Annotated in this window: 21 protein-coding genes and 1 tRNA gene (1 of these 22 only partly in view); 11 read left to right on the forward strand and 11 right to left on the reverse strand. The window is 46.3% G+C overall.

The genetic code is table 11. From position 1 onward, the window contains the following. The 7 genes from ctlX to ACH3Y6_RS13590 all read left to right on the forward strand — a co-directional run. Positions 1–504: the 3' portion of a citrulline utilization hydrolase CtlX gene (ctlX, locus tag ACH3Y6_RS13560; protein WP_490836155.1), read on the forward strand. It extends 417 nt beyond the left edge of the window; 504 of the gene's 921 nt are visible here — the last part of the coding sequence; its start codon lies off the left edge, out of view; it ends in the stop codon at positions 502–504. A 331-nt stretch (positions 505–835) separates the two neighbouring features. Beyond that, positions 836–1822 (forward strand): 6-phosphofructokinase, encoded by a 987-nt coding sequence (gene pfkA / locus ACH3Y6_RS13565; protein WP_490836156.1) that lies wholly within the window; start codon positions 836–838, stop codon positions 1820–1822. Positions 1823–1884: 62 nt separating this feature from the next. After that, positions 1885–3375: a pyruvate kinase gene (gene pyk, locus ACH3Y6_RS13570; protein WP_490836157.1), complete on the forward strand. Its 1491-nt coding sequence runs from the start codon at positions 1885–1887 to the stop codon at positions 3373–3375. Between the two features lie 78 nt (positions 3376–3453). Beyond that, the gene (locus ACH3Y6_RS13575; RefSeq protein ID WP_490836158.1) at positions 3454–5304 is read left to right on the forward strand and encodes a CocE/NonD family hydrolase; all 1851 of its coding nucleotides are present in this window, start codon (positions 3454–3456) and stop codon (positions 5302–5304) included. A gap of 35 nt (positions 5305–5339) precedes the next feature. Next, complete coding sequence (locus tag ACH3Y6_RS13580; protein WP_490836159.1) at positions 5340–6974, forward strand: beta-N-acetylhexosaminidase; 1635 nt, start codon at positions 5340–5342, stop codon at positions 6972–6974. A gap of 101 nt (positions 6975–7075) precedes the next feature. Beyond that, entirely contained in the window at positions 7076–8977 is a 1902-nt protein-coding gene (nagB, locus tag ACH3Y6_RS13585; protein WP_490836180.1) for a glucosamine-6-phosphate deaminase, read from the forward strand. Between the two features lie 52 nt (positions 8978–9029). Beyond that, positions 9030–9677 (forward strand): phosphatase PAP2-related protein, encoded by a 648-nt coding sequence (locus ACH3Y6_RS13590; protein ID WP_490836160.1) that lies wholly within the window; start codon positions 9030–9032, stop codon positions 9675–9677. Between the two features lie 5 nt (positions 9678–9682). On the opposite strand, the gene ACH3Y6_RS13595 is transcribed toward ACH3Y6_RS13590, so the two are convergent. After that, positions 9683–10780: a BamA/TamA family outer membrane protein gene (locus tag ACH3Y6_RS13595; protein WP_490836161.1), complete on the reverse strand. Its 1098-nt coding sequence runs from the start codon at positions 10778–10780 to the stop codon at positions 9683–9685. A 148-nt stretch (positions 10781–10928) separates the two neighbouring features. On the opposite strand from ACH3Y6_RS13595, the gene ACH3Y6_RS13600 reads away from it, so the two are divergent. The 4 genes from ACH3Y6_RS13600 (at position 10929) to ACH3Y6_RS13615 (ending at position 13822) form a co-directional block, all read left to right on the forward strand. Then, positions 10929–11741: a phytanoyl-CoA dioxygenase family protein gene (locus ACH3Y6_RS13600; RefSeq protein WP_490836162.1), complete on the forward strand. Its 813-nt coding sequence runs from the start codon at positions 10929–10931 to the stop codon at positions 11739–11741. Between the two features lie 111 nt (positions 11742–11852). Beyond that, on the forward strand, positions 11853–12632 hold the full coding sequence (locus tag ACH3Y6_RS13605) for an SDR family NAD(P)-dependent oxidoreductase (RefSeq protein WP_490836163.1): 780 nt from the start codon (positions 11853–11855) through the stop codon (positions 12630–12632). Between the two features lie 73 nt (positions 12633–12705). Next, positions 12706–12779, forward strand: a tRNA-Arg gene (locus ACH3Y6_RS13610). A 545-nt stretch (positions 12780–13324) separates the two neighbouring features. After that, positions 13325–13822, forward strand: a complete 498-nt coding sequence (locus ACH3Y6_RS13615) for an SRPBCC family protein (RefSeq protein ID WP_490836164.1) — start codon at positions 13325–13327, stop codon at positions 13820–13822. A 301-nt stretch (positions 13823–14123) separates the two neighbouring features. Here the strand turns inward: ACH3Y6_RS13615 and ACH3Y6_RS13620 are convergent, their stop codons facing one another. From ACH3Y6_RS13620 to ACH3Y6_RS13665, 10 genes are all read right to left on the reverse strand, one after another. Beyond that, entirely contained in the window at positions 14124–15824 is a 1701-nt protein-coding gene (locus ACH3Y6_RS13620; protein WP_490836165.1) for an FAD-dependent oxidoreductase, read from the reverse strand. A 217-nt stretch (positions 15825–16041) separates the two neighbouring features. Then, positions 16042–18078 (reverse strand): glycoside hydrolase family 2 protein, encoded by a 2037-nt coding sequence (locus tag ACH3Y6_RS13625; RefSeq protein WP_490836166.1) that lies wholly within the window; start codon positions 18076–18078, stop codon positions 16042–16044. A gap of 390 nt (positions 18079–18468) precedes the next feature. Continuing rightward, a complete protein-coding gene (locus tag ACH3Y6_RS13630) occupies positions 18469–20784 on the reverse strand; it encodes a S8 family peptidase (RefSeq protein WP_490836167.1) in 2316 nt (771 codons plus the stop codon). Between the two features lie 26 nt (positions 20785–20810). Beyond that, complete coding sequence (locus ACH3Y6_RS13635; RefSeq protein ID WP_490836168.1) at positions 20811–27500, reverse strand: PKD domain-containing protein; 6690 nt, start codon at positions 27498–27500, stop codon at positions 20811–20813. A gap of 6 nt (positions 27501–27506) precedes the next feature. Beyond that, the gene (locus ACH3Y6_RS13640; RefSeq protein ID WP_490836169.1) at positions 27507–28529 is read right to left on the reverse strand and encodes a PorP/SprF family type IX secretion system membrane protein; all 1023 of its coding nucleotides are present in this window, start codon (positions 28527–28529) and stop codon (positions 27507–27509) included. A 3-nt stretch (positions 28530–28532) separates the two neighbouring features. Next, positions 28533–29237, reverse strand: coding sequence for a M57 family metalloprotease (locus ACH3Y6_RS13645; protein ID WP_490836170.1), 705 nt, complete (start codon positions 29235–29237; stop codon positions 28533–28535). Between the two features lie 402 nt (positions 29238–29639). Then, positions 29640–30242 (reverse strand): hypothetical protein, encoded by a 603-nt coding sequence (locus tag ACH3Y6_RS13650; RefSeq protein WP_490836171.1) that lies wholly within the window; start codon positions 30240–30242, stop codon positions 29640–29642. Between the two features lie 11 nt (positions 30243–30253). Beyond that, complete coding sequence (locus ACH3Y6_RS13655) at positions 30254–32410, reverse strand: OmpA family protein (RefSeq protein WP_490836172.1); 2157 nt, start codon at positions 32408–32410, stop codon at positions 30254–30256. Between the two features lie 8 nt (positions 32411–32418). Beyond that, the gene (locus ACH3Y6_RS13660; protein WP_490836173.1) at positions 32419–33360 is read right to left on the reverse strand and encodes a PorP/SprF family type IX secretion system membrane protein; all 942 of its coding nucleotides are present in this window, start codon (positions 33358–33360) and stop codon (positions 32419–32421) included. Between the two features lie 33 nt (positions 33361–33393). Continuing rightward, positions 33394–41968: MBG domain-containing protein (locus ACH3Y6_RS13665; protein WP_490836174.1), on the reverse strand; the 8575-nt coding region annotated here is incomplete at its 5' end.

Here is a 41968-nt window from a genome sequence, read left to right on the forward strand (position 1 = left end):
GACCGGGAACATAAGATCGTGTATGCCTGTATTTCGCCCAGGACTGATGAAAATGTATTAGCCGCTTTCTGTAAAAAAACCGGTTATCAACCACTCAGTTTTGTGGCAGTTGATCAGGCTGGGGTTCCCATTTACCATACCAATGTGATGATGTGTATGGCAGACAGTTATGTCATCATCTGCCTGGATGCTATCCCGGATAAAGACGACAGGCAGGAGTTACTGGATTCGTTCCGGCAACACCACAAAGAAGTGATCGCCATCAGTAAAGAACAAATGAACCAGTTTGCAGGGAACATGCTGCAGGTGCATAACCGGGAGGGCGTTATTTATTTGGTCATGTCTACACAAGCTTATGTAAGTCTGTCTAAAGAGCAGGTTCAAGCCATTGAGCAACATAACCCTATTCTTCATGCAGATATCGGCACCATTGAAGCCAATGGAGGTGGTAGTGCCCGCTGTATGATGGCTGAAATCTTTCTTCCTGTAAAAGCCCACCACTAAAACGTTCCGGCAACGATTGTTACTAACGCACGTTAGTTGTAAATAAAAAATATATTTACTTTTTATTCAGGTCATCCTGTTTTTCAGGAGAAAAAACAGTCTCCGGAAAGCCTTTACAGCAAAGAATCTGCGCGTTAACTATAAAATAACACGCAGAATTGTTCACAAAATATGGTTTCCTGAAAAGGCGTTTGTCTGGTTTACAGCGATCAGGCACTTGTGATTTATTGCCAAATGCGTATTTTTGGAACTCCGTGTATTTGATACACACACATTTACGAATGATTGCCGTTAATGTTTCACCGCTTTAAAGAAGAATTGCAAAATCACAATGTCTGCTAAACAAGTAACTAAGATTGGTGTACTTACCTCCGGTGGCGATGCTCCGGGTATGAATGCCGCTATCAGGGCTGTAGTTAGAACGGGAATTTACCATGGATTAGAGATTTATGGTATCATGAGGGGCTACAGTGGTATGGTTGAAGATGATATTTTCGAAATGAATTCACGTTCGGTTGCCAATATTATCCAGCGTGGCGGTACCATATTGAAAACAGCAAGATGCAAAGAGTTTTTTGAGTATGAGGGCCGTAAAAAAGCATACGATAACCTCAAAAAAAGAGGCATCGATTCACTCGTAGTAATTGGTGGCGATGGCAGTTTCCGTGGCGCACAGAAATTCAGCAACGAATTCGATATCCCTTGTATCGGTTTGCCCGGTACCATTGATAAAGATATTGCCGGCAGCGATTTCACTATTGGTTTCGATACTGCTGTGAATACCGCCGTTGATGCTATTGATAAGATCCGCGATACCGCCGATGCGCATGATCGCCTCTTCATTGTAGAAGTGATGGGCCGTGATGCCGGTTATATCGCCCTGCACAGTGGTATTGCCACCGGTGCGGAAAATATCCTGATCCCCGAGACCAAGACCGATATCGAAGAACTGATCGCTTCCCTAACCGAAAAGGAGAAACGCAGGAAACTGGTGAACCTGATCGTAGTGGCTGAAGGTGATGAGTTCGGCGGCGGTAATGAGATCGCAGCCATCATCAAAAAAAGATTACCCAATGCAGATACCCGTGTCTGTATACTCGGTCATATACAGCGTGGCGGCGCACCCAGCTGTTTAGACAGGCTGATCGCCAGTCGCATGGGTTACCACGCAGTGGAATGCCTGATCAATGGCAGACACAATGTGATGGTGGGTATCCTGAACAATAAACTGCACTACACTCCACTGGACAACGCAGTAAAAGCCAAACAAAAGATATCTGATGACTGGTTCAAGATCGTTAAGATCCTGGCCAGCTGATGATTTTGAATCAAGTACTGTACAACACAACCATTACAAGCAATCACTAATAAAAAAACACCATGTCTAAAAACCTTGAGAAGTACCTGCACAAAGAAATGGACAAGAATGCGGGTCTTGCGCATGTGGATCACCGAACCAAGATCGTAGCCACCGTAGGCCCCGCCTGCGATACCTACGACAAACTGCTGGAACTGGTGAAAGCCGGTGTTAACGTTTTCCGTCTGAACTTTTCACATGGAAGTCACGAAGATAAACTCAATATCATTGAGCATATCCGTAACATCAACAATACGGAACCTTATAATATTGCCATCCTGGCCGACCTGCAGGGGCCCAAACTCCGCGTGGGAGAGATCGAGAACAATGCACTGGAAGTAAAAGTGGGTGATGTACTCACTTTCACCAACGAAAAATGCATCGGCACCATGGAAAAGATCTATGTATCTTATCCGAACCTGGCAGGTGATGTAACCCTCGGTAATATCATCCTGATCGACGATGGTAAACTGGAAGTGAAAGTGACCGGTGTCGAAAAGAACGGAGATGTAAAAGTAACCGTTACCCTGGGCGGTATCCTCTCTTCCAAAAAAGGCATTAACCTGCCAGACACAAAGATCTCGCTGCCGGCCCTGACAGAAAAAGACCTGGCTGATCTGGAATTCATTATTGAGCAGCAGTGCGACTGGGTGGCATTGAGTTTTGTGAGAGATGTAAAAGACCTGATCATCCTGCGCAGCAAACTGGACGAAAAGAAAAGCAAGACCAAGATCATTGCCAAGATAGAAAAACCGGAAGCCTTGGTGAATATCCGCGACATCATCCTGGAAAGTGATGGTATCATGGTAGCCCGTGGCGACCTGGGTGTTGAATTACCGGTAGAGCAGATCCCGCTGATACAGAAAGAACTGATCCGCAAATGTATCCACCGCGCCAAACCCGTTATCGTGGCTACCCAGATGATGGAAAGTATGATCGACCGTGTAAAACCCAACCGCAGTGAGATCACAGACGTGGCCAATGCTGTACTGGAAGGTGCCGATGCCGTGATGCTGAGTGGTGAAACCGCAGCAGGTCAACACCCTGTGTTGGTTGTACAGACTATGCGCAAGATCATTGCAGAAGTAGAAAGAAAAGAATACCGTTATAACCGGGAAGAGGACCTGAAACCCCAACCCCACTCTCCTTCGTTCCACAGTGATGCGATCTGTTACAATGCCTGTAAGATCTCCGATGATGTGGAGGCCAAAGCACTGATCGGAATGACGCAGAGCGGATACACCGCTTTCATGCTGAGCAGCTACCGTCCCTCATCTCCGCTGTACATTTTCACCAAAGAAAGATCGTTGGTGAACCAGCTGAGCCTTAGTTGGGGTGTAAGGGCATTCTACTATGCGGAAGAGGAAAGTCTCGATGATATCATACAGGACCAGATCGATATCCTGAAAGAAAGGGGCTTCATCAATTCAGGCGATGTAGTGATCAATACCGGAAGTACACCGGTTGACCTGCACCTGCCAACCAATATCATCAAACTCACAAAAGTTAATTAATAACATGTGCTGAAAACTGTAAAAAAGATTCCTGCTCACCGGGAATCTTTTTTTATTTTGAGACCTTAATCACTTTTTATGAAAAAGATCTTCGGTTTGCTTGTGATGATCCTTCCGCTAACCTTGTTTGCACAGAATGCGGATTCTATATGGATCATGAATAACTACACAAAAAAAGAACTGTACATTCCCATGCGCGACGGGGTAAAACTGTTCACCGTTGTTTATGCGCCCAAGAGTACGGAAGAAAAACACCCCATTATCCTTACAAGAACACCTTATTCCTGCGCACCCTACGGAGAAGATAAGATGCCTCCCCTATGGTACAGCACACGGAAATATTTCCTGAAGGAGAATTACTACTATGTGATACAGGATGTCAGGGGCAGATGGATGAGTGAAGGACAGTTTGTGGATGTGCGTCCCTACAAGACCGATAAAAAATCTGCTACAGATATCGATGAATCCACCGATGCGTACGATACCATCGACTGGCTCACCAAGAACCTGGATAACAATAACAACAAGGTAGGCGTGTTCGGCACATCCTATCCCGGTTTTTATGCCACCATGTCGGCCTTGAGCAACCACCCTTCCCTGAAAGCAGTGAGTCCGCAGGCCCCGGTGACAGAGTGGTTCCTGGGAGATGATTTTCACCACAACGGTGCATTCATGATGATGGATGCGTTCAACTTTTATTCCGGTTTTGGCAAACCACGCCCCGCACCCACCACCAAGGGGCCTTCCGGTTATCCGATACCCGTAAAGGACAACTATGAATTTTATATGCGGGCAGGTGCTTTGCCCAACCTGACCAAACTGATGGGCGACAGCATTGCTTTCTGGAAAGACCTGATGAGCCATCCTACCTATGATGCGTTCTGGCAGGCCAGGAATACCCGCAATTTTGTACAGCATATCTCTCCCAATATTCCCACATTGGTGGTGGGTGGTTTATTCGATGCCGAAGACGTGTATGGTGCCTGGAACCTGTACAAAGCCATTGAAGCCAAAACAAAGAACAACAACCAGATCGTAATGGGCCCCTGGTTTCATGGCCAATGGGGTGCACACGATGGCAGCTACCTGGGAAATGTGCAGTTCGGATCCAATACGAGCGCCTGGTACAGGGAAAACATCGAACTGCCTTTCTTTAATTATTACCTGAAAGGGAAAGGATCTGTTGACCAGATCAAAGATGCCAATATCTTTTTCAGCGGTGCCAATGAATGGAAACAGTTTCCTGCCTGGCCACCGGCTAATAGTCAGCCCCAAAACCTGTACCTGCAGAACAATGGGGCGCTCAGTTTCACCAAAACCACAGGCAATACCTATTCAGAATACATCAGTGATCCGGCCAAACCGGTTCCTTATACCGAAGACGTACACCTGGGAAGGACCCGCGAGTATATGACAGACGACCAGCGTTTCGCAGCACGCAGACCGGATGTACTTGTTTTTAAAACCGATATCCTATCAGAAGATATTACCCTGGGAGGACCGCTCACGGCAGACCTGCTGGTAAGTCTTTCCACCACTGATGCCGATTTTGTGGTAAAACTGATCGATGTATTCCCCGATGATTTTACCTACGGCAATGAGGCCAAAAGCAAATACGAAATGAGCGGTTACCAGATGCTGGTTCGTGGAGAAGTGATGCGCGGAAAATTCCGCAACAGTTTTGAAAAACCGGAAGCATTTGTTCCCGGCAAACCTACACAGGTAAAGTTCACTTTACCGGATGTGGCGCATACGTTCCGGAAAGGACACAGGATCATGGTGCAGGTACAGAGCAGCTGGTTCCCGCTGGTAGACAGGAACCCACAGAAATTTACCGATATTTACCATGCCAAAGACACAGACTTCCAGAAAGCCAGTATCAAGGTATACCATAACGCTTCCAGCATCATTCTGCCAGTGATAAAATAATGTTTACGAAAACTTCCTAATAAACAAAGTCCTATATGAAAAAAAGATTACTCTGCTTCTCCCTGCTGTTAACTGTCATGGTAAGCGCTCAGGAGCCAGCCATTATTCCGAAGCCATCCCGTATAGAAATGCAGGATGGAAATTTCAACATCACCCCTTCTACCCAGATCGTACTGAAAGGTGCGGGACTGGATAAAGCGGCGATGTTCCTCAACGATTACCTGCAGAAATTCTATGGTTTCAAACTGGCTGTTACCAAAACGGCCGTAGCCAAAAACAGCATCGTACTGGGACTTGAAAAAATGGAATCAGCGATTGCCGGTGCCTACCGCCTCCAGGTGAACAGAACCGGTGTACAGGTCAAAGGCGATGGTGCTATCGGTGCTTTTTATGCGGTACAGTCGCTTGTGCAACTGTTACCCGTTGAAAAAAAGAAAGAACTCACCATTCCGGCACTGGAGATCGAAGACCAGCCTCGTTTTGCTTACCGCGGTATGCACCTGGATGTGGGCAGACATTTTTACCCCATCGATTTTATCAAGAAGTTCATCGACTATATTGCCCTGCATAAGATGAATACGTTTCACTGGCACCTGACAGAAGACCAGGGCTGGCGTATTGAGATTAAAAAATATCCCAGGCTGACCCAGGTAGGAGCTTACCGCAATGGCACGATCATTGGCCACCATCCGGGAACCGGCAACGACCAGACAAAGTATGGCGGTTATTATACCCAGGAGCAGGTGAAAGAGATCGTGAAATATGCAAGCGACAGGTTCATCACCGTGATCCCCGAGATAGAAATGCCCGGACATGCTTCTGCAGCCATTGCGGCTTACCCCCAGCTGAGCTGTTTTCCTGATGAAGCCACCAAACATCCGGCCAAAGTGAGCTGGCATGGCGACAGTACCGGCAAACAGGTACAACAATCCTGGGGAATTTACCCGGATGTATTTGCACCAACAGAATACACTTTCAAATTCCTGGAGAACGTACTGGATGAGGTGATTGCTTTATTCCCTTCCACCTATATCCATATCGGAGGTGATGAATGTCCGAAAGAGAACTGGAAACGTTCCGCATTCTGTCAGCAACTCATCAAAGAGAAAGGTCTGAAGGACGAGCATGACCTGCAGAGTTATTTTATCCAGCGTATTGAAAAATACCTCAACAGCAAAGGTCGTCAGATCATCGGTTGGGATGAGATACTGGAAGGCGGACTGGCACCCAATGCCACCGTCATGAGCTGGCGGGGAGAAAAAGGCGGTATTGAAGCGGCTAAACAAAAACACAATGTAATCATGACCCCTAACAGTTATGTGTATTTCGATTATGCACAGAACAAACAGGAAGATTCATTGGTGATCGGCGGCTACCTGACCGTGCAGAAAGTATACAATTATGAACCCGTACCCGCAGCGCTGGCGGCAGAAGATACCAAATACATCCTGGGAGCACAGGCCAATGTATGGTCGGAATACATGAAAACGCCGGCTAAAGTTGAATACATGGTATTCCCACGTATGAGCGCTTTAAGTGAAGTGCTTTGGAGCCGTAAAGAAGCCAGAAACTGGTCGGATTTTGAAAAAAGAATGGAAAAACAGACCAAACGGTATGAATTGTGGAATGCCAGTTACAACAAAAAATACCTGGATCCCGCTAATAAATAGTGTTGGATTTTGCGGAAATCACCTAAAAAACTGCATGTTTTTGCGTTTTTATAGCGAAATTTACCTCCAAATAACAAGAAAAGCAAGCAACAAAATACAATATCATGGTTGACTCATTTGAAAAGATCCCGGTTAAAATTTTTAAAGATTCGCATTCAGGCTCTGACTTTGTAGCCCAGGAAATCGCAAAGCTGATACGCGAAAAAGCAGCTGCCAATCAACCCTGTGTACTGGGTATGGCCACCGGCGGTACCCCTATTGAACTATATGCAGAACTGGTGCGTATGCACCGCGAAGAAGGACTGAGCTTTAAAAATGTCATCACTTTTAACCTGGATGAATATTACCCGATTGAAAAAAATGCTTTCCAGAGTTACTGGAGCTTTATGCACCGGCATTTGTTCAATCATGTAGACATTGACCCTGCCAATATCCATATCCCTAACGGAAGCTGGCCCAAAGAGGAGATCAAAAAATATTGTACTGAGTATGAAGCGAAAATGGAAGCTGTTGGCGGTGTAGACCTGCAGATTCTGGGGATTGGTCTGAACGGCCATATCGGTTTCAACGAACCCGGCTCCAGCATTTTTTCCAGAACCCGGCTGGTGAACTTGCAGAACACCACCCGGATCGCCAACACCTACGAGTTCGAGAATATTTCCAAAGTACCCCGCCTGGCCATTACCATGGGTATCAGCAATATCCTGAAAGCCAAACGCATTATGCTGATGGGCTGGGGACAAAAAGCCGCCATCATTGCCAAATCGGTGGAAGGCGATGTGACCGAACAGATACCAGCCAGCATTCTGCAGCAACATGGCGACTGCACATTCGTGATAGATGAAGCTGCAGCATCAGAACTGACCCGTGTAAAATCGCCATGGTTAACGGGAGATTGCATATGGACACCCCAAATGATCAAACGGGCTGTGGTTCATATGGCATTGAAACTGGATAAGTCCGTATTGAGCCTCACGTCCAACGATTATCTCGAAAACGGTCTATCAGACCTGCTGGTAGAAAAAGGCGATGCGTATGAGATCAACCTGCAGGTATATTATCTCCTGCGAGACAGCATTACAGGATGGCCCGGCGGTAAACCCGGTGCTGTAATCCCGGCACATCCCGAAAGAAGTGAACCGCATCCGAAAAGATGTGTGATCTTCTCCCCTCACCCCGATGATGACATCATCAGCATGGGCGGAACTTTCATGCGCCTGCACGACCAGGGACATGAAGTGCATGTGGCTTACCAGACCAGCGGCAATATTGCCGTTACCGATGAGTTCGTTACCCGTTTCATCGATTTTGCCGTTGGTTTTGAAGACATGTTTGGGATCGATAATAAGAAAAGTCAACAGATCCTTTCAGATGCAAGAAAATATATTGCCAGCAAGGAAAAAAACCAAAGCGATACAGCAGAGATCCGCGCCATCAAAGGACTGATCAGGCGTTGCGAGGCAAAAGCCACCTGTCGTTATGTGGGCCTCACCGACGATCGCGCTCATTTTATGAACCTGCCCTTTTATGAAACCGGCACCATCGACAAAAACCCGATGGGAGAAGAAGATGTACGCCTGACCATGGAATTGCTGAACAAATTGAAACCGCATCAGATCTATTGCGCCGGCGACCTGGCCGATCCACACGGTACACACAAAGTTTGTCTTGACATTATCTTCGAAAGCATGCGCCGTTTGAAAGCCGCTGGTGAAGAATGGGTCAAAGATTGCTGGGTATGGTTATACAAAGGTGCATGGCAGGAATGGGATATCGCCGAGATCGAAATGGCGATACCGATGAGTCCAGACCAGGTCATGAAAAAACGCTTCGGCATCTTTATTCACCAGTCGCAGAAAGACATGGTTCCCTTCCAGGGATCAGACAGTCGTGAATTCTGGCAGCGGGCAGAAGACAGGAATGCCAACACCGCAAACCTGTATGCGGCACTGGGCATGACCAAATACGCTGCTATGGAAGCTTTTGTGAGGTGGCATTATTAACGGCCACCCCACAAAACCTTTTACCTACATTCGTTCTGCTTATTTTTACCGGATGCGAGACCAGAGAACAGCCAGGAAGGCGATTGCTATTGCATGGAGTGAAGCCTGGAAGAACCCCATTTTCAAAAAGAAGACCATTGTATACAGCAGCCTGCTGATCGGCCTGTTGTGCGTGTTCCCTTATTTTTTCGCCTATATAGAACAGAGAGAGGGTATTCAATTACAGGATCCCCTGCTGGATATGATTCCGGGCGTGGATGTGTCGTTGGCGACTTTCCTGGTGATCTGGTCCATGACGCTGTTCCTCTGGACAAGGCTCTTGCAAACACCTTCCCTGTTCCTGCTCACACTCTGTTCGATGGTGCTCCTTTTCATTTCCAGGCTGATCAGCATCAGCCTGGTACCACTGAACCCGCCAGAAGGACTGATTCCATTGAAAGATCCCATTGTGAGTTTGTTTTACGGAGGTACCGACGTGTTCATTACCAAAGACCTTTTTTATTCAGGCCATACTTCCACACAGTTCCTGTTTTTTCTTTGCCTGAAACAAAAAAGGGATAAGCGGATCGCGCTGGCAGCATCCTTCATTGTAGGCGCACTGGTGCTGATACAACATGTACACTATACCATTGATGTGGCTGCTGCTTTTGTACTGCCCTGGCCTGTTTACCTGATCGGCAAAAGACTGGCCAAACATTGACCCACTCAGAAAGCTTCGCCCAGCTGCAGGTAGAAGCCATTGTTCTTACCCTGGCCAATTCCGTAATCGATGCGGATATTGAGTTTTTCCTTTTTGTTCACGGCAAAACGCAGACCGCCGCCATAGGAGTATTTGAAATCGTTAACTGCATAATCAGAAAAATTCCTGCCCACCGTTCCTGTTCCGCCAAATAACACCGCGCTAAAACGTTTGTACAGCGGGAACCGGTATTCAGCCTGGAAGACGATCTGGTTCTTATCCTTATACCGTCCATCATAATATCCCCGCATACGGTTGGCACCACCGAAAGAAGCAAGGCTGCGGATGGGTACATCACCGGTATTATTAAAACTGAATAACTGGAAGGCCAGCACATTTTTTTTCAACGCCACATATTTACGCAGGTCGAACACGAAATTGGTATACACATAATCAGCCCCCCAGAACTTACTGAAATGATTCAGTGAAAACTGGTAGAAAAAACCCCGGTCCGGCGCAAATGCGTTGTTGCGTTTATCCCAGGTAAGGCTTCCCCCCAGACCGGATACATGATAATCATACCTGCCCGCTACCTGCTGCTGGTCAAACTTGCCACCGGACTGGTAAGTGATATCCCAAACCTTCTGTTTTTCGAACAATACGCCACCGAAAAAATGAGGGGCTATTTTACGCAACAGGTGCAGGTAAACATAATACTGTTTGAACTTATAAGGTTCCTCATCTGCATCCTGGGTGTTTTTGCCCAGTCCCCAGAATTTATCCGGATAAGAGCTGAAAGAAAGCTGCTCGTTCAGGATATACTTTTCCTTATCAAAATACTGTGAGCCATTGATGGCAGTAACCAATTGTTTTTTGGTGGAGTAGAGCAATAAGATCTGCATATTGGAGGTTCTGGAAATAGTATCCGCCCGATTCGGGCGAAAAGTAAGTGAGCCCACGGAGCCGAAAGACCAACCCGTTTCAATAGAACGTGCGATCACCGGGAAAAAAAGCAGGCTTTTTTGTTTAACACTGTCTTTTTGCGCAGAAACAGGTAAATACAGGGATAAAAAGCCCAAAAACAGCCCGGAATATGTCAGGAACAGGAATCGTTTACGTCTCATAAAAGCTGTAAATTAACCTCTTATACTTTAACAAGGGAAAAACTCCTCATAAAATGCGTAGATTTGCTGTCATTTTGTACATTTTCAGGCAACAATTTTGTAATATTAATTTAACATTATAGTTATCAACAACGCAATAGGATCAGGAATGAAAAAATGGGAAAGTCATTTTGAGCTGGGAGATACGGTAACTGCGGAGCAATTGAACTTCTTTGACCGGCATGGCGTCATTGTTTTCAGGAATTTTATCAGCCGGGAACAAGTGGCCGTTTATATCAATGAATTGAAACGGCTGGAAGCACTCTGGCTGGAAGAGAAACGCGATAAAGTGAATGGTATTCCCTTGAAGTTTGGCAAGGATGAGCAGGGCAATAAGACCATCCAGCGTCTTTGTTTCAGTTCTTTGTACAGTGAGCCCCTGCATCATTTACTGGAAGAGCCCAGGCTGAAAACCCTGATGGCTTTCCTCACGCCTTATGAAGGACGCATCGCAGAAAATGAGAAAGATGGCCTGGTGATCAATAACTATATCAACACCCCCAACAGCACTTTCACGCAGATGGGCTGGCATACAGATTCACCCCGCGACCTGTTCCTGGGACAAAAAATCATGCCAATGCTGAATGTGGGTATCCACCTGGATGATTGTCCGTTTGAAAATGGCGGTCTCAGGGTAATCCCAGGAACCCACAAGCAGAACATGTTAAAGCTATTGTTTGGCAAGAAATATTTTATTGATAACAATGATGATCCGCGTGAAGTGGGTTTTGACATGCATTCCGGGGATCTTTCGGTACATGACGGACGCCTGTGGCACAGGGTAAAACAATCTCCCAAATTCGGGGAAGAAAGCCGTCGCCGTGTGATGTATGTACCCATGGTTACCGGAAAATACAAACCCAAGGATGAGAACAGTAAAACGCCTTTTTACCATCGTTTTACCGGCAAAGTGCATCATTGATCTATTGAATATGAATTTGCAGAAGCCAACGCATTGTTGGCTTTTTGCTTTTATTATTGCAGCATGACAGCCAACCGGCAACAGCCCTGCTGCAAATAAAATAACTGTACTATGTCCTACGCATTAATCACAGGCGCCAGTAAAGGAATTGGCAGAGCTATTGCCAGAGAATTGGCCGCAAAAAAGACCGATCTGCTACTGGTGGCCCGAAGCGAACAGCTATTGCAGGCACTGGCGGCAGAATTATCGGCACATTATGGCGTAAAAACAGCCTGGCTGGCCATAGACCTGGCAAAACAGGATGCACCCACCCGCATTAACAACTGGGTAACAGAACAGGGCTATCCCGTGCATATACTGGTGAACAATGCCGGGTTTGGACTGGGAGGATCATTTGAACAACACCCGGTAGAAGCCAACCGTGATATGATGCAGGTAAATATGCTGGTACCTGTAGAACTCTGCAGCCTGCTGATACCGGAATTAAAGAAACATCCCCGGGCCTATATCCTCAATATAGCCAGTTCGGCAGCCTACCAGGCAGTTCCGGGTTTGTCCGTTTATGCCGCCACCAAGTCCTTTCTATTGAGTTTTAGCCGGGGTTTACAATACGAATTAAGAAAAACTACTATTTCTGTTACAGTGGTCAGTCCGGGGGGCACTGCCACCGAATTTGCCAGTACTGCCCGGTTAAGTGAAAAAGCCGTAAAAGCCGGGGAAAAACTGAATATGACCGCCGAAGCCGTGGCCCGACTGGCCGTAAAAGCCATGTTTGCCAGGAAAACAGAGCTGATCACCGGCTGGTTAAATAAAGTGGGGGCCGCACTGGTATGGCTATTGCCCAAACAGCTAACAGAAAAAACAGCCGCGGGCATCTATGAAATAAAATAATTTAACAGGAATCAAGTGTTAGGTTTTGTCAATTCTTGTTTAGGTCTTATATTTGCAACCCCAAACGGGAAATGGCTGCGTAGCTCAACTGAATAGAGCATCTGACTACGGATCAGAAGGTTTCAGGTTTGAATCCTGACGCGGTCACAAAGAGCCACTGTAACGATCGTTATGGTGGCTTTTTTATTGCGCATCCTCTGCCCGCCGATGTTGGTCGCCTCACCAACATCCAACAAAAATCTAGTAAGGTGTAATTATTCTGTATCATTTGATTCATTCTGGACGCTCCTGGCATACTGGGTGATTGTTGGTCACCTGACATAATTGTTCGGAACAATGAACTGTCTTTTCGTATACTTTTACCGGCTCTTGAGGGCGGATATCAATTATTTTTCTTGTATTTCTTTCGGAACTTTAGTCCCAGGTTCTATTAGATTATCCTTTTTTAAAAAAATAACTCTGGGCTAAAGCCTAATCAACTCTTTAGAAAATCCCTTATCCACGCCCTGAAGGGCGCGGCAATGTTAGTAAACAGCATTTCCTTCCGAACACTTGTGGTTGCCTCACCACCCATCATCCCACAGTATGGCAAGAGCTTCTGCAATTTTGTTGGATATTGATCAGCGATCAACATTGGCTATAAAATATCGGGAGAGTAAGATATTGCATTTCATATAACCTATAAACATCCAATGACAAGAACAATAAAAATAAAAACGTTTTATCCCTATTCCACTGAAAAATTGTGGAGGGCATTAACAGAAGCAACACTGCTCAGTAGTTGGTTTATGGAGAATGACATAGAGCCAAAGCCAGGTCATTCTTTTACTTTCCGAATGAAACCACAGAAAGGTTGGGACGGGATCACCTATTGCGAAATAACAGCTATTGAACCCCAAAGACATATTGCCTATACTTACCGTGGAGAAGCAACCGGTGAAAAAATAGTTGCCTGTGCAGGTATTCATTCCGATACAGCCGATAATTTATCAAAAGGTATTTTTGCTAGGTTGGACACGGCACTAAGTTTTACATTGGAACCAATTGGTGGAGGAACCATTCTTTCATTAGAACATGCTGGCTACAAAGGATTGAAACAGGTACTCATCAGTTGGGTCATGCAAATGGGCTGGAAAAAGCAATTGAGAAAAAAACTTCCAATTGTATTAGAGCGGCTGGTAAACATATAGGACCTATGCCAACGAGCTTCCGGAATGAATCAAATGACACAGAAGAGTCGCTCTTTATAGCATTTTTTAGTTGTTTGTGTCGGCGACCAACATAGGCGGTAGCATATCAGCATAAAAGAGCCACTATAACAATTCTTACAGTGCTCTTTGTGACCGCGTCAGGATTCAAACCTGAAACCTTCTGATCCGTAGTCAGAAGACTCTGTCATAAGGCAAGGCATTTGCAGGTAAGTAATCAAAACACAGCTCAATGTACAGAATTTAATACGCTATTTTATAGCATTTGCTACCCTATCCCGAATCAGATATCCAATCTCTTCATCTGTTTAACCGCATAATCGCAGGCCCTTGCAGTAAGAGCCATATATGTGATAGAGGGGTTAAGACAGGAACTGGAACTCATGCAGGAACCATCTGTAATGAATACATTGGGTACTTCGTGCATCTGGTTAAAACCGTTGAGAACTGATGTTTTTGGGTCCTTCCCCATCCTGGCAGTGCCCATTTCATGATTGGCATTACCGGGAGCGGATATGCGCGAAGTATCGGTAACTTTCTGATACCCCAACGATTCCAGCATCTCCTTTGCAGTAGCCGCCATATCCTTATGCATCGTTTGCTCATTCTCCCGGAAAGTACAGTCAATACTGATCATCGGTAATCCCCACGGATCGGTTTTGGTTTTGCTCAGCATCACCCGATTGTCTGCATAGGGCAAACATTCTCCATAACCATACATGCGTATCTTCCAGGGACCCGGTTCGCACATGGCATCTTTAAAGCCGGCACCGATCTGTTCCATAGGTTCTGCAGAACTCCGTGAAGCACTGGCATTTAAATGATAACCCCGTAAAAAGCGATTATCCGGCTCCAGGATATTTTTAAAACGGGGAATATACAAAGCCGTAGGCCTGCGCCCATAATAATAACTGTCTTCAAAACCTTCTACAGATGCGGTTACGGAGATCCCTTTGTGGTGATCCATCAGATTACGTCCAACCTGGTCGCTGCTATTACCCAGACCATTTGGGAAACGGGAGGAAACAGAACGCAACAATATAGCTGCCGTGGCAACAGTGGAAGCATTCAGAAAGATCACCCGTGCAAAGAATTTTTCTGTCTGCCGGGTCTCTATATCCATCACTTCTACACCGGTTGCTTTCTTTTTTTGCTCATCGTATAATACATGCAGCACCAGTGAACCCGGACGAACCGTGAGATTACCCGTAGCAGCAGCGGCCGGTATCGTACCCACATTGCTGCTGAAATAGGCACCGAACGGACATCCTCTGTGACAAAGATTACGTGCCTGGCACTGGGTACGGTGATGTATCGGCCGGGTGAGATTAGCGGTACGGCCCATGATCAGTTTCCGGGTGCTATAGGCAGATTCAAGACGGGTCTTGAAATCTTTCTCCACGCAATTCATCTCAAAAGCTGGCTGAAACGATCCATCCGGTAATGATGCAATACCGTCTTTATTACCGCTTACCCCTACAAACTTTTCTACATAGTCGTACCAGGGAGCCAGGTCGCGGTAACGGATGGGCCAGTCTACCCCGTATCCATCTTTCAGGTTTGATTCAAACTCGTGGTCGCTCCAGCGATAACAGGCCCGACCCCATAAAAGTGAACGGCCACCTACAATATCTCCGCGAACCCAGTCAAACCGGTTGATCTCTTCGTAAGGGTTCTGCGTGTCGTTAATATAAAACTGTTTATTATCGTCCCGATAAGAATAATGACGGGTCTGTATATGGTGATCTTTTTTATCTGCTTGGGAGAGTGTACCCCGGTGCTCGAATTCCCAGGGCATTTTGCCGGCTGTTGGATAATCGCCATGTGCCAGATCCCTGCCACGGTCGAGCAACAATACTTTTAATCCTTTTTCACACAATTCTTTCGCAGCCCATCCCCCACTGATCCCGGAGCCTACCACTATAACATCAAAACTGTTTTTATCTTTTGCTTTCGCTGGTACAAAAGAAGAATCACCCGGCATTTGATTATTTTTTCAATGAAGGTTAAATGTATCATTTTTTCTTCTGGTGACAAAACTGAATCAGTAGTATATCAGGCATGTTATATCCACACAAAAGCCAGGGTATCTTTTTTGAGAAGAACAAAATTCTCCAGCATCCTGTACACTTGTGCCTTCCTGTTTTTGTAAAGGAATTGGCTCGCTAAGGCGCAAAAGTGCTGTTGGGGGTACTGTTTTGCTATAACTGCTTTTGTATGGCGATATAGCCGGTTGGTCTGGTAATGGTAATGAACCCGGGAACCTTATAGGTATCACCTACCTCAACCGTAATCTGTTGTCCGGGTGCTATGTCAGGCAACGGTATGACTTTCCCATTTTCAAAACCATCTGCTGAGTCGGAATAATAGAGACGGTATCCTTTTACCGTATGTTGTGGCAGTCCCATGCTGCCCATCAACACAATTTCCAGAGTCTGGTTTGTTTTTTGACGCCAGGAAACCAGTTCTACCGGAGTAGACAGGTTGCGCAGCATCTGCATGGAGGGTTTGGGTGTTCCGTACATATCGTACACACCATGTATCCTTCTGCGGTATTTGCCTGTATCATACGTGCCGGGATAATGGGTCCGGTAATCTGTGAGATCAAAATAGATAGCGCCTTCCACATAGGGCTTGGATTCATAAACAGCCATATGATAGATCATGTCTTTTACCCTTCGCTCATCGCCTCCTTTGAAATTGGGTTCGCACAAACCAAATTCAGAAATGAAAAAAGGCTTATCGGGATAACTCAGGTGTACACTGTCGAGATACTGGCTCAGTTTAGCTTCCGGTATATTCCACCAGCTTCCGCCATATTCATTCATCATGATAAAATCTCCCTTAGCAGCCGCATCGGGTACAAAATGGGGATGCGTATAGAACTTATCGGTAAGGGTATTACTAATATAGGCCGTGGTTCGGGTGGAATCACATTGTCTGGCCCGGTCGATCAGTTTCCCGATCATGTTCCGCATGTCTTCAGACCTGCCCCGAAGTTCATTACCTACTCCCCAGGCAAATATGGAAGGATGGTTGTAGTAGTTGCGGATCATGCTTTCCAATTGCCGCATAGCGATGGATTGAATGGTATCATTGGCCGGTGTTTCCGGTCCCCACAACGGTATTTCCTGCTCTACCAAAATCCCGTTCCGGTCGCAGAAATCGTAAAACAGATCGGACTGCTGAAAATGCTGGCGGGTGAAAATACCGTTGACTTCTTTTATCAAACGGGCGTACCTAACGATCTCACTCGCGGGCTCTGCAAAACCAACATCGGGATTACTGCCGGCAGTCCACTCCACTCCCATCAATTTTATCCGTTCACCATTTAAGAAAGTTTGTCCATTTTCAAATGTCAGCTCCCGGAAGCCGATGGTGGTGCTAACCCTATCTACCGCTTTCCCCTGGTGATACAAGGTTAGTTCTACCTGGTACAGGTTGGGAAAGTCGAAATGCCAGGGATGTACCTTTGTTAATGACAGCTGTTGAATCAGCTCCCCTTCTTTCCAGACGGGTGTAACCAGGGTATCAAGGATCAACTGATGCGTGGGTTGGTTTTCTTCGCGGATGGTGATGCCCAACTGTATGGATTTGTCAGGCAGGTTTTTACCCACCGCTAATTGTAAACTGCCTTGCAGGGTTTGCGTATTCAGGTGCGGGGTGGCATGCAGATAGGTGGCGGTTATCTGCCGGTTATCGGTCAGCAGTAAAGCTACGGGACGTATGATGCCCCCATCATTGGGCCAGTCAAAAGAATCGCCAAAAGGAACTTTCTGTTTCCCAAAATCATTATTGACGGCAATGGTAATCAGGTTTTCTTTTCCGTACCATACCTGGTCGTTCAGATTCACAAAAAACTTACTGAATCCATCACCCAGGTTCTCGGCTATTTTTTTCCCGTTTACATAGATATAAGCTGTGTGGTTAACCGCTTCCAGCTGCAGTACCAGGTTCTTATTTTTCCAGTGGGCCGGTACCTGTAGCTTTTTCTGGTACCATCCCCAGCCATAATGATTTTCTGTTGCCGGCGTAACATTCCAGGTATGTGGTAAATGAACGGTCTGCGCCAGGGGCAATTCTTTCCTGAACCAGGCTTCTTTTTGTCCGACCTTATCTTTATCCACTGCAAACTGCCAGTCGGAATTGAGCGGTATGGTATCTCTCTGCGCCCGGGATGAATAACCGAAACATAAGAACAATAAAAACAAGGGTAAATGAGTTGTGTATTTTTTCATATACATGCATATCCGTTTGTAAACCGCCAGGGCAAACCTGCCCAATCTTTTTAGCCATCTTTATTCAACAATCCGTTCCATCGAAAATATTCAGGCGTGTGATAGTTTTGCCGTTACCCTTACCCATATTCTTTTATTCCTGGAAAAAACGATGACGATCTGAATGCAGAAGGTATCCTGCAAAGCTACTAAACCGGCCCTCATTTTCATGGGTTTTCTGACCAAAACCCATCACAACTCAACATTACAATCATTCAATTCAATAATGCTGAATAAAACATATGCCGTCGGCGCCTGGCAACTTTTTTGCCTTATATCTACTGAACACACAAAAGAAATAAATGAAATATGTGCAGGTAAAAACGGTCATTAGCAGTGCCCCCAGGTATCTCACTGCACCAGAAGCTGCCTCAGCAACACTTCACTACCGTTATCTATCCTGATAAAATACATACCACTGGCCAAATAAGGGGTTACCCAACGTTCTGTGGCTGTATCGGTAGAAAAGGAATGCAGTTTTCTTCCGTTCCCATCCAACAAAGTTATACGTCGCTTTCCGGCTTCCCTGAATGCAAAATACAATGGAGCACCTGCACGTACCGGATTGGGATAAAACAGGTCTGTTGTATGCGTAAAGAAAAAGGCTTCTGTATACACGGACGGAAATGGGTTTCTGTTTGCCGGAAAAATGACTACACGATACTGGTTGATCCCTTGATGCGGACTCACATCCAGCACTGCCATTTCAGTGGCCTGCGCCTTGCCACTGTACAATATTCTCCAACTGCCCATTTGTTTGTGCTGTATCTGAATGCTATCTAACGCTGTTACCGCACTGAGTTGTAACAAAAGGGATATTGCATTTGATCCAGGCGTGGCCGTAAAATAGTCTGTGAGGCAGCCCTGTCCCATATCCCTATCAGAACGGATCTGTGCTGATCTCCCGTACTGTTGCGCATTTATCGGCAGGATGACCCACAAAGGCTGACGGATCAAATCAGCCATTGCAAGCCAGGTATAAGAGTGGGTAGTGCCTGGATATCCCTTTAGTGGAATCCACGGATCCCGGCTAAGATCTCCGATCCAGCTTACGCGGCCAGTGGTTGTGGACTGCCACTCCACCCATACAGAATCCCCACAAACGGAAACCGTTTTTAATTGGGGCTGCGGCTGAAGATGTATCCAGGGCGATATTATTTCGGCACTCCCCTGGCGTAACCGGAATCGGTATTTTCCCGTTTCCTGCTTCTCCGGTTTCCAGAACAGGCTGTTTCCGGTTATTGCTGACTGCAGCTGTCTAATGGTACCCGTTGTATCTTCATACAACAGCTGTTTGGTCGCCCCAGGATCTCCGATCCAGGAAAGAAATACACCGTTACTGTCGTAGAAAATATCGGAACTTACCGGGGTTATCCATTCGACCGGCATACGCTCATCAAAAGCATAACTGATATAAAAATGCTGCTTATCTCCATTTGGGATGGTGGTGGCTTTGACTTTTATTTCCAGTACCGTATCAACGGGTTCGGCTATGAATAGCTGTTCATTGTTATTCAGGTGATCCTCTCCGGGAACAGGCGCTGCCATAAGCATGGCCGGAACAGGCGCTGTTGATAAGAGATTTGGTAACCAACGGGGTCCATCGCTTGGTTGGTGACAACTGATATCCAGATCATTCATGAGCGCCCTCCCCACACCAGCCTTTGCCGGAGGATCTATCCAGGAGAGCGTGATGGTAAGGTTACGACAGGCAGGCGGTATCCGGATATGGCAGACAACACTATCTGCCATGGACAATGTTCCGTATATAAACTGTTGCCTGTCGATGATCCTGAGTGATCGTAACAGGTCCAGACCACCATACCCGGATACATGAGAGATTTTTCCGTTTGTTTTGATGGCAGCCGACAAAAGGGCTGACCGCAATAAGGCTGAAGAAGGCAATGCGCCATATTTCTGCCGGTATAGATCCTGCAACAACAGAACCGAACCGGCAACCACAGCTGCCGCATCCGAACTGCCATTCTCACTAAAAGCGGTTATCTCAGGTTTGATACGACCGTCATAAGCCGGCCCCCGTGAACTGAATGATACTATCTGGTCATTCATGCCGGTTGCCCCAACCACTAAGCTATTTTTGGACTGTTTAAAATTACCGGTGAGATTTGACCAACCGGGTAGTTGATCATACTTCCCACCCGTGGCTATTGAGAGGCCCGAATTACCGGACGAAAAAATATACAATAAAGAACTGTCACTTACTGCAGCAGCATCATACAATGCCGCTTCCAGGCCGTAATAATTTTCTATATCCGTTCCATACGCATATAAATGGGTGCTTACTTTCCATTCCTGCATCCGCTGTTGATCAGGTAACAGGTTGCGAAAAGAGGTATTGTAGATGAAAACACCGGGCGCTAATCCAAGTGCACGATCACCGGTAAGTCCCGAGCCTGCAACCAGGCAGGCCAGTTCTGTGGCATGATTGCCTTTTGCTGCCAGTGGAAATTCCTGAAAAATGACTTTACCACGCAGGTCTAACAACTGCGTATCAATATTGTCATCTCTGATAGCCATCCGCAGCTGATCCCCCTTAAGCTGCGGATACCATTGCCGGGCAGCCAGGATACGGTTATGATAATAATGACCAGGGTAAACCAATGATTGCGCCGTAACAGCTAACCAACTGACACAAGTTGCTGCCATAAGCAATATGCCCCTGAACATAAGGGTCATCTTAATAGATTCACGGTAACCTTTTTCTGTATGCGTTGATTCCGCTTATCAACAGCAGAAACCAGCACCAGATACACATCAGTGGCCATCGGCCTTCCCTTGTACATACCATCCCATGTATCTGACATTGATTTGGTTTCAAATATCACGTTGTTGAATTTATCCAGCACTTTCAGGTATTCCAGGTGATCGATCATCACATATTCTGCCTTATATACATCGTTATACCCGTCATTGTTTGGAGAAAATGCAGTTGGCAGGTACACATCCGGCTGGTTAAAACCCCATACCTGTAAAGTATCCACATTTATGCAACCGGAAGAATCTGTTATACGAACCTGGTAATCCCTGGTAATGAAATCCGGATTGATCAATGGCTGACGGATACGCGTATTATTGAGATTGAAATTCGGAGTCCATTCATAACTTCTTCCGTTGGGATAAGCATCCAGCGCATTTTGCATATTCTTTACGGTATACAAAGTATTATACCTGAGATTAGGACGAGGTCTGCTAATGTTTACGTTAATGGTGGTATCATCATAAAACTGAGGGCATGCCTTGCTCTGCACCAGTAAATTAACCGCATAAGCGCCTTCACGGGCAAATACCCGAACAGGGTTCTGGACAAATGATGCCGTTCCCCTATCTGCAAAATTCCATTGCCATTGTGCAATCTTATCGTTAAGTGAAGTTTTGCTGATATCTGTAAACAGCACATCAAATCCCGCACAGGAATCTTTGTATACGAAATTGGCTACAGGATAACCGGTTACTACCAACTGTTTGGACATACTATCTACAATACAGCTATTGTTTCCCTGTACCGCCAAACTCACCCGATACGTACCTGGCGTAGCATAGGTATAACTTACTAAAGAGGATGTGTCTTGTACTGACTGTCCATTGATCTGCCATCTGGCAAAAGCGTAACCTGTATTACCAAAACCTTTGACGGTTGTATTTCTGAATAAAGAAGGCATACCCAAACAGGTGTCCCCTACACTGAAATCGGCCTTGGTAACAGCAATATTGCTGAAGGTCTTTGTAGCCGTTTGCGTTTGACAGAATACATTACCGGATGAGTTGACTTTTACCAGATAATTACCCGGATTTGTATAGGCATGTACATCTGTTTTTACCAAACTATCCAATATGGTCTTACGATATCCATCACCATAATCCACTTCCCAGAAATGATTTTTGATACTGGCGTTAGGATTACGATTGGTTACGGTAACCATTAATCTGCCGGCACAACTGCCTGAAGAATCCAGCACAAACTCAGGGTTACCGATCACATTCACTTCTCTGGTGAAACTATCCGTCAAACAATTATTATTACCCTGAACATACATGGTTACCGGATATTTACCGGAAAGACTGAATGGATAGGTGAATGTAGACAAGCTGTCTTCATACCAATCCCCACCCATTTTCCATTTCACAGCGGCAAAACTGGTATTGCCCCAGCCTTTTGTTGCCCGGTTAATAAAGGTATTGGCCGATCCGGCACAGGTATCATTTACTACAAATGCCGCTTTGGTCATTCCATAATTCACTACCCTTTTGCTGATTGACTGAGTTTGGCATCCCATCATACCCGCTGCGGTCACCCGAACCGTAAAGGCAGCGGCACGGCTGTATGAATGAACATCCTGAAGTATTGAGCTATCCAGATTGTTTCGGGTAAAGCCATCTCCATAATCAATATTCCAGGTATAATTCTTAATATGTTTATCAGGATTGGTATCATGTACGGTAACGGTCAGCTTATTTTTACAACCATCGGCTGAATCGATGACAAAAACAGGGTTGCCGACTACCTGCACCTGCCTGGTAATGCTGTCTGCCTGGCAATTATTTTCACCCATTACATACTGCGTTACAGCATAGGTACCCGCCTTATTAAAGCGATAGATGAAATTAGGCAGGCTATCTTCCAAAAGCTGCTCATCAATCTTCCACGAAACAGAACCGAATCGGGCATTGTTATAGCCTTTTATGGCATTATTGACAAATACGCTGGGGGATCCCAGACAGGTATCTTTTACGGTAAATCCTGCTTTGGTTAATCCATAATTAATCACCTGTTTTTCAACCACCGTATTCTGGCAACCCAAACTTCCTGATGTATTAATCCGTACAGTGTACGTCCCTGTTTTGTTATATTTATGACTATCCGTCAGGAAACTGCTATCCAGATTCTGTTTTTGGGTACCATCCCCATAATCAATATTCCATAAAAAATTCCTGATATGATGATCCGGCCCGGTCTTCGTAATGGTAACCCCTAATTCATTTTTACAACCACCGATCGAATCTATGGCAAAAACCGGATTGCCGGCAATGACCACTTTCTTCTCTATCCGATCTGTGATACAGGAATTTTTTCCGCGGACAGACATCGCAATGTTATAAATACCCGGACGCTGGTACTGCAAAGTAAAGCTCGCAGAAGTATCCATAATCACCTGATCGGCTGTCTCCCAACGGATAAAATCATAACCAAAGCTGCCAGCACCTTTTTGTGCAAGATTGGTAAATACTGTTTTTGATCCAAGACAGGTATCTGCAACTGTAAAGTCGGCACGGGCTGATGCATAATTCCCTACTGCAAAATGCATCGTATCGGATACACATCCCGCTGAATCGAGTGCCAGTAATTTAAGATTAAAATATCCGGGAACAACATATTTGTGATACGCAAAATTAGTAGGCGATGTTAATTGATCTTCCTGACCATCATCGTATAAAGCTTTCCAGCTAAGTAATGGATAATAGGCTTGCGAGGTCCGGTTTTGAATGGACACGGAAAGATTTCCACTGCAACCTCCGGTAGTATCCACGATAAATTGCGGTATAATTCGATTCACATAAGCCGTTTTAACCAGATTCGTGGTAACACCACAACTATTGGCAACTTTGACCTTGAACGCATAAACACCTGCAGTACCAAATACGGGGAATATACTACTACCTGACTCCCCAGGCAACAACACATCATTCTGATACCATTGATAAGTAAGGGTATCAGACAGGTTATTGGTAAAAGCCGTATTGATCAGGCGTGACGTTTTGTAACAAATCGTATCTATTGTGGCGCTGAATGCAGGCTGTGGTAATCTCTTCAGGTTAAGCGCAAATTCATTGGAACGGGTGATGCCACAGGCATTCTCTGCTTCTACATAGAACTTACCACTATTCGCTTCTCTAAAATCCGGGAAACTCAGGTAAGGCGAAACGGTATTTCCATAGAATCCGTCATTACGATACCAGGTGTATTTTGTAATGGGCAATAAGGACGTCATAGATACAAATACCGTATCTACATTTCTTTCACAGATATTTTGCGCAGATACCTGATTCGATAAGAACGGCTTATCACTGATAGAAAGTGAAATCGTATCACTTTGCACCGTTCCGCAACTATTGGATACGGAAACACTGTAGCTGGCTTTATCTCCGGCGCTCACACCAAATATTTCATAACTGCCCGATGTGGTGTTAGCAGATGCAATAACGGTTCCATTTTTCTTCCACCGGTAACTGAGGTTTCCCCCGTAATTTTCATTGACAAGAATATCTAAACTAATGTCGCCATTGAGACAGGCAATTTTATTTTTTAATTGTTGCGTAATGATAGGCGTAGAAGACACTGTTATATTCTGCGAATAGGTTCCATAACAACCATTGGCAGCCGTATGCTTCAATAACACATTGTGAATACCACTTGTAGCAAAACTATGGGTCACGCCCGGCCCGACAATAGAAGTTGACCCGTCATCAAATATCCATTCTCTGGCAAAGCTTCCTGCCGTATTGCTGTTATCGGCAAATTCAAAATTATTGGAACCAAGACATTCTGTTGTATTCGAATTAATCACAAAACTGGGTGATGGTGCATCCTTGATCACAATATCAGCCAAATTACTGGTGGCTGTCACGCCACACAACCCCGTAACGAGCACACTGTATTGACCTGCGTCAGACATAGCCACTGCGTCTTTTGAAAACAATGGTTGTGTCTGGCCTGGTACATTAGCTCCTCCTTTTATCCACTGATACGTGAAATTATTATTATTCGCATCCTTTACGCCTACTTCCAGCAACATAGGTTGCCCCTTACAGTAAGAGCCGGACTTTGGTTGTAACTCGATTGCAGGAACATCAAAATTAATATACACAACAGCACTCTCCGAATTGGTTGATCCGCAGCCATTGGAAAGAGCCACAAAATAGCTTCCGCTATTGGCAGCAGTCAGGTTATTGATCAATAAGGTACTGGAGTTGGGGCCTAAAGGATTGCCATTTTTATACCATTGATAGCTAATGGCACCTCCGCCATTATCTGCACCAGCCACTGTCAGTTGTAATGATTTTGATCCGCTACAGTCAATGTTTTTGGTGATATCTGTTACAATAGTAGGTTTACCATTAACGGAAATGGCAATACCCGAACTGGTGGAAGTACCACAGGTATTACTGACACTAACAGCATAGGTACCAGCATCCGACAATGCAAGGCCACCTTTTTGATAATAATTATCACTACTGTTGGCTTTTACGGGAGTAGCTCCCTGGTACCAGTTGTACACCATTGTAGACCCTGAACTAGCGGTAACCGCCAGGCTCAGGCTATTGCCGGAACAGAAGGTGGTAGCATTGGAAGTAAACTGTGTTATTTGTGGTTTATCCAGCCCCCTGACTAACATCACTGCCGGAGCACTCATAGTACCACAGGCATTACTTACCTGCACGGTATAGGCACCCGTTTTACCCAATACCAGCGAATTCAAGGTAAGCGAAGCACCTGTATTGACCAATGCGCCATCGGCGGAACTACTCCACTGGTAGGATAATACGCCTCCCCCATTGCTATTCACTGTTACAGCAAGTGTAATATTAGATCCATAACAATAGCTGCTGTCAGCCGTCTTTGATTCCAAAGTGGGTAAATTACCAAGATTGATTGATACACTATTGCTGCCGGTCACCCCACACTGATTGGATACATCAAGCCGGTAAGAGCCTTGTGCATCAGCTTGCATATTGGTCAATGCAAGATTAGCGGATTGCTGACCGACCATCAATACATTGTCTTTGTACCATGCATACGTTAAGGTTCCCCCATTCTGGGTATTGGACGCTGTACTAAGTGTGATATTCTTATTAATACAAGCCGTTTGCGAACCCAAAGCAGGCTGTACCGTAATAGCCGGTTTTCGGGCTATCGAAAAACTAACCGGTGTGCTTTCCGTATAAGTGCCACAGGCATTGGTAACCCTGATCTTATAGTCACCTGTATTCGCATCCGCAAACGAAGGGATCACCAATTCGCGGGAACTGGCAATGGGCACGCCCGATCCGGTTTTGTACCAGGCATAGGTAAAATTGAAATCTGACTGATAGCTGATCCGGGGACTTTCTGTAAGAGACTGCGATTCGCATACCGTATGCGCTGCTGGCGCTGTAGTAATGACGGGTTTAATCACATCCACAGTAACGATCACCGGAACCGATTGTGTTGTTCCGCAATTATTGGTCAGTGATACTGTATAACTGCCATTATTCACCGGTGTAGGATCTGAAAAAACAAGCGAACTGGTATTTCCCCCATTTGAATAGGTGACTTGTGTATTGGTCTCCAATGAAGCAGCTCCCTTTGTCCATGCATAACTGATATTACCGGCATCAGAAGACCCGGTAACGCTTAGGGTAAGTGTATAGTCTGCACAATTCACATTAGCTGATTGCGGCTGTGCTACAATAACCGGTTTGGATTTCAGCGCATTCACCGTAAAATCAAGCGGAGTAACCGCCGTACCACAGGTATTCGTGGCCAAAAAACGGTATACACCCGCGTCACCCGATTGGGCTGCGTTTATCGAATAATTACTGCCTGATGCTGCCGGAAGAAGCACCGGGGTACCGGAAATTAGCTTATACCATGCATAAGAGACCGAACCGCCATTATTGTTATTGGTTTCCGTTTGTAACACAACAGACTGACCTGTACAGGCAGAAATGGCAGTGACATTATTCAAAGCGGCAGATACAGGTTTATTTCGTGTACTGAGAAGGATGGTATCGGATTGGCCTGTACCACAACTATTACTTACCGTAACCCTGTATCTTCCGGCATCGGCATCCGTTACACCTGTAACAGACAATGAAGCAGCTGTAGATACAACAGCATCCGTATTCATGTACCGCCAGGAATAGGAAACGGTTCCCCCGCTTCTGGTATTAGCACTAACGGCAGTAGAGAAATCCGACCCAATACAAACGGCCGCATCCGGCAATGTTGTGTTGAACACCGGGGTATTACCCAGTGCCAGGGTAACCGGGCTGGAGATTACGTCTTGTTTAGCTGTTACGTCACAGGCGCCACTCACTTTAACCTTATATTCCCCATTGCTTCCCTGCTGTAAACTGGATATGGTGTAAGTAGCACTGGTACCTCCTGTAGCAATAGCCACACCGTTAAAATACCACTGATAGGAAAGTGTTGCACCTGCCTTAACCGTTGCCGAAACAGACAGGGATTGTGAGCCTGGTCCCGCACAAACAACCGCAGGAAGTGAGGGTTGTTGGGTGATCAACACATCACACTGCGAACTTGCTGTTTGCGTTATCAGCGTAAACAGGAAAAAAGGGACTAATATTTTGTGTAGCTTGTTCAAGTAGGATTATTTAAAACAGTCTAGCCTGGCATACCTGGTAGTATAATCTTTGGATGAAAAACGAAAGATCGCCGAAAGCTCCAGCGCTCTTCTGTCTCCCACTCCGGTTAATTTAGGCGAAACATAGGTATCGTAAGAGAAAGTCATTTTCATGCCTTTTGTCTGAAACTGCACGAATGGAGAGGCAATGGCATCAAAGCGATAATACAGACCTGCTGTCAAAAGGTCATCACTCAATTCGGAGATAGCTGTACCCAAGCCGACCATGATAACTTTTTCATTCACGGGATAATTAAAATTGAAATTACCCGCTATGTTAAACACATACTTATCATTCATATAACGGGTATAACCCAGCGAAAAATCCAACACAGGATTAAACTTAGGGTCCACTGACAGTTCTCTCCTTACCCGATTCAGCTGATGGGCACCCAGGCCCGCAAAAAAAGTTTCATTCTCATCGCCAAAAGAATACAGGATACCGGCATTAAGGTCTATGTAGTTGTTATTGTAGCTCTGGCTGGTTTCAAAGTTTGGGAGCATCCGGTCAAAACCATTCGCAGAGAACTGCGTGGTAAAATCAAGATTACTGAGGTCTACTTTCTGTGACTGCATGGCAGCCTGAAAACCCAGTGTCAGAGAGTGTGTTCCATCATAATTCAGGGCCTTGCTATAAGCAGTGGTCAAAGCAAACGTACTCTGTGAAAACATGGTCTGCACAGCCGAAAACCGATTGGCAGTTACACCAATGCTCCACTCATCTAAATCACTACCTAAGTATTCCTGAAATGGTTTGGCCTCAAAATTGAATTGAAACGAACGTTGCCCCGGCAAACCCTGATCATTGACAGTTCGGTAAATAGTAGAGAATCGCATGTTGCTGTTATAAAAACCATTAAAGGCCGGATTTACAAGCAAAGGCGTATGGTTCCATTGTGTATAAACATGCTGCTGCGCCTTGCCTGCAACAGTTCCCAGCAGTGCCGTAAATAGCCATATACATAAACGATACCCAAATCTTTCTTTCATGTGCTATCGTTTGTATAGATATTTTAAGGCAATGATATCGTTATCATTAAAGCTGAGCCGGGTATTACCGTCAAAACAAGCCAACATAAAACTCAGCCGATCGGGCTCAGATGGGGTTCCTGGAATTCTAACGGCGCCTGTGGCTCCTGCTCCTTCATTTACGGGATCGCCCAAACAACTAAAGGAGCGGTCCATATAATCCGTATGCCTGAGCCCGATGCAATGCCCGATCTCATGTTGCAGTACAATACCCCATTGATTCATGGTGAAACTTTTGTACAGGTTCATATTAATATTGATCTCGGGATAAGGGTTTCCGCTTGCAGACGGGAAACCGGCATAGGCAATGGTATTTCCTACCACTTTATAATTGGGTTTCAGGTATACCACACCCAGGCTTGCCACCCTTCTGAATTTCAGGTTCAGGTTTAACCGGTTATACCTGTTGATCATCGTATCTACAGCAGCAATAAAGGCAATGGGCATTTTTTCGCAGGAAACCGTTACGGTCCTGGGTACTTTTACCAGGTTGAACGTTCTGTATTGCTCGGCTGTTGCCACCCGAACATATACTTGCTGTGGGGTATCCGCTAAAACAAGGGAAGGCAGGAAAATATCCCTCTCTACCAGAAAACCGCTATCCGTTTTAACGGCACCGGCAGAGGAGAAACCAAGACTACGTATCCAAAGACTTTCGGAATTTGACAATGGAACAGGATTGTCCATCTTAATTTCAGCCTCTCTGGTACAGGATTGTATCAGTATAACAAGAAAAACAAACAGGTATTTTCTCCAGGGCATCATCTGCATGACAACATTTAGCCGGCAGGTATACAGGGGTGGTCAACCCTACTCAACATACCCATCGGTTTTGCTAAAACAAAACCTGAATAAGACAGATGTGCATCCAGCCTGCATTCGGAGAAATTGGGGGATTTCACAGATGCTATGTAGAAATATTTCTATATCTAATTAGAACAGCGCTTTTCTCAAGAACAATTGTTCTGGCGTTCCATGGTCGTCTTATCTATCTAATCCAGCTTAGCCAATTTTAAAATTGGTTCAAGTTGCGCACAAGAAAAACCACGCAAATAAGGGATATCCGGCTGTTCATTCAGCTGATTTTTCAGCCATGGCTTTTCCGTTAAAAATGATCTGGTAATGGCCATTATCCTGTTTTACCAGTTTGCCTCCCCATCGGTTATGATAGAACAAACCACCCAGCCATTTTATGGTCTGTTCATCCGGTAATACTTCGTAGGTACCCTGTGCATACGTGTCCTCATCACTGCTCAGTGCCACCCGGTAGGTTCCATCTGCCTTTAGGTAAAAATGGCCAATGTAATTTTTCTGTATGCCGGTATAAATCTGGTAACGCCCCAGTAAGGTATTGTCTGGTTCCGCTTTGGCTTTTTGTTGACCTGTAACAGTATTCGTATTGGTTACAGCGGTACTTGTATGATCAGGTTTGATGTTCTGAATAGCCACCGTTAAAAAAGTATTCATGGCAGCATTTTTAGAACCACGGGTATTCTGAAGTTTCACCCGGAAATTTTTGTTATCGGCGGAAGCAACATCCACAATCACGGCAGGCTCCCAGTTGCCATTCAGCTGTACCTTCACTTTATCTCCTGCGGTATATTTCTGCGCATGGCCAGCCACAGCCATACCCATCCCTACCAGCAACACAACAAATGGTTTTATCAAACGCATATACATATTGATTAGATCTTAAAAAATGCTTTCATCTCTACCCGCCTGTTCCTGAAACGTCCCGACTCCTGTGCATTAGAGGCAATCGGGTTGGCCGGCCCGTAACCATTAGCACGTAACAACTGTGCATTGATGCCTTTGCTTACCAGGAATTGCCTGATGGCGTCTGCCCTCCGCTTCGACAACTGGATGTTTGCCTGGAAGGAACCTTTATTATCCGTGTAACCATTTATCTCGAGCGTTATATCCGGGAACTGCAGCAGAAGTGCAGCCAACTCATCCAATGACCGGTACGAGCTGTCGCGTAGCTCAGCACTGGCAGTGGCAAAAAAGATATTTCTGGCAAGGAAGGAAAGGCGCTCTGAGAGATCCGGGCATCCCTTCAATCGGGCAATACCTTTGCTTTCAGGACATTTATCTTCCAGATCGGGAACACCGTCATTATCCCTATCGGCTATTGCAACAAGTTCTGTTGCAGCAGCCGGGATAACCGAAGCAAGAAAAGCAGGCGACAGTTCAAGAGCAGTCTCTTTGTAATGGCGAAGGTCAACCGTAATCGAATCAGTGGTATATCCGTCTTTCCGGAACTGCAATAGGTACAGCAGGCCGGGCTTCAACCCAAACCGGTAATTACCGGTCAGATCTGTCACCAGTGAATCAACAAAATTGTTTTCCTGGTTGTGAATGGTGACTACCGTCTCGGGCAAACGTCGCTGGCTGTTTTTATCCAGCAATGTTCCTGACAGCTGAACGCGGTAATCGTTTTTGGTGAAGTAGAAAATATCATCTGTGCCCTGCCGGTTACTGGTCAGGAAACCATCGTCCCCGTTGTTGCGGAAGACCATGCCAAAATCATCGGCAGATGAATTCACCGGATATCCCATATTCACCGGCGCTGACCAGTTACGGTTGTTCACTGTAGGAACCGCCCGGTATATATCAAGTCCGCCCAGACCGGGATGACCATCCGAGCTGAAATACAAAGTATCCCTGTTCACAACAGGAAACAGTTCATCACCGGCAGTATTAATCCGGTTACCCAGGTTACGGGGTATTTCTCTTGCACCGAACTGCGTGGTGTTAACCGCATAGAGGTCACTGCCGCCAAAACCGCCAGGCATATTGCTGCAGAAATACAGTGTTTTACCATCCGCACTGATGGCAGGATGGTAAAAATCATACCCCGGTTTTACAAACGGCAGTTTCCTGGAATGTTGCCATTGTCCGTTTACAGACACTGCCTCCCATATCTCGAGGTGGTATTTATTCTGGTAAAGTGATGTGCTGTTCCGGGTATAATACATGCGGTTGCCTTCCTGGTTAAGGCAGGCAGGTCCCATATTGAAATTACCCGACAGTCCTTCAGCAAATGCAGGCAGGTCTTTTAAAAAACCCTTATAAGATCCGGGGATCGTATTCAACTGGATCACGTCATTATCATTACTGGTTCGTGACGTATAATCGTGATTAGATCGGATAATTCTGTTGTACGCAATGGCTTTGGGAGGATCAGGCACAAATGCATCAATGGCATCATCCAGGTTGTTCACCTGGTAAAACTGTGCAAAGGGAAGGCCATCCCATCCAAACTCTTTCCCTTCATTTGTTTTCCGGTAACGATTTGATACAAATACCAGGGAAGCCCCGTTCATAAACGGCGAAAAATCCTGCTGTTCCGTATTCAGTTTCAGGTAACGGATCCGGTAATCGAGTGAATCGCGCAGGAAAAGACCTGTTTCAGAAAAACCCCGGATACGTTGAATGGCCAGCTCCGACAATGAATCTTTTTTGGGTGTACCGGTCTGTTTCAGGGATGCATAAGCGTGGATCGCTTCTGCATAATCACCCAAACCGGCAACCAGCTCTGCATAACGACGCGTAGTGGTTTTATCTGATGGTTTCAGGGTAAGATACCTGCGATAATAGATGGCTGCCGAATCATTCTGTTTCAGCAGCCGGTACGAATCTGCCAGGTGCAACAGTGCCAGGGTATCCTGTGGCTGACGAACCAGGTGAGCTGTATAAAAAGGAAGGGCATAAGTATACCTGAGACGATGATACTCTCGCTCTGCATTCTTCAGCAATGCATCCTGCCTGCCCGCCTGGCCCAGCGTAATCACCGGCAGCATAAACAGGTAAAGGATCACAGAAACTACCGTCTTTCGCATAACTGTCATTAGAAATATCTTGGTGAAACCATTTTACTACCCTCCTGCCCGATTTCGAGCCTGAGCATCAATTCATGGGTACCGTTGTTATAGATTCCCAGGTTTGAAAAAGTTTTATCATACGCATACCCGAAACGTAATTGCCGGTTCATTTGCCACTCTATCATTCCTACATACGCATCACCGGTTCGGTAAGAGCCACCTACCGAAATGGTGTTTTTTATCCATAGATTCAGGTTCAGATCCAATTCAAGCGGTGCACCGCTGGCAGATTTCAGCATAACAGAAGGCTTCAATACCAGGTCCTCATTGATATCCGTTACAAAACCCGAGGTAACATAAAAATGCAGGTCACTACCGGAAGCCGAGTTGACATCTACCACGTTATTATTATTGATTTTTGTTTTCAGCAAGGCTGGAACCGAAGCGCCTATATAGAACCTGTCTGAGTTATAAAAGATACCGGCAGCTGCCGCTGGCAGTATTCCATTCACGTTCTGACTGAAAGCAGGATCGTTCGACTGGAAGGTAGACAGTTCGGTATAATTAGCCCGGTAGTTCAGGATACCGGCCTGTAATCCCAGGCTCAATGTTCCTTTTTCTGATGTCTGTATGCGGAAGGCATAGGACATATTCAGTCCCATCGTGCGTTCTACACCCAGCCTGTCATCATACAACTGTAATCCCAGTCCGATCTTTTTTTGTTTCATCGCCATATCAACCGATACGGAAGCCGTTTTGGGCGAACCAGGCATATTGACCCACTGGTCGCGGAAAAGGGCAGTCATGCTGGTAACTCCCCGGCTACCCGCATAAGCCGGATTGATGTTCATCATATTGAACATGTACTGTGAATACATTGGCTGCTGCTGTGCATAGCCGGTTATAGCCCACAGTGCACATACTGCCAACACAGTCATCAACACCCAAATTTTCTGTACACGTTTCATTCAACTTTTTTTTGTGTATGCCAAAAACAAACATCAACGCTTCAGTACAACAAAGCCTTTGAACCGGTCAATTTTGCCCGTCAGTTTATCGGTTGCTGTTACGATATAATAATAAGTTCCCTCTGCCAGTTCGGTTCCGAACAGGGAGGACTGGTTACCCCTTCCATCCCAATCGTTCTGGTAATCATTGGCACGATACACGAGGTTACCCCACCGGTTGAATATCTCCATACTGATTTGGGTGGTATAAGGTCTGATGATGACATAGGTATCATTTTTACCATCCCTGTTCGGAGAGAATGCATCCGGTATAAAGATTTTCACTTCCGGTATCAGGAACCGGGTAGGCTGCGGATCTACCGATGTACCACCTGTGGCAGTTGGATCATTCGATACCAGCTGTGTAGAAGCGATGGTGAATTTTCCATAAGGCGATACTGCCGTCAGGTAGGCCGTATTGGTCAAGGCTCCGGCAAATCCACCCGGGTACACCCTGATCAACAGGCTGATTGAATCACGCTGCATACCAGCCAGCTGGCTCTTATCAGACAACATCTCTATCTGCGATACCCCATTATAGAAAGGATTCACCACCAGTTTGCCGGAAGCCGTGAGCGACAGCACTTTCAGTTTATCTGAGAATGGGAATACCCTGGTAAGATCATCTTTGATCAGGATACTGTCGAGCAGTTCCGGCCGCAGGTTGAACAAACGGAATGTAAAGCCTATGATGAATGAACCATCCGCCTGTAATTCCGCTTCTTTAGACACCAGTTTCTCCAGCCTGCTCACCGCAAGCGGGTTCAGCATGGTCACCTGCACCGGTACCCGCTTGCTTTCCAGTCCATTCACCACCTGGCTTACATAGAACACGGTACTGCCTGCCACTGCAGGTAATCCAGGTGCACTGATGCTATTCGGCGCATTGAGCGATACATAGTATTTAAGGCTTGCACCCGGAACCGTAGCAGAAACCTGAACGCTGATATTGGCCGGGTTAGAAACAGAACCAATGATATAGGTTGCATTACGCGCGGCCGGCGGAGCTGGCAATACGGCAATGGCATCTGAACTGGCCTGACAACCATTCTGGTCGGTAACGGTAACAAAATAATTACCTGCTGTTTTCACTACCACGGTCTGGGTATTAGCACCGTTCGACCACTGGTAAGCGATACCGTCTGAAGCAACCACCACTACGCTATCATTGGCAGAGAGATACTGTGAGCCACTCGTATTGATCACTGGTTTCACCACCGTATTGATCCGGATATACACCGGTTCACTGTACTTCATCTGGTTTCCGGAAATGACCCTTCTACGCAGGTAAATACTGGTGGTAACCGAATCTGTGATATAATTACTCTCGGTAGCGCCTGCGATGTTCGCATAACTGATATTATCAGCGGATCTCTGCCATTGGAAACTATAAGGCTCATCACCACCCGATGGTGCGGTCAACTCTGCCACAACCACATTGGCTGTAGGGCCGCAGAAACCATTCGTTTCTCTGCTGCTGCGAATCGACACTTTACCACTCTCCAGTACCGGTATCGTTTTATTGATCACGATATAACTGATCAATTTCTCATCAGGCATACCATCTCCGTTTGGATCCGGATTGGTTCCGTCGGTTGATAGATCAGACACGACAGACTGTGTTTCTGCGGAGAAGCCGGCAGCTTTTGCCTGCAGTTTATAGATCGAGCTATAGGAATTCGGTTTGATATTGATCAACATCTTCACCTCACCCTGCCTGTCGTATGGCAGCGTACTCAATGATGACAGGAGATTCGTATCAATACGACCATCGTAAGCCGGATTGATTACAAGGCTTCCGGTTGGTGTGGATACACTCAGTACTTTGAATACATCTGGTGCCGGTATAGAACGTAACAGGCTCTGGTACAACGCTACTGAACGCAGGTTCACATTACCATAATTACCCACCACATAGTTCAACGCTACATTATAACTGCTATCGGGCTGCATTACCGGTGTTCCGGTCTGTAAAGACAGACCAATGGTCGGATCGGGCAGCAAAGAAATAATTGTAGGTAAGGGTTCTCCTTTTCCGGTGATTTCAGGATGTACGGCCTGTCTTTCATTATCGTTGGAGATACTGTTCGCCAATGCGGTACCATTAGATGTTGTGCCTGTGCCCACAGCAGCTACCTGCATCACAAATGGTTTTTTATAACCGTTGGGTTTGATACTCACATACAGGTAGATCCTGGCATTCTGCCCGATATTGAGACTGGATAAAGTGCCGAAGAAATAAGGTGCAGCCGGTGCAGCAGCCAGTTGCGGATCCTGTAATCCCGGAACTTCTGCCGGTACCGGTGAGGTTTCCGGTAATTCGGTTGACAGATACGTAACCGGTGTCGCCATTTCCACTGCGCCTGTCAGTCCATCTTCCGACAATCCGGTATAAACCGGGATGGCAACAGGAACGGTCGTCATGGCCATTACTTCTGCCGTATGTGGCCTTAACTCAGGATACGGATTTTCAAATATCCGTCTGCCAGGCATTTGTGTCCAGGCAAAAAGATTATAGTTATTTCTACCATCAAAATTCGGATTCTGGTTAACGGTATTGCCATTGAACTTCACGCTATCCAATGAAAACTCTACCGGAGCCGGGAACACATCAGCCAGGTTGGCGCTGACCTGCACACTCTGAAGATTCACATCACCTGTGTTACTTACATCAATCGATAATCGGGTTGCGTAAGTGCTGTCTTTCACCAATACGGGAGGATCAGAAGTGAGCGTGACAAGGATCTTGGGTTCCAGCACCTGAATGGTTGCCGTATCACCAATGAAGTCATTGTTTCTGCGTCCGTTGTCCGCACCGATAATGGATACCAGTTTGTACCCGGTTGTAGCAGCAATATTGGTTACGCCGATCGGTACATTGCTGACAACATTGGAGAGTGTATCATTCTGCGCACGGTTAGCTGCTTTGTAAATAACCGTGTAAGGAGCCACACCCTGCGTAATAGTAAAAGTGAGGTAGGGTGTTTCTGTGGCAAAAACAGGTCCGTTACCAGAGATGGAACCCTGCGGTCCGCTGAATTCAACGGTAGCCGTTTGTTTAAACTTATTTGTGCCGATACTGGCGCATACCACAATCGTGTCTGCATAGGACCTGATTTTGGCTAAGTAGCTGCCATCGTTATTATCTGTAACCCCACTCATCACAATTTCCGGAGTAGAACAGAACGAAATCTGCGGCACACTGCAGTTGATCTTATTACCCGCCACATCTATTAATTGCAGGGTAACGCTGCTGGTACGCTGGTTATCACCTAAAACCGTAGACGGATTGGCGGTAAGCGTAGATTTAGCCAGATCAATCACCGATACGTTGAAACTTACCCCTGTACCAGCACAAGCATCATTATAGGGCACTACACTGATAACCCCATTATTGGCAGATGGCACTACCTGTATCGTGTTGGTAACGGAACTACCTGTCCAGCCATTGGGTAATGTCCATTGATAACGACTGGCATTCGCTGCAGCATTTACTGAATAGGTTTTCACCGAATCAGGCAATACGGCACAATCACCCGTAATAGCTCCCGTTAATACCGGGGTAGGCAATACGGTAATACCCACCATATTCGAATACACAGGTGCATCATTCACCGTATAGGCTTTCCTGCGGTAATAAGTGGTTTGGGTATGTGCCGGCAAAGCAAGTGCTGATATAGTAGCCCCTGAAATATCCGTAAACTGAACCCCATCCGGGCTCTGCTCCCACTGATATTGAATGGCACCTGCACCGCCAGTGGCGTCTGTTGCAGAAGTCAACGCATCAGGCGTAACATTATAACAAATGGTTTGACTGGTGGCAATAGCCCCCGCGGTCAGCGGAATTTGCTGACCGGCAACGGTCAGGGTACCGGGAATGTAAACAAGCTGATAATTATCTACGGCAGCACCTGCAACAGAAGAAACCGTAATACTGTACACACCAGTAGCTGCTGTGGCAGTATTACCCGGGCTACTGAGAACTACCGAAATCTGGTCTCCATTGAAAAGACCTGATGTTGTATACCCTGTAAGCGTAATGACTGCACCATAGTTCTTGGTTGCATCTGAAGCCGTGATGGTCAACATAGCTTTTTGTACCGTTAAAGAACCAGCTACATAAACAATCGTATAATTGTTGGCACTGAAATTACCCGATGCCGAAGAAGCTGTGATACTATACACACCGGCGGGGGCAGTCGCTACAGCGCCGTCGCTGAAGAGGCTTACCGAACTGATGGTATCCCCATTCACCAATCCCGTTACGCTGAATGATGAAGATGGGAGCGTTAGGGTTTCCCCATATTTTTTGCTCAGATCCGATGCAGTGATGGTGATAGTAGCCGTCTGTACGGTAAATGCACCAGGCACGTAACGGATATCGTAATTAGCAGCTGTGAAATTACCGACAGCTCCTGATATAGATATGCTATAAACACCGGCCGAAGCAGCCGATGGCGTTCCAAAGCTATTCAGCGTAACGCTGCTGATGCTCTCACCTGCCAGTAAACCGGTCACAGTAAAGGCACTGGCATCCAACGTTGCGTTAACACCATACACTTTGCCCTGGTTATTGGCCGTAATGGTCAATGGTGCAGCGGTCACCGTTAAGGTTCCAGATACATAATGGATCGTATAGTTGGACACGGTAGAACCAGCCGCATTCGATGCTGTGATATCATAAGTACCCACAACAGCCGATGATAAAGTGCCAGGACTACTCAAAGTAACACTGCTGATACTTTCTCCTGATGCCAATCCGGTTACACTGAACGCACTGGCATCCAGTGTTCCGTTAACACCATATACTTTATTCTGGTTATTAGCGGTAATGGTCAATGGCGCTGCCGTTACTGCTAACGTGCCGGATACATAACTGATCGTATAGTTAGCTACGGTAGAACCTGTTGCTGCAGATGCCGTAAGATTATAAGTACCCACTGCAGCGGTTGACAAGGTTCCCGGACTGCTCAAACTAACACTACTGATGCTCTCGCCCGCAACCAATCCGGTTACACTGAAGGCACTGCTGCCCAAAACTCCTGTTACACCATATACTTTGCTCTGATCATGGGCTGTGATAGTCAATGGTGCAGCTGTTACCGTTAAGGTACCAGATACATAATGGATACTATAGTTAGAGACCGTAGAGCCTGTTGCTGCAGATGCCGTAATAGGATAAGTACCCGCAGCAGCGGTTGACAAGGTTCCCGGGCTACTCAAAGTAACACTGCTGATACTCTCACCTGATGCCAAGCCCGTTACACTGAAGGCACTGCTGCCCAAAACTCCTGTTACACCATATACTTTGCTCTGGTCATTCACCGTGATCGTTAATGGAGCAGCGGTCACCGTTAAGGTACCAGACACATAATTGATATTATAGTTGGATACGGTAGATCCGGTCGCTGCAGATACCGTGATACTGTAAGTACCCACTGCAGCGGTTGACAAAGTACCCGGACTGCTCAAACTAACACTGCTGATGCTCTCGCCTGATGCCAATCCCGTCACACTGAAAGCCGAACTACCCAGGCTGCCCGTTACACCGTACAGTTTGCGTTGGTCAGTTGCCGTAATGGTCAATGGTGCAGCGGTTACTGTTAAAGTGCCAGACACATAATGGATCGTATAATTCGATACCGTAGCACCTATCGCATTTGATACTGTAATGCTATACGTACCTACGGCAGCCGAAGACAAGGTTCCCGGACTGCTCAATGTAACACTGCTGATGCTCTCACCTGCTACCAGACCGGTTACAGTAAACGCGTTGATTCCAAGATTACCACTTACACCATATACTTTGCTCTGATCATTGGCAGTAATCGTCAATGGCGCAGCTGTTACCGTTAAGGTTCCCGGTACATAATGGATAGCATAATTAGCCGAAATGAAGTTACCGGTAGCTCCTGATACAGTGATACTATACGAACCCACGGCAGCGGTTGACAGGGTTCCGGGGCTGCTCAAGGTAACACTGCTGATGCTTTCGCCCGCTGCCAATCCGGTTACACTAAACGCAGTGCTGCCCAGGTTACCTGTTACGCCATATACTTTGCTCTGGTTGTCTGCAGTGATCGTCAATGGTATTGCGGTAACCGTTAAGGTGCCGGATACATAGGTAATGCTATAATTAGCTACCGTAGTACCCGTTGCATTCGATGCTGTAATACTGTAAGTGCCCACAGCTGCTGTAGACAAAGTGCCCGGACTGCTCAGGGTAACGTTGCTGATACTCTCTCCTGCTGCAAGACCGGTTACGCTAAAGGCACTGTTACCCAGGTTGCCTGTTACGCCATAAACCTTGCTCTGGTCATTCGCCGTGATCGTTAATGGAGCAGCGGTCACCGTTAAGGTACCAGGTACATAGTTGATGTTATAGTTTGATACGGTTGATCCGGTAGCATTCGATGCTGTAATACTGTAAGCTCCCACAGCTGCTGTAGACAAGGTACCAGGGCTGCTCAATGTAACACTACTAATGCTCTCTCCTGCTGCCAGTCCCGTTATACTAAAGGCACTGCTGCCCAGGTTACCTGTTACACCATAGACCTTGCTCTGATCATTCGCCGTGATCGTTAATGGGGCAGCGGTCACCGTTAAAGTACCAGACACATAGTTGACGCTATAGTTCGATACCGTAGCGCCGGTAGCATTCGAGGCTGTAATACTGTAAGTTCCCACAGCTGCTGTCGCAAGGGTTCCGGGGCTATTCAAGGTAACCGCACTAATACTTTCACCTGCTATCAATCCGGTCACAGTAAAGGCACTACTACCCAATGTTCCGGTTGTTCCATATACTTTACTCTGATCATGCGCCGTAATGGTCAATGGTGCTGCTGTCACGGTCAAAGTGCCGGATACATAATAGATGCTATAATTCGAAACCGTTGATCCCGTTGCGCTGGAAGCGGTAATACTGTAAGTTCCCACTGCAGCGGTTGACAAAGTACCCGGACTAGCCAAAGTAACGCTGCTGATACTCTCACCTGCTGCCAAGCCCGTCACACTAAAGGCACTGCTACCCAGGTTACCTGTTACACCATAAACCTTATTCTGATCATTCGCCGTGATGGTCAATGGAGCAGCGGTCACCGTTAAAGTACCAGGTACATAGTTGATGCTATAGTTAGAGACTGTTGATCCTGTGGCATTCGATGCAGTAATACTATAAGTACCCACAGCTGCCGTAGACAAAGTGCCCGGACTAGCCAAAGTAACGCTGCTGATACTCTCACCTGCTGCCAAGCCCGTCACACTAAAGGCACTGCTGCCCAGGTTACCGGCAACCCCATACACTTTGCTCTGATCATTCGCCGTGATCGTTAATGGAGCAGCGGTCACCGTTAAAGTACCAGGTACATAGTTGATGCTATAGTTAGATACCGTAGCGCCGGTGGCATTCGATGCTGTAATACTGTAAGTTCCCACAGCTGCTGTAGACAAGGTACCAGGACTACTCAATGTAACACTACTGATACTTTCTCCTGCTATCAATCCCGTCACACTAAAGGCCGAACTGCCCAGGTTACCCGTTACGCCATAAACCTTACTCTGATCATTCGCCGTGATCGTTAATGGAGCAGCGGTCACCGTTAAAGTACCAGGTACATAGTTGATGCTATAGTTAGCTACCGTAGCGCCGGTGGCATTCGATGCTGTAATACTATAAGTGCCCACAGCTGCCGTAGACAAAGTACCCGGACTAGCCAAAGTAACGCTGCTGATACTCTCACCTGCTGCCAAGCCCGTCACACTAAAGGCACTGCTGCCCAGGTTACCGGTAACCCCATACACTTTGCTCTGATCATTCGCCGTGATCGTTAATGAAGCAGCAGTCACCGTTAAAGTACCAGACACATAGTTGATACTATAGTTCGACACTGTCGATCCGGTAGCATTCGATACTGTGATGCTATAAGTACCCACTGCAGCGGTTGACAAAGTGCCCGGACTGCTCAATGTAACACTACTGATGCTCTCTCCTGCTGCCAGTCCCGTTACACTAAAGGCACTGCTACCCAGATTACCTGTTACGCCATAAACCTTGCTCTGATCATTCGCTGTAATCGTTAATGGAGCAGCGGTCACGGTGAGGGTACCATGTACATAGTTGATGCTATAGTTAGATACTGTTGATCCGGTAGCATTTGACGCTGTAATACTATAAGTACCCACAGCTGCCGTAGACAAGGTACCCGGACTGCTCAGGGTAACGTTGCTGATACTCTCGCCTGCTGCGAGACCGGTTACACTAAAGGCACTATTTCCCAGATTACCCGTTACGCCATAAACCTTACTCTGATCATTCGCCGTGATCGTTAATGGAGCAGCGGTCACCGTTAAAGTACCAGACACATAGTTGACGCTATAGTTCGATACCGTAGCGCCGGTAGCATTCGACGCTGTAATACTATAAGTACCCACAGCTGCTGTCGCAAGGGTTCCGGGGCTGTTCAGGGTAACCGTGCTGATGCTTTCTCCTGCCGCCAATCCCGTTACACTAAAGGCACTGCTGCCCAGGTTACCTGTTACACCATAGACCTTGCTCTGGTCATTCGCTGTA

The sequence above is a fragment of the Sediminibacterium sp. FW305-C-269 genome (assembly GCF_058231045.1).

Bases quoted from the DNA above. Each gene is read 5' to 3' on its own strand.
- ACH3Y6_RS13640 (WP_490836169.1), bottom strand. From the start codon at position 28,529: ATGAAAGAAAGATTTGGGTATCGTTTATGTATATGGCTATTTACGGCA.
- ACH3Y6_RS13630 (WP_490836167.1), bottom strand. From the start codon at position 20,784: ATGGCAGCAACTTGTGTCAGTTGGTTAGCTGTTACGGCGCAATCATTG.
- ACH3Y6_RS13620 (WP_490836165.1), bottom strand. From the start codon at position 15,824: ATGCCGGGTGATTCTTCTTTTGTACCAGCGAAAGCAAAAGATAAAAAC.
- ACH3Y6_RS13590 (WP_490836160.1), top strand. From the start codon at position 9,030: ATGCGAGACCAGAGAACAGCCAGGAAGGCGATTGCTATTGCATGGAGT.
- pyk (WP_490836157.1), top strand. From the start codon at position 1,885: ATGTCTAAAAACCTTGAGAAGTACCTGCACAAAGAAATGGACAAGAAT.
- ACH3Y6_RS13575 (WP_490836158.1), top strand. From the start codon at position 3,454: ATGAAAAAGATCTTCGGTTTGCTTGTGATGATCCTTCCGCTAACCTTG.
- ACH3Y6_RS13615 (WP_490836164.1), top strand. From the start codon at position 13,325: ATGACAAGAACAATAAAAATAAAAACGTTTTATCCCTATTCCACTGAA.
- pfkA (WP_490836156.1), top strand. From the start codon at position 836: ATGTCTGCTAAACAAGTAACTAAGATTGGTGTACTTACCTCCGGTGGC.
- ACH3Y6_RS13655 (WP_490836172.1), bottom strand. From the start codon at position 32,410: ATGCGAAAGACGGTAGTTTCTGTGATCCTTTACCTGTTTATGCTGCCG.
- ACH3Y6_RS13600 (WP_490836162.1), top strand. From the start codon at position 10,929: ATGAAAAAATGGGAAAGTCATTTTGAGCTGGGAGATACGGTAACTGCG.
- ACH3Y6_RS13595 (WP_490836161.1), bottom strand. From the start codon at position 10,780: ATGAGACGTAAACGATTCCTGTTCCTGACATATTCCGGGCTGTTTTTG.
- ACH3Y6_RS13660 (WP_490836173.1), bottom strand. From the start codon at position 33,360: ATGAAACGTGTACAGAAAATTTGGGTGTTGATGACTGTGTTGGCAGTA.
- ACH3Y6_RS13625 (WP_490836166.1), bottom strand. From the start codon at position 18,078: ATGAAAAAATACACAACTCATTTACCCTTGTTTTTATTGTTCTTATGT.
- ACH3Y6_RS13580 (WP_490836159.1), top strand. From the start codon at position 5,340: ATGAAAAAAAGATTACTCTGCTTCTCCCTGCTGTTAACTGTCATGGTA.
- ACH3Y6_RS13605 (WP_490836163.1), top strand. From the start codon at position 11,853: ATGTCCTACGCATTAATCACAGGCGCCAGTAAAGGAATTGGCAGAGCT.
- ACH3Y6_RS13650 (WP_490836171.1), bottom strand. From the start codon at position 30,242: ATGCGTTTGATAAAACCATTTGTTGTGTTGCTGGTAGGGATGGGTATG.